52 protein-coding genes (1 of these 52 running past the window's edge) are annotated in these 57,671 nt (G+C 43.2%); 32 read left to right on the top strand and 20 right to left on the bottom strand.

Going from position 1 to position 57,671, the window contains the following annotated elements; all coding sequences use genetic code 11:
- The 5 genes from OW495_RS15065 to OW495_RS15045 all read left to right on the top strand — a co-directional run.
- On the top strand, positions 1-926 hold the 3' portion of the coding sequence (locus OW495_RS15065) for a bifunctional UDP-sugar hydrolase/5'-nucleotidase (RefSeq protein WP_102513937.1). The gene continues 814 nt to the left of window position 1, outside the view; the window shows 926 of its 1,740 coding nt (coding positions 815-1,740); its start codon lies off the left edge, out of view; its stop codon occupies positions 924-926.
- Between the two features lie 577 nt (positions 927-1,503).
- Positions 1,504-2,505, top strand: coding sequence for a TerC/Alx family metal homeostasis membrane protein (locus OW495_RS15060; protein ID WP_065112982.1), 1,002 nt, complete (start codon positions 1,504-1,506; stop codon positions 2,503-2,505).
- Positions 2,506-2,817: 312 nt separating this feature from the next.
- The gene (locus OW495_RS15055) at positions 2,818-3,006 is read left to right on the top strand and encodes a hypothetical protein (protein WP_010429554.1); all 189 of its coding nucleotides are present in this window, start codon (positions 2,818-2,820) and stop codon (positions 3,004-3,006) included.
- Positions 3,007-3,200: 194 nt separating this feature from the next.
- A complete protein-coding gene (locus tag OW495_RS15050) occupies positions 3,201-3,941 on the top strand; it encodes a DUF1223 domain-containing protein (RefSeq protein WP_102513936.1) in 741 nt (246 codons plus the stop codon).
- Between the two features lie 247 nt (positions 3,942-4,188).
- Complete coding sequence (locus OW495_RS15045) at positions 4,189-5,475, top strand: DEAD/DEAH box helicase (protein ID WP_102513935.1); 1,287 nt, start codon at positions 4,189-4,191, stop codon at positions 5,473-5,475.
- A 96-nt stretch (positions 5,476-5,571) separates the two neighbouring features.
- On the opposite strand, the gene OW495_RS15040 is transcribed toward OW495_RS15045, so the two are convergent.
- The 3 genes from OW495_RS15040 to OW495_RS15030 are packed head-to-tail and all read right to left on the bottom strand — an operon-like array spanning position 5,572 to position 8,023.
- Positions 5,572-6,927 (bottom strand): FUSC family protein, encoded by a 1,356-nt coding sequence (locus OW495_RS15040; protein WP_102513934.1) that lies wholly within the window; start codon positions 6,925-6,927, stop codon positions 5,572-5,574.
- 13 nt (positions 6,928-6,940) lie between these two features.
- The gene (locus OW495_RS15035) at positions 6,941-7,801 is read right to left on the bottom strand and encodes an HlyD family secretion protein (RefSeq protein ID WP_065112986.1); all 861 of its coding nucleotides are present in this window, start codon (positions 7,799-7,801) and stop codon (positions 6,941-6,943) included.
- A gap of 9 nt (positions 7,802-7,810) precedes the next feature.
- Positions 7,811-8,023, bottom strand: coding sequence for a DUF1656 domain-containing protein (locus OW495_RS15030; RefSeq protein WP_065105717.1), 213 nt, complete (start codon positions 8,021-8,023; stop codon positions 7,811-7,813).
- A 247-nt stretch (positions 8,024-8,270) separates the two neighbouring features.
- Between OW495_RS15030 and OW495_RS15025 the strand changes: the two genes are divergently transcribed.
- Entirely contained in the window at positions 8,271-9,185 is a 915-nt protein-coding gene (locus tag OW495_RS15025) for a LysR family transcriptional regulator (RefSeq protein WP_102513933.1), read from the top strand.
- A 67-nt stretch (positions 9,186-9,252) separates the two neighbouring features.
- On the opposite strand, the gene OW495_RS15020 is transcribed toward OW495_RS15025, so the two are convergent.
- The 3 genes from OW495_RS15020 to OW495_RS15010 form a co-directional block, all read right to left on the bottom strand.
- On the bottom strand, positions 9,253-9,810 hold the full coding sequence (locus OW495_RS15020) for a PhnA domain-containing protein (RefSeq protein WP_017111983.1): 558 nt from the start codon (positions 9,808-9,810) through the stop codon (positions 9,253-9,255).
- A 230-nt stretch (positions 9,811-10,040) separates the two neighbouring features.
- Entirely contained in the window at positions 10,041-12,533 is a 2,493-nt protein-coding gene (locus tag OW495_RS15015; RefSeq protein ID WP_289887250.1) for a VolA/Pla-1 family phospholipase, read from the bottom strand.
- An 18-nt stretch (positions 12,534-12,551) separates the two neighbouring features.
- A complete protein-coding gene (locus OW495_RS15010) occupies positions 12,552-13,805 on the bottom strand; it encodes an outer membrane protein transport protein (protein ID WP_289887249.1) in 1,254 nt (417 codons plus the stop codon).
- A 356-nt stretch (positions 13,806-14,161) separates the two neighbouring features.
- Between OW495_RS15010 and OW495_RS15005 the strand changes: the two genes are divergently transcribed.
- Positions 14,162-15,244 carry a site-2 protease family protein gene (locus tag OW495_RS15005; protein WP_102486278.1) on the top strand — a complete coding sequence of 361 codons (1,083 nt, stop codon included), beginning with the start codon at positions 14,162-14,164 and terminating at the stop codon, positions 15,242-15,244.
- Between the two features lie 113 nt (positions 15,245-15,357).
- Here OW495_RS15005 and OW495_RS15000 read toward each other — a convergent pair whose 3' ends face one another.
- Positions 15,358-16,146 (bottom strand): M48 family metallopeptidase, encoded by a 789-nt coding sequence (locus OW495_RS15000; RefSeq protein ID WP_102513931.1) that lies wholly within the window; start codon positions 16,144-16,146, stop codon positions 15,358-15,360.
- A gap of 169 nt (positions 16,147-16,315) precedes the next feature.
- Here OW495_RS15000 and OW495_RS14995 point away from each other — a divergent pair, with 169 nt between their 5' ends.
- The 5 genes from OW495_RS14995 (at position 16,316) to OW495_RS14975 (ending at position 20,130) form a co-directional block, all read left to right on the top strand.
- The gene (locus OW495_RS14995; RefSeq protein WP_102513930.1) at positions 16,316-16,741 is read left to right on the top strand and encodes a hotdog fold thioesterase; all 426 of its coding nucleotides are present in this window, start codon (positions 16,316-16,318) and stop codon (positions 16,739-16,741) included.
- 88 nt (positions 16,742-16,829) lie between these two features.
- Complete coding sequence (locus OW495_RS14990) at positions 16,830-17,063, top strand: DUF3389 domain-containing protein (protein ID WP_076678655.1); 234 nt, start codon at positions 16,830-16,832, stop codon at positions 17,061-17,063.
- 163 nt (positions 17,064-17,226) lie between these two features.
- Positions 17,227-18,918 carry an SgrR family transcriptional regulator gene (locus tag OW495_RS14985; protein WP_099165114.1) on the top strand — a complete coding sequence of 564 codons (1,692 nt, stop codon included), beginning with the start codon at positions 17,227-17,229 and terminating at the stop codon, positions 18,916-18,918.
- Between the two features lie 30 nt (positions 18,919-18,948).
- Positions 18,949-19,857, top strand: a complete 909-nt coding sequence (locus OW495_RS14980; RefSeq protein ID WP_102513929.1) for a DMT family transporter — start codon at positions 18,949-18,951, stop codon at positions 19,855-19,857.
- 21 nt (positions 19,858-19,878) lie between these two features.
- Entirely contained in the window at positions 19,879-20,130 is a 252-nt protein-coding gene (locus tag OW495_RS14975) for a hypothetical protein (protein WP_017067298.1), read from the top strand.
- 80 nt (positions 20,131-20,210) lie between these two features.
- On the opposite strand, the gene OW495_RS14970 is transcribed toward OW495_RS14975, so the two are convergent.
- Positions 20,211-20,819, bottom strand: a complete 609-nt coding sequence (locus OW495_RS14970; RefSeq protein WP_102513928.1) for a DUF2238 domain-containing protein — start codon at positions 20,817-20,819, stop codon at positions 20,211-20,213.
- Positions 20,820-21,019: 200 nt separating this feature from the next.
- Here OW495_RS14970 and OW495_RS14965 point away from each other — a divergent pair, with 200 nt between their 5' ends.
- Complete coding sequence (locus tag OW495_RS14965; RefSeq protein WP_029223686.1) at positions 21,020-21,859, top strand: 2OG-Fe(II) oxygenase family protein; 840 nt, start codon at positions 21,020-21,022, stop codon at positions 21,857-21,859.
- A gap of 176 nt (positions 21,860-22,035) precedes the next feature.
- Positions 22,036-22,674, top strand: a complete 639-nt coding sequence (locus tag OW495_RS14960) for a DNA-J related domain-containing protein (RefSeq protein WP_102513944.1) — start codon at positions 22,036-22,038, stop codon at positions 22,672-22,674.
- A gap of 83 nt (positions 22,675-22,757) precedes the next feature.
- Here the strand turns inward: OW495_RS14960 and mrdA are convergent, their stop codons facing one another.
- The 5 genes from mrdA to OW495_RS14935 form a co-directional block, all read right to left on the bottom strand.
- On the bottom strand, positions 22,758-24,656 hold the full coding sequence (gene mrdA, locus OW495_RS14955; protein ID WP_102513943.1) for a penicillin-binding protein 2: 1,899 nt from the start codon (positions 24,654-24,656) through the stop codon (positions 22,758-22,760).
- Between the two features lie 237 nt (positions 24,657-24,893).
- Positions 24,894-26,555, bottom strand: coding sequence for an ABC-ATPase domain-containing protein (locus tag OW495_RS14950; protein ID WP_076670408.1), 1,662 nt, complete (start codon positions 26,553-26,555; stop codon positions 24,894-24,896).
- 119 nt (positions 26,556-26,674) lie between these two features.
- Positions 26,675-28,582 carry an EAL domain-containing protein gene (locus tag OW495_RS14945; RefSeq protein WP_102513927.1) on the bottom strand — a complete coding sequence of 636 codons (1,908 nt, stop codon included), beginning with the start codon at positions 28,580-28,582 and terminating at the stop codon, positions 26,675-26,677.
- 179 nt (positions 28,583-28,761) lie between these two features.
- Positions 28,762-29,961, bottom strand: a complete 1,200-nt coding sequence (gene fabV / locus OW495_RS14940) for an enoyl-ACP reductase FabV (protein WP_102282339.1) — start codon at positions 29,959-29,961, stop codon at positions 28,762-28,764.
- Positions 29,962-30,042: 81 nt separating this feature from the next.
- Positions 30,043-30,666, bottom strand: coding sequence for an arylesterase (locus tag OW495_RS14935; RefSeq protein ID WP_102513926.1), 624 nt, complete (start codon positions 30,664-30,666; stop codon positions 30,043-30,045).
- On the opposite strand from OW495_RS14935, the gene OW495_RS14930 reads away from it, so the two are divergent.
- The 3 genes from OW495_RS14930 (at position 30,665) to OW495_RS14920 (ending at position 35,788) form a co-directional block, all read left to right on the top strand.
- Positions 30,665-31,339, top strand: a complete 675-nt coding sequence (locus OW495_RS14930; protein ID WP_009845334.1) for an ABC transporter ATP-binding protein — start codon at positions 30,665-30,667, stop codon at positions 31,337-31,339. The two genes, OW495_RS14935 and OW495_RS14930, sit on opposite strands and share 2 nt — an antisense overlap.
- 1 nt (position 31,340) lies before the next feature.
- On the top strand, positions 31,341-33,779 hold the full coding sequence (locus OW495_RS14925) for an ABC transporter permease (protein ID WP_289887234.1): 2,439 nt from the start codon (positions 31,341-31,343) through the stop codon (positions 33,777-33,779).
- 554 nt (positions 33,780-34,333) lie between these two features.
- Complete coding sequence (locus OW495_RS14920) at positions 34,334-35,788, top strand: FAD-binding oxidoreductase (RefSeq protein WP_289887231.1); 1,455 nt, start codon at positions 34,334-34,336, stop codon at positions 35,786-35,788.
- A gap of 151 nt (positions 35,789-35,939) precedes the next feature.
- On the opposite strand, the gene OW495_RS14915 is transcribed toward OW495_RS14920, so the two are convergent.
- The 3 genes from OW495_RS14915 to OW495_RS14905 form a co-directional block, all read right to left on the bottom strand.
- Positions 35,940-36,878 (bottom strand): biotin-dependent carboxyltransferase family protein, encoded by a 939-nt coding sequence (locus OW495_RS14915; protein WP_102513923.1) that lies wholly within the window; start codon positions 36,876-36,878, stop codon positions 35,940-35,942.
- On the bottom strand, positions 36,871-37,641 hold the full coding sequence (locus tag OW495_RS14910; protein ID WP_102513922.1) for a carboxyltransferase domain-containing protein: 771 nt from the start codon (positions 37,639-37,641) through the stop codon (positions 36,871-36,873). The genes OW495_RS14915 and OW495_RS14910 overlap by 8 nt, the downstream gene beginning before the upstream one ends.
- 163 nt (positions 37,642-37,804) lie before the next feature.
- Positions 37,805-38,548 carry a 5-oxoprolinase subunit PxpA gene (locus OW495_RS14905; RefSeq protein WP_102513921.1) on the bottom strand — a complete coding sequence of 248 codons (744 nt, stop codon included), beginning with the start codon at positions 38,546-38,548 and terminating at the stop codon, positions 37,805-37,807.
- Positions 38,549-38,718: 170 nt separating this feature from the next.
- On the opposite strand from OW495_RS14905, the gene OW495_RS14900 reads away from it, so the two are divergent.
- The 4 genes from OW495_RS14900 to galE all read left to right on the top strand — a co-directional run bounded on the left by OW495_RS14900 (position 38,719) and on the right by galE (position 44,380).
- Positions 38,719-40,782, top strand: a complete 2,064-nt coding sequence (locus OW495_RS14900) for a TonB-dependent receptor (RefSeq protein WP_289887229.1) — start codon at positions 38,719-38,721, stop codon at positions 40,780-40,782.
- Positions 40,772-41,308: a YfiR family protein gene (locus OW495_RS14895; RefSeq protein WP_102352251.1), complete on the top strand. Its 537-nt coding sequence runs from the start codon at positions 40,772-40,774 to the stop codon at positions 41,306-41,308. The genes OW495_RS14900 and OW495_RS14895 overlap by 11 nt, the downstream gene beginning before the upstream one ends.
- Positions 41,308-43,284, top strand: coding sequence for a diguanylate cyclase (locus OW495_RS14890; protein ID WP_102513919.1), 1,977 nt, complete (start codon positions 41,308-41,310; stop codon positions 43,282-43,284). Before OW495_RS14895 ends, OW495_RS14890 begins: the two co-directional genes overlap by 1 nt.
- An 82-nt stretch (positions 43,285-43,366) precedes the next feature.
- Positions 43,367-44,380 (top strand): UDP-glucose 4-epimerase GalE, encoded by a 1,014-nt coding sequence (gene galE / locus OW495_RS14885; RefSeq protein ID WP_099165127.1) that lies wholly within the window; start codon positions 43,367-43,369, stop codon positions 44,378-44,380.
- Positions 44,381-44,741: 361 nt separating this feature from the next.
- Here the strand turns inward: galE and OW495_RS14880 are convergent, their stop codons facing one another.
- Positions 44,742-46,880 (bottom strand): TonB-dependent hemoglobin/transferrin/lactoferrin family receptor, encoded by a 2,139-nt coding sequence (locus tag OW495_RS14880; RefSeq protein WP_102513918.1) that lies wholly within the window; start codon positions 46,878-46,880, stop codon positions 44,742-44,744.
- A 225-nt stretch (positions 46,881-47,105) separates the two neighbouring features.
- Between OW495_RS14880 and OW495_RS14875 the strand changes: the two genes are divergently transcribed.
- Positions 47,106-47,993, top strand: a complete 888-nt coding sequence (locus tag OW495_RS14875) for a LysR family transcriptional regulator (protein ID WP_102352254.1) — start codon at positions 47,106-47,108, stop codon at positions 47,991-47,993.
- Here the strand turns inward: OW495_RS14875 and OW495_RS14870 are convergent.
- Positions 47,982-50,666: a bifunctional acetate--CoA ligase family protein/GNAT family N-acetyltransferase gene (locus OW495_RS14870; RefSeq protein WP_076670443.1), complete on the bottom strand. Its 2,685-nt coding sequence runs from the start codon at positions 50,664-50,666 to the stop codon at positions 47,982-47,984. The two genes, OW495_RS14875 and OW495_RS14870, sit on opposite strands and share 12 nt — an antisense overlap.
- Before the next feature lie 216 nt (positions 50,667-50,882).
- Here OW495_RS14870 and OW495_RS14865 point away from each other — a divergent pair, with 216 nt between their 5' ends.
- Both OW495_RS14865 and OW495_RS14860 read left to right on the top strand, forming a co-directional pair.
- Entirely contained in the window at positions 50,883-51,446 is a 564-nt protein-coding gene (locus OW495_RS14865) for an SPOR domain-containing protein (protein WP_017108031.1), read from the top strand.
- Positions 51,447-51,625: 179 nt separating this feature from the next.
- On the top strand, positions 51,626-52,621 hold the full coding sequence (locus OW495_RS14860; RefSeq protein WP_017112010.1) for a D-alanine--D-alanine ligase: 996 nt from the start codon (positions 51,626-51,628) through the stop codon (positions 52,619-52,621).
- Positions 52,622-52,768: 147 nt separating this feature from the next.
- On the opposite strand, the gene OW495_RS14855 is transcribed toward OW495_RS14860, so the two are convergent.
- On the bottom strand, positions 52,769-53,737 hold the full coding sequence (locus tag OW495_RS14855; RefSeq protein WP_102513917.1) for a tyrosine-type recombinase/integrase: 969 nt from the start codon (positions 53,735-53,737) through the stop codon (positions 52,769-52,771).
- A gap of 100 nt (positions 53,738-53,837) precedes the next feature.
- Here OW495_RS14855 and OW495_RS14850 point away from each other — a divergent pair, with 100 nt between their 5' ends.
- Both OW495_RS14850 and yciH read left to right on the top strand, forming a co-directional pair.
- Positions 53,838-54,206, top strand: coding sequence for a DUF3319 domain-containing protein (locus OW495_RS14850; RefSeq protein ID WP_017108028.1), 369 nt, complete (start codon positions 53,838-53,840; stop codon positions 54,204-54,206).
- Positions 54,207-54,209: 3 nt separating this feature from the next.
- Complete coding sequence (gene yciH / locus OW495_RS14845; RefSeq protein ID WP_102513916.1) at positions 54,210-54,521, top strand: stress response translation initiation inhibitor YciH; 312 nt, start codon at positions 54,210-54,212, stop codon at positions 54,519-54,521.
- 170 nt (positions 54,522-54,691) lie between these two features.
- On the opposite strand, the gene OW495_RS14840 is transcribed toward yciH, so the two are convergent.
- Entirely contained in the window at positions 54,692-55,060 is a 369-nt protein-coding gene (locus tag OW495_RS14840; RefSeq protein WP_102550637.1) for a DUF3693 domain-containing protein, read from the bottom strand.
- Positions 55,061-55,269: 209 nt separating this feature from the next.
- On the opposite strand from OW495_RS14840, the gene OW495_RS14835 reads away from it, so the two are divergent.
- From OW495_RS14835 to OW495_RS14810, 6 genes are read left to right on the top strand one after another with little or no spacing between them, the layout of a single operon-like run.
- Positions 55,270-55,473 carry a hypothetical protein gene (locus OW495_RS14835; protein ID WP_076670476.1) on the top strand — a complete coding sequence of 68 codons (204 nt, stop codon included), beginning with the start codon at positions 55,270-55,272 and terminating at the stop codon, positions 55,471-55,473.
- 2 nt (positions 55,474-55,475) lie between these two features.
- Entirely contained in the window at positions 55,476-55,676 is a 201-nt protein-coding gene (locus OW495_RS14830; RefSeq protein ID WP_016793342.1) for a hypothetical protein, read from the top strand.
- Positions 55,666-56,778, top strand: a complete 1,113-nt coding sequence (locus OW495_RS14825; protein ID WP_076670479.1) for a replication initiation factor domain-containing protein — start codon at positions 55,666-55,668, stop codon at positions 56,776-56,778. Before OW495_RS14830 ends, OW495_RS14825 begins: the two co-directional genes overlap by 11 nt.
- Positions 56,766-57,107, top strand: a complete 342-nt coding sequence (locus OW495_RS14820; protein WP_065099633.1) for a DUF1293 family protein — start codon at positions 56,766-56,768, stop codon at positions 57,105-57,107. Before OW495_RS14825 ends, OW495_RS14820 begins: the two co-directional genes overlap by 13 nt.
- 16 nt (positions 57,108-57,123) lie before the next feature.
- The gene (locus OW495_RS14815; RefSeq protein WP_076647151.1) at positions 57,124-57,351 is read left to right on the top strand and encodes a transcriptional regulator; all 228 of its coding nucleotides are present in this window, start codon (positions 57,124-57,126) and stop codon (positions 57,349-57,351) included.
- Between the two features lie 19 nt (positions 57,352-57,370).
- Complete coding sequence (locus OW495_RS14810; protein ID WP_076670481.1) at positions 57,371-57,589, top strand: hypothetical protein; 219 nt, start codon at positions 57,371-57,373, stop codon at positions 57,587-57,589.
- The last annotated feature ends 82 nt before the right edge of the window (positions 57,590-57,671 follow it).

The raw sequence follows: 57,671 nt of genomic DNA, 5'->3' as shown, positions 1-57,671 counted from the left end.
CCTATGTTGTACAAGCCGGTTTCCACGCAATGAGCCTCGGACACTGTGAAATTGAGTTCGATTCTGCAGGCAAAGTGACACACTTTAATGGCAAGAATGAACTGCTGTTGGGACGACGATTGTTTATAGACGCCAAATTAAGTGAAGTAGGGCAAGGCGATGCTCACGATATGGCGTGTGAGTTTTTAAACAACCATTCGAATATCGTGGTATGTAAGAAAGATCCTGAACTGCAAAGCATTTTGACGGATAAATATCAGCCAAGAGTTCGCAAGCTTCAACAACAAGTTATCGCTCATGCTGGCACAAAACTCCGCCATGTTCGTATCCCTGACGAACAAGGGCCTAGCCAACTTGCGCCTTTGGTTGCTCAGTCGTTTCAATACCTGATGAACAAAAAAGGACACGGCGTAGAATTTGCCATCCACAATTCTGGTGGGGTGAGAAACTCACTCAATAGCGGAGACGTCTCCGTTGCCGATATTGCCGGAAAACTACTACCGTTTGCCGTACCTATTGGTGTGTATGACGTAAAAGGTGAAACGATCGCAGGCATGTTAGAAGGGGCAATTAATAACGCATTGGATAACGGTGTGGTCGGTACGGGTTCTGGCAGCTTTCCTTATACTCATAACTTGAGATTTTGCTATCACAAAGAAGCACCCTTAGGACATCGTATTCATCATCTAGAAATACACTCTGAAGCATCCGGTTGGCAGCCAGTGTCTCGCGACCGAATTTACCGAGGCGCGTCATCGGCCTACACCATGAAAGGCAAAGAAGGCTATAACGCCGTCTTAGATATGATAGGCGATGGCTTTGTTACTACTGATTCAATGGCCGACTGCTTTATTGAGTTCTTACAAGACCACCCTGAGTCACTTCAATACAACGAGCCGCTTAATTGCATGGAGTGCTTTCGATAATAATTAATAATACTTGCACTTAGTATTATTAATTAGAGTAATTTATAAATTTGGCATTGTTTATGCTTTATTCCTGCAGGTTGCCTTCTTGTGGAGATAAGCATGAATAAGAAAGATTGGTTAGACGCGGTAGCCGTCGTTGGGTGGGTGTCTGTTTGGTCTGCGTTAGTGTACTGGGTACCCATGGCTGGTTTATAGGTGACTATCATTCGTTTCAAGTATCACTAAGCATTCATCTAGGGTGAACGCGTGAGTGGTATTCTTAGAATCAATGTGTGTGTCATTTTGATAAAACAGCGCTAATAGAAAAAGGAGCTTTTGCTCCTTTTTTCTTTTTTAGAACAAATTTATCTAGACGAAACATAAATAGGGGAATATTATCCACGCGTTTGGGGAGTAGTTAGCGCAAGTTTACATATCGTCATCTCGTTAGGCCAAGAGTCTATCCGGTATGTAAAGGTGAAATCCCATATTTCACTTCAACGAGACCAACGCAATCACAGTCAAGATCCATAATGGAGCTTGATATGCTTTGTTTGCGGAAGGTCTTTGTACAGTTCTTCCGCCCGGAGGAATAATGAACTCAACTCAATCTCTATTATCTACCAATAGTGAATCCTTTTTTTCATCGCCAATCATGACGACTTATGTGGGCTTTTTCCTGCTGACAGTAATTCTCGTCTCTATTGATATCTATCAAACTCGTGGTGGCAGCGTAACCATTAAGAAAGCGGCAATTTGGAGCGTTTTCTGGTTCGTACTCGCGTTTTTGTTTGCCGGTTCTATCTATCTATTTTGGGACATCTATGCTCCAAATAGTGACTACACCGCACAAAAAGCAACGGTGTCATTCATTACCGGTTACTTGCTAGAAAAATCATTGAGCGTAGACAACTTGTTTGTATTCGCGATGATCTTTGCTCAATACCAAGTTCCAGAGCATCTAAGACCGCGTGCGCTTCTTTGGGGGGTAATCGGTGCATTGGTGCTTCGTGCAATTATGATCGCATTAGGCGCGCAGCTGTTGGCTGAATACCACTGGGTGCTTTACGTGTTTGCGGCGTTCTTGATTGGTACTGGTATTAAGCTGGCGTTAGACAAGGGCGAAGAAGAGAGTGTTAACACACTACCTGAGAAGTTACTTCGTAAAATTATGCCTGTCACTGAAGACTTCCATGGTCCTGCGTTAATGGTTAAACAGGGCGCTAAATGGGCGTTCACTCCAATGATGTTGGTGATTGGTGCGATTGCCGTCATGGACGTGATGTTTGCACTGGATTCTATCCCAGCTATCTTTGCTGTGACACAAGAACCGTTCTTGGTACTTGCTGCAAACGTATTTGCGCTACTTGGCCTTCGCTCTCTGTACTTTGTGCTGCAAGGAATGATGGATAAGTTCATCTACTTGAAGCCAGCATTGGCGTTCATCATGGTCTTCATTGGTGTGAAAATGCTACTGGTCGACAGCGAATGGGCTATCCCAACGTATTGGTCGTTAGCGGTGCTGATTTCTACTATGACGATTGCGGTTATAGCGTCGATTTATGCAAAGAAGCCAGACATTGAACAAGTAAATTAAAACAAATATAACTTATCGAAAACTCGATAAGGGATACGTGGTCGATGAAGTAGAAAATTTATTTATGTAAAATTTCTGTGACATTGGCCACTTTTGTTTGGGGGTTATTTGTACTAAATGCATGATTTCTGCATCATATTGAATTTATACTCACCCATTGTGCATATGTATTTCATGAGGTTGTTAATGGTTTGTTTTATTAGAAAAACTAATTCGAATGTCTAATTTTAGTCATTTTTTAACCTGCAAAAGATCACCTATTATTCTTGTCATCAGAACGAACCACATAAACAAATTTATAGAGAGGCAATCATGGCTCAAGCAATGCAAATGAATACTATCGCTGTTCCTAACTCTATGGATAAGAAGACCTACTCGGTTAACTTCAAAGGATTGATTGCACACATTTTCGATATTCTTTTCGTAGATAACTCTCCACGTAGTTACTACGCAAGCGACCTATCTGGTCACATGCAACGCGATATCGGTATTAACCGTTAATCTTAGCGTTAACATGTAAAATATAGAATTTTAAGAAAACGCCAGCTTCAGAAGCTGGCGTTTTTGTATCTGCAATAAACTCTATCTCTTCGCAAAATAAGCACCTGAAAGAAACTTATCACCTGAAAGAAAGACTTAGGCATAACGGTCTGTATTTGAGCGCCAGTAAATTCGCTTCGTACAAGGATCTCTGTATGTCACACGCCAACTGCAACTCACCATTGATTAAACTCTGTTTACTTGCCTTACCGATCGGCTTTTACTCTTCTGTGTCGAATGCACAAACCTGGAGTAATGAAGGTCAACCTGCGCAGGTTATCGAACTGTTCACCTCTGAAGGTTGTTCAAGTTGTCCGCCTGCTGATGCCTACCTCAGTACTTTTGAAGACCATCCAAAACTTTGGACACAAGTCATTCCGCTTGCCTATCACGTCGACTACTGGGATTACCTAGGGTGGGGAGATAAGTTTGCGAGCAAGGCATTCAGTCAGAAGCAACGCTTGTACAAAGCTTATGGAGTAACAAGTGGCGTTTATACTCCGGGCTTTATCGTTGATGGAAAAGAGTGGCGCGGTTACTTTAATTGGCTCGATAGAAATCTCCCTTCGCTCCAACAACAAAGTAACCCTAAGCTAACCGTCAATCATAAAGGCGATACGTTCAGTGTAAGCTACGAAGGCAAAGGAGATTATGTGGCTCATCTTGCCTTATTAGCGATGAACGAAGTCACTAGTGTTAAAGCAGGTGAGAACAGAGGTAAGAAACTCGAGCATGATTTTGTGGTGGTTTACGATGGTTACCAACGCGGCGAATCCAAATGGCAATTCAATGTCGATTTTGATCCATTAGTCGCCACGCCAGATGCTGTAGCCGTGTGGTTAACCGAGCCTAATTCGTATGCGCCCGAACAAACGGTAGCAGGGTGGTTGAACTAAATTGTAAGGATGACCGTTTTACAAGAGCAACCGTGTTACACGAGTGATAATCCAATAAGATAAACGACATTGAGATGAAGCTGAGACGATGATTAGAGCACTTCTAATACCGTTTACTTCATCTCTTACTTGGTTTGGTGGGTCTTAACCACTGAAACAAGGGATAAAGGGGCGATTTAGTTACGTAATACTGCTGAAATACGTTAATATAGCGCGCTATTATTTTAGCTTTGAGTTCCTGCAATTAATGACTAACACCACAGCACCAACCAACTTCTCCGATCTTGGCTTAATTTCTCCTTTGATGGCTCGTCTAACCGAGCTTGAATACCAACAGCCAACGCCTATCCAAGCGCAAGTTATTCCAAGTGTGTTAGCAGGACGCGACCTAATTGCAGGCGCAAATACAGGTTCAGGTAAAACCGCAGCATTTGCTCTTCCACTGTTACAGCAGATCCATGAAGGTGCACCTTTAGACCGTCGTTCGGGCAAAGGTAACTATGTTTCTGGCCTTATCTTGGTTCCTACACGTGAGCTTGCTAAGCAAGTTGCCGATAGCGTTAAGTCTTATGCAGTGCATTTCAACGGTGCAATCAAAACCGTTTGTGTATTCGGTGGTGTATCGGTGAACACTCAGATGCAAGCGTTACGTGGCGGCACAGACATCTTGGTGGCAACGCCGGGTCGTTTGCTTGACCTAATCTCAAGCAACGCTATCAAACTCGATAAAGTAAAAACGTTAGTGCTTGATGAAGCAGACCGTATGTTGAGCCTTGGCTTTACAGAAGAGCTCGACGCGATCTTGAAGCTGCTGCCGAGCAAGAAGCAAACCTTGTTGTTCTCTGCGACTTTCCCTGAGCAAGTTAAAACGCTGACTCACGAATTACTGAACGACCCAATTGAAGTCCAACTTCAAAGTGCTAATGCAAGCACACTGGTTCAACGTGTATTTGAAGTCGAAAAAGGCCGTAAGACAGCGTTGTTAGCGCACCTGATTCAACAACACGAATGGCGACAAGCTCTGATATTCGTTAATGCGAAGAACAGCTGTGAACATTTGGCAGACAAGCTATACAAGCGCGGTATCATTGCGGAGGTATTCCACGGTGATAAAGGGCAAGGTTCACGTACTCGTATCCTAGAAGATTTCAAATCTGGCGAGATTGACGTTCTGATCGCGACAGACATCGCAGCACGTGGTCTGGATATTGAAAAGCTTCCTGTAGTAATCAACTTTGACTTACCACGTAGTCCATCAGACTACATGCACCGTATTGGCCGAAGTGGTCGTGCGGGTGAAGTTGGTTTAGCATTATCTTTGATCGATCACGAAGACTACCATCACTTCACAATCATCGAGAAGAAGAACAAAATTCGTCTTGAGCGTGAGCAAATCGAAGGCTTTGAAGTGGATGAAGAAGAAACCGCTGCACTTGTGGCTGCATTAAAACCCGTTGCGCCACCTGCTGGAACAGGTAAGAAGAAAAAGAAGAAAGCACCTAAAAACCAAGATGTTTGGTTGAGAAATAACTGATAAAGAATCAGTTGTTTATGGATACTCTAAAGGCGCTTAATTGCGCCTTTAGAGTGTCTGTCAGTCTGTTCTCAAAAGATCTTGTTAACGCTTAAGTTAAGCAGTGCTCTTTACTCTAAAGAGGTCAGTAAATAGCTTGGCGATCATCAAGACAATCAGGATCGTGGTCAACATAAGCAATGGCGTTTCAATCTGGTATATCGGCGTTAGGTTTAGAGCGCCAGAAGTAAGCACGACGAGCAGGTTAATACCAAGTATCCTATGAATCATAAGCTTAGGTGTTGCGAATACCTTCCATATCACTACGCTATTAACGAAATAAAAAAGTGCGAGTTGCCAAAGTTCACTCATCATTGGCATGATAAATATGTATTGAAGCAAAATAATGGTACCAGTGCCGATTACCCCGAAAAATGCATCTTTGATAACACTAGGTGGCATGGTCGGTAGCATGGAAGAAAACACACCTGCAATCATTGGGAAGATAAAACCACCTGGTACAGGTAGATATATCCAAACCAATAGCGATGTTACGAACATCGAGACACCTTGTAAGACTTTTCTCCCATCCTCATTTAAATGTTGAACAAAGGTGCGATGTTCGTGGTGCCAAGAAACTCCTTGGTTCTTACCGACCACATACGACACATCACCAATCAATGACTGGTGTGGCGCGATTAACTCCAGTTTTTCCATTTTTTGGGTGAGAGCGACCCAATCAATAGCTTGAGTAAGCTCATCTGAAGCGAGTTCAAGCAGTCGAGCCTGAATATGAGCCATTTCATGGATTCTCAAACGCCAGTCTTGAATATTCTCTTTAAGGTGATAACTGCCGTTTAATGGTAAATCTAGCAGTTGGTAGAGCTTATCAATATTCGCGGTGTTGGATTCTAAGGCTTCAATATCTAAGCTGTCGGTGTTACGCATTGCGGTTAACAATGTCTCTCTGCTTGCTTCAAAGCGCTGTACAAAATTTTGTTCCGTGTTTACCGGCCAAATTAAGCGATACACAATAGAGAACGTTATCACGCCGAGCAGAGTTTCTTGTATCCGTAATACCGCAAAGTAGAACGTCACCTGACTATCGAAACCACCCATACACGCGATGATGGAACATACAGCGAACCCAATCGAAAAGACGTACCCATACTTTTCATCACTCGACATGAAGATACATATTCCTAGGAACAAGGTAAAAAACGTCAGGAACAAAAAACGATCTTGTGAAAACATCGCGATCAAGAAAAAGGCATAACCGGTCCCTAATAGGGTGCCCATTAAACGGTTGTGGCCTTTATTGATTGAATGAGCAAAACTCTCGTTCAATGCCATTACGGCAACCGCTATTGCAGCCCAATAAGGTTTCTCCCATTGGAACCACAGCGCAAGGCAGATCGCGATAACGATTGAAAGCGCTGCTTTAATCGCTTCTTTGGTTGATGCATTGAACATAAAAGCCATCCAACTATTTGATTATTTTGATTGAAGCTGTCATCCCAACACGAAGTTGTAGGTCTTCAGGTACATTATCTAACTTCACTTTAATCGGTATACGCTGAGCAAGACGAATCCATTGGAAGTTTGGGTTCACGTTAGGTAGAAGATCATTGCCAGTGCTGCCATCTTGTTTAGCAATACCAAATCCAATACTTTTGATGTGACCCTTCAACAGGACGTTGTTGTGCATCATGAGAGTGACAAACGCTTTGTCTTGTGGATTGACCCCAACAAGGTCGGTTTCTTTAAAATAACCTTCAATCCAAAAGCTATCTTCATCGATCAACGCAACCACAGGTGAGTTGGCAACCACTTGCGATCCAACACGTAAGTTAAAATTAGTAATGTATCCGTTGGTAGGCGCATAGACCTTGGTAAATTCGAGATTCAAATGTGCTTCTTCAACATTGGCTTTGGCTACTTGAACATTCGCTGATGAAGTTTCAACAGCATTGCTTAAGTTGTTCAACGTTAAAACGGGCACGGCACCAGGGGTTCTCTTTTCTAGGTTCGCTGCACGTTGCTCTTCATTCTTTGCTTTCGCAAGTAGAGCAAGCGCTTGTTTTTGTGTCGCTAGTGCTTTGTTGTAAGCCGCTCTATAAATACTAGGGTCGATCTCAAAAAGTAGATCGCCTTTAGACACTTGAGAGTTGTCATCTACGTGGATTTTGATGATTTGTCCGGTGACTCGAGGAGTAATAGACACTATGTAGGCACTGACTTGCCCGTCTCTCGTCCAAGGGTTGCTTGTATAAGATTGGTAATAGCTATAAACCACAGAGCCTGCAGCAACAAATAATAGTAATGTGATGAGGTAACGTTTTATCAAGGTAAGGCCTTATAAGATGGGAATGAATTGGCCAATCACGCCAGTAAAAATCACAATTAGGCTTATTTCTGCTAATGCAGGAAAGGCGACATATTTGTGCAGTCCGAACTTGGTTGCTATTGAACCCGTCAAAATCGTCAGCATATAAGCGAGCGCGATAACCAGTAACAGCGGTGGGAAGTAGATTTCACCCCACACGAGTTCATGTGGCATTGTGTTCATGGTGTTGTTCTCTATTCGTTCTGATAGTCAGAACGATAAAGCAGTTGGCACAATTTGGATAATCGCTTATAGAGGATCGGATCCATCAAAATTAGGAAACTATGGTCTCTATAGATGGGTAATGATTACAAATTAGACAAATTACACTCGTATAGTCGATCTGATTTGTCTTTGTTGTCCTCAAAAAGTGCAAACAGACCATTTCGTGATAACTTAAAGAGATAATCAAGAAAGCCAGTGCGATCGAATGAATTTTAGTATTGAACAACTTCTCGCGTTTGTGACCGTTTACGAGCAACTGTCATTTAGTAAAGCTGCAGTAAAGCTTAATAAGCACAGAACGACTATTGGACAAGTTATTACTAACTTGGAAGATCATCTCGCAGTCGATCTTTTTGAAAGAGTCGGCCGTTCTGTCGAGCCAACCGACGACGGGCACCTTCTTTATCACTACGCGAAACAGACGATCGAACAAGCTAGGACTTTTGACAAAGTGGCGTTGAGTCTGTCCTATGGTGGATTAGAAAACATTACGATTGCTTACTCTAGTGTGATTCCTCAACGTGTGCTGGTGGATATTCGTAAGCAGTTAAAACACGACTTTCCGATGATGCGAGTAAATTTCCTCGTCAGGAATAAGAAAGAAATTAAAGTAGGGTTACAGACTGGCGATTACCATTTTGGCTTGGTTAATGTTCATGATAGCCGTGCTATGCACAGTTTAGATGCCACTTTTCTAGGGCATTTCGAATTCTTTCCATTTGCGCAAAAAGGTGGAGAGTTATCTACCTTGAGCAAAGATGAAGTCCTTGTGGCACTCCGCAATTCGAAGCAGTTTGTATTGAGATCTTTGATTGAAGAAGGGATGTCAGAAAAGATTATTGTGAGCTCGGATTATGAAGAAATCGACCAACTGGTTTTGATTATCAAAATGCTCGAAGAAGGGTTGGGGTGGTCATTGTTACCTAAAGCCTTTTTTACTGATTTGGAGTTTTCGAAGTATTCGATAGAACCTATTCGTTCCCAACAAATGGTAGAAGGTTTCAAGTTTGGCTTTGCATTATGGTGTCCGCACTCAAAACAAATCAGCGGAATAAAAGGTTCTTTGGTATCGGTCATCAAGAACTATCGAGAGCACCTTATTGATAGCTTCAAGTTGTAAGAATTTCAGGTGTAAAAAAGGCGCTAATCAGCGCCTTTTCGTTTTCTATCACTTTCTTACCGTAAGATTACTTCTTACGACAGAACTCAGCGATTACGTACATTGATTGACCGCCGTTCGTTTTACCAGAAACAAGCTTAGGATCGTCACCAACGCTGATGCCGCGAATAACAGTACCTTGCTTAATCACTTGGTTAGTACCTTTGATTGGCAAGTCTTTGATTACTGTTACGTCGTCACCTTTCTTAAGTTCAACGCCGTTCACATCAAGAGGCTTATCATCAGCAGACATGCCGATTTGTGCCCAAACTGACGTTTCTTCTTCAAGGTACATCATGTCTAGCGCGTCTTGAGCCCAGCTTTCAGAGTTCAGACGAGTAAGTTGACGCCATGCAGTTACTTGAACTGGCGCTTCTTGACTCCACATGCTGTCGCTTAGGCAACGCCAGTGGTTGATATCTTTAGGATCGTCGATTTCACCAAGACATTTGTCACATACCATGATGCCGTGATCCACTGTTACGTGGCTGTGTGGCGGCACTGCGTATGCAGTAAGAGAAGAATCAGAACCACATAGTTCACATTTAGATTGGCAGCGTTCTAGCATCGTAGCTTCAGAAGACATAATGGACTCACATTTATTAGGTATTAAATTACGGGGCTATTATCCACTTTATTTACAATAAAGAAAGAGGTCGTACGGTATTCTGTCTTGATTAATTTTAGCTGAGATCAACCATTTGTGTTTTAAAGGTTTATGCAAACGGTTAACTAGGGAATTGTTCGAACGACAGATACAAAAATGCCAGCGGTTAGGCTGGCATTTGGTTTGATTAACTTTTGATCATACGATTATTACTTGCTCGCATCTAACAAGCCAGCGGTTACGCTTGCAATGCCAGTCCCCTGCGATAAGGTAAATTGTACAATTTGCGAGGTCATTTCTGCGTTGGCTGCTGCATCACCAGCATTTTGCTGAGAAATTACAGTAGAGTGTTCAGCCTCTGATGATGATTTATCAAAATACGAAGCCAGCTTGTCTCCCGAAGAGTCCAGTGCAGTATTAACCAATGATAACTTTTTAAACAGTGGTTCGGTTCCAGCTGTTGGGATCTCAGCAACAGAGTTTGGTATTGTTTCGTCACCGTCGGCTTGAATACCAAATACCGGTCCCAAAGTGGTAGAGGCAATGTTGTAAGGGTCAACATTATCTAGAACTGTTTGAGCAGCATACATGAATGAAGTCTGGGTAGAGTCGATTGTCGCTTTGATAGCTTTGTCTGAAGCAGAAGCACTATCACTACTTAAAGCAGTGTAATATTCGGCAAAGCAAACACCACCAGACTTACTTACTGGCGCACAGTTACTCGTATAGTGTGCTTGGTACTCGGTTACACTTGATAGGCTGACCGTATGCTTGATCTCTGGCGAGAAAGAACCTGAATTTAGCAAGAACGGTGCAATGCCTCCACCTGGGTTAGCAAGGGTAGCACTTGTATAGCTAAACATAGAGTCGATTGCAGAATTCAACTCAGTGTTACCAACCGTGTAGGAGCTAATTCCTGTAATGGCACCAATAGAATGGCCAAATAGAGAAACATTTGTCTTATCTAGGTTACTGAATGCTGCATCAGTAGCAGAATTTAAAGCAAAGCGAACTCCAAGCCCATCAATTGCACTTTGGCGAATATTGTCTCGAGCAACAGGCAAGTACTCAAGATTCATGTATACGGTAGGGGTCGTTGGTGTCGTCACGACATCCGCACTTAGTCCGCGTTGACCGTGAAGTGGTTGGTCGATTGCGATGATAGCGTAGGGCTTGCTACTTAAACCTCCAGCAATATGTTGAATTGCAAATGCATAAGCACTCTCCTTCAAGTTAGTGATACCGTGTTGATATTGAAGAATTGGTAAATCGTTACCGATCAATGTTCCTTCAGGAACAAACATAATGAACGGCACTGACTTTACTGAGCGAATTTGCGGAACTGCGCTGTATTTAGTCATAACCCTAGAGCTATCCAATTGCTCTCCACTCGCAAGAGTTAACTTTTCTCCAATGAGTAATTGTTGGTATTCTGCTTGATATAGTTGAGTTGCAGGTTCAGTAATCCCGATACCTGCCAGTTGTGTAGCGATGGCTGTTTTGTCCGCATCACTTCCTGAGCTTAGTACATTTAGGATAGTTAACACACTAGGCATAGCACTGCGCCAAGGCGTTTTTTTCCACTCATCGTCTGTTAATGAATCAGACAAGAAGTACGGTAGCTCAACGGTTCCTCTATACACTTGAATAGAAGCTGCAGCTGGTGCTGAGAAGTTAGCATTGTAACCAGCTGCTAATTGTGTAGCAGCATCTTCGCCAAAAGCACTTTTAAACATCGCGTCAGCTTGTACAGCTGTAGCAAAATCCTGTTTCGCTCCATCAACTGTGAATGTATACAGCTTGTCGAGATCAGCTACCGAAATATTATTTGGATTCGCTAGGTTCTTCCATATATCAGAAGGGTTAACTGCGGGACTAATCGTTTGTGCAATTGCAGCTTTGGTCCCGTTCATAACGTTACCTGCTGAAGCAGTCGTAAACCAAGATGAATAGATGATCTCATCTGAACTTGACACTTCACCATAGCCAGCGAATAAAGCTTCAACTTGATGGATGATTTTTTGTGGTAAATCGAGCGAGCCTGCTTGGTCTATATCTGTCGTTTTTAAAGACGCGTAGGAGCTTGATGTTCCTAGTGGTTCATCTGCGCTATCAATAATTGAGTCAGTTAGTGCATAGATGTAGTCAGAGCTAGGATCTAAACCTTTAAGAGGTAAAACTTGTATCGTCTTGAAATCGCTAGATGCCACTAAGTAGTCAACTCCAGCAGTTAGCGCAGTAAAGTTAGACATGACACCGGTGCTCAGATCAACATCCACTTTAGCAACTTTTACCCCGGAATTTAGGTGCGCGCTAAACGGCGTCGTTCCGTTCATCACGACATCATTCTTCAGCGTCCTATCACTTGGAAGATTCACATTAATAGTGAATGGCATGATAGTACTCCAACCATCAGCTTCACCCATGGCTACTTTTGGGTCATTCAACAGTCCTGTTGAATTTGCATCTAACGGGATGTTTAAAGTGTGATCGTTGGTATCAAATAAGAAAAACGAAGGAAGAGGTACATCTGCTTCATTGCCTAGCAGAGTGAAGCTAATTTTTGAACTTCTAGCCAATGATTGGTTAATTGCATCAGAATAAGGTGCAGCTGTTGAATCGCCAGAGCTTTCACTGTTGTCCCCACAGCCAGAAAGTAGTAATGCCGAGCATACGAGAGATAAAGAAAATTTGTTGTTCATGTAATTATTCCCGTACGGTTAGTTGAAGGTGTAGTTAAGCTGAATCGCTGAAAGGTAAGCAACGCCCTCAGCATCAAATGTAAGCTTTTGTCCTGCCGCATCCGTTTCGGTAAACGAACCACTTTCACTTTGTACTAACGCAAATGCTGCATCGACAGTCATGTTTTCAGAAACTGCATAAGTTAAACCGGCTGAATACCACATACGGTCGCTATCGGGGATGCTTAACGTTGCTTCACCAGCTTGTTCGTCATATGCCAAACCTGCACGTAGAGTCCAGCTTTGGTTAACCATGTAAGTAGCACCTACAGACCATCTTTGGTTGTCTTCGTAATGCTCGGTTTTTAAGAAACACTCATTATTTTTACAATCTGAGCTCGTTGCTTTTAATTCTTTGAACTTACTCCATTTGGTTAATTGCCAACCATAGTGTATTGCCCAAGCATCGCTAAGTTGATGAAAAGCCGATAGTTCAAAGATATCGGGTAGTTCAATTTCAAGACGACCTGTTGTTTTTCCAGGGGCGTCGTTTGCCATTCTTAGACCTGTGTAATCAGTAAATTCACCGTCATCAAAATCAAGTTCGACAGATGAGCGATAGCCAAAACCAAAACGGTTATTTTTATTCAGCTCATACAACGCACCCACATTCCAGCCAAAAGCGAACGTTTCACCAGTCATTGATATCAGTTTGTCACTTGGCGATCCGCCAACAGGCAGACTGCCTTTGTGTCTATTTAATTCAGCTTCCGCATATACTAGATTGATACCAGCACCGAGGCTTAAGCTTTCATTTACTCTGTAAGCAATGTTTGGATTTAGGTTTACGGACACCAAAGATGTGTCACCAGCTAAATCACCTGCATAAATATCGTCGGGATAATCAGTAGCAACGCCATATGTAGTGAACATGCCAATCCCCCATGCCCACTTTTCATTGATTGGACTGATGTAGTAAGCGGCTGGGACTATTTGCAAAGGGGCTACGTCAGAAGACTTCTGATTGAAATCGCTATCATTAATTTTGGTTTGAGTGACGTTAACCTCTGGATCAACGATAGAAACCGCGCCTGAAAATTGGGCTGTATCAAATAGGGTCATTGCGGCGGGGTTTCTCGCTAGCACACTCGCGTTATCGGCTACGGCACCTTCACCTGAAAATGCGCGACCAAGACCTGAAGCAGAATGCTCAGCAACTTGGAAACCAGCCGCAAGTGAATTACATGCAAATAGCACAGAAAGCGAAACGAGAGAGCGTTGTATTGTTTTCATCCGTGACCCTCCTAGGGCATCAAATCTCATTCTTATTGTTGAAAACACACTGAGCATTGTTGGTGTTTAAGTTCTAATGTAAACGGCATGTTAAATTCATATTTCATATAAAGTCAAAGAATGAGTTGTTATTTTGTGAAGTTATATTTTTAAGGGGCGGGACTTTAACACTAATAATATAACTACAATCAATGGTTTATTGGTGGTTGGAGGTGTGACCAGAATGATTGTGAATCTCATTGGTACAAATAGTGTTCAACTGCTCAATATGTAACAACTTTGTTTATGTTTACCGCTAATCGCTAAATCGGCATAATGTTGGTTCATTTAGAAAGTCATTAAATTGGAATTTTAGTTTGGAATTACTCGCGATAGAGTTTCTTGGTAAACCGCTTCGTTTAGAGGGGTCAATGGCAGGGTGGCAACAGTTATTTTGGGATAACACGTTGGTCTCTCAGTTGGATGCAACGACAGATCAAGATGATGCGAGAACGCATACTTTTACGCTCCGATCTGGAGAAGAAACGTTGCAGTGTCACGTTGAAGCGTTGGTTCAATGGCAACCGTTCGAGATGACATACAAAGCATCTGTTAATGGACAAACCATCACCGAAGGCAATCGCAATACTAAAGATATCGAGCAACAAACTCCCGTAGTAGCACCTAAGCCTGAGAAGCGTTTTAGCTTAATCGGGTTAGTGTCGTTGGGTATGAAAGCCCTCAAGAGTGCTAAGTTAATTAAGGTGGTACTTGCCTCTGCGAGTTTAGCGGCTTACTCATGGCTATTTTCAATTCAGTTCGCGCTTGCCTTGATCGCTTGTCTTATGTTCCATGAATACGGTCATATCAGAGCAATGAAGTACTTTGGCATGAAGACCAAAGGCATCTATTTAATTCCATTCTTAGGTGGCTTGGCGTTATCCGACGAAAAGATCAATACACGATGGCAAGATGTGGTTATTTCTATCATGGGGCCATTGTTTGGCTTGATATTGTCGTTGATATTTATGGTGTTGTATTGGGCGACTGGCGAGATGTTCTTTGCCGGGCTTGCGGTATTTAATGCCTTGTTAAACCTGTTCAATCTACTGCCGATTTTGCCTCTTGATGGCGGTCATGTGTTGAAAAGTATTAGTTTTTCAATGAACAGCGTTCTTGGTATTGTGCTTTGCGTGGCAGCAGCGGTTGCTGGCGTCGTGCTGAGTTATCAGTTGAACTTAACCTTATTTGGTTTCTTATTGATCATGGGTAGTGTTGAAATCCTATTCGAATGGAAAGGGCGTCACCACAGTCATTTATTGCCATTAGATAAATATGGCCAACTCGTATCATTCCTTTGGTATGTGGGCTTAGTGAGCAGTTTAATCGGCGTTATCTGGTACTTCGCATCAACTGGCGATCAGTTACTCAGCCTACCATTACAAATTTTAGGTACATAATTCAAGAGTTAACGCTATCTGAATAACTCATTAGCTTGATGTACTAAAACGCCCTAACCAATATGGATAGGGCGTTTTTGTATTTGAGGCTCTAAATCTAATCTAGCATCAGGTTACGCTTTGCAATTTGGTCTTGATGTTCCAGATTGAGGCAACGTTTTTATTTTCGCTTGCAGATCTTTAATACGCGTATTGTGGGAAGGGTGCGTAGAAAGTAACTCGGGTGGTTGGTTCCCACCTGATGCTTTCGCCATGTTTTGCCACAAATCGACACTTTGTTTTGGATCGAACCCAGCTTGAGCCATGTACTCTAAGCCTACAATATCGGCCTCAGACTCTTGAGTTCGACCATAAGGTAGAACAACACCGTATTGAACACCTAAGCCTAACGCAGCCATTGTCATGCCCTGATACTGTTTGTATTCTGATGCGCCTAACGCGACGCTAGTTATAGATAAGCCAGTATTAGCGATTTGAGATTGAGATAGACGTTCATTACTGTGGTCAGCGAGAACGTGAGCCACTTCGTGTCCGATAACTGTTGCGAGTTGGTCTTGATTAACTGCAACATTGAGTAAACCCGTGTATACGCCAATTTTTCCACCAGGTAGGGCAAACGCATTCACTTGGTCGCTATCAAAAACAACGACTTCCCATTCACTAAAGCCTTGCTTAGGGATGTGTTGAGTAATACTGTTCGCTACGCACTGAACATAAGCGTTGGTTTTTGCATCTTTACTGATTGGCTGTTCTTTCTTCATTTGCTCAAAAGATTGTGCTCCAAGCTGAGACATATCTTGATCTGAAAAAAGCAGCAGTTGGTTTCTTCCTGTCGGGGAAGCGCTACATGCGGTTAGGCCTGCAAGAGTGAGAAGCGAGGCAAACTTCGTCCATGACGTCATACAATATCCTCTGTGTATTCGGTTTTTATGCATGTTAACATCAACTTGCGTAATAACTAATAGTTGTAAGATAACTATTGTACTTAAGAACGATTGTTATCGTTAAGATCTCCATTCGTGTTAATAAAGCCGCTTACGCACAAACAAAGTCAATAATTAAGGAACCCACATGAGTATTTGGAAAAAGCCCGTTGACCTAGATACCTTCAACGCGACCTCAAAAAATACCTTAATTGAGCACCTCAACATTATTTACACTGAGGTCAACGATAATTCCTTGGTGGCGACCATGCCGGTTTGTCATTTTACGCACCAACCGCTGGGCATGCTTCATGGCGGCGCATCGGTAGTTTTAGCTGAAACGCTTGGCTCATTAGCGGCTAATTTCTGTGTACCAGAAGGCTACTATTGCGTTGGTTTGGATATTAACGCAAACCACGTTCGCTCGATGCGTGAAGGGCATGTTATTGGCACTGCCGAGCCCATTCACCTTGGTGTGTCCACCCAAGTATGGCAGATAAACATCACTGATGAGCGTCAACGCTTGGTATGTACAAGCCGTTTAACCATTGCTGTGAAGAAGCACAAACGCTAATTCGATAACAAAGGCTGGGGATAGGAATCATTACACCCCCAGCTTATTAACCTCATATACAAATTGTTTATTTTAGTTAGAGAAATCCATGGTCATAACGTTTAAAAGTGGAAAAGTTATTGCAACGGCACATGAGTTGGTTGTTCGTTTAGATGGTGAGCATAGAGTCACACTGCAAGCGCAAGTTGATGCGATTCAACTGATCGGAAAAGGGGCAAACGTTATTTCTGCCAACGGTTCAGAATGTAAATGGTCGATTAAATTAGACAATGAACAACAGCTCCGTGATATCGCCACTGAAATCGGCTGCGATGTAATGTAACTATACGTTATAACTAGGTTTAATTCGGTTTTTGACTTTCTAATAAGTCTACTTAATCAAGTCACATTCGTAATCTCTTCGTAAAAACTAATAAGTTCGATTGATTTTGACTCATAAAATAGGGAAACTGAATTCAATATCCTTTGAATAAGTTTTCCTCTTTATGAGTAGCCCAAGACTTCGCGTTCAATTTGAAACCCTGTTCGAATATTTCGATGGTAAAGATTCTGATGTTCAGCTCGACGACATAACAGATGTGCTCTGTTGTACCCGTCGTAATGCCAGAATGGTGCTTAACAAACTCGAAGAAGAGGGTTGGGTAGAGTGGTTACCGGCAGCGGGTCGAGGTAAGTTGTCTCAGCTTATCTTTAAGCAGAATCGCTGTGATGTAAGCGAAAACCTAGCACGCCGCTACTTAGAAGAAGGTAAGATTGGGCAAGCACTGTCGGTACTTGACCACAATGCAGCCAAGCTTACTCAAGTGATTCAAAATTACTTGGGCGTACAGTACCAAGAAGGTGAACAAGTTATTCGTTTGCCTTACTACCGTCCACTTTCCATGCTTAACCCAACTAAATCTATGCGACGATCTGAACAACACATCACGTGCCAGGTGTTCAGTGGGTTAACGCGCCTCGATGAGAACGATCAGCTACAGCCTGATCTTGCTCATTCATGGCAAAAGATTAACGACCACCAATGGCGATTCTTTCTAAGGCCGGGCGTTCGTTTTCATAATGGAGAACCGCTGTTAACAAGCCACGTTGTGGATACGCTTCTTTTGCTTGAACCACTTAATATGTTCTCACATATTAAAGATGTCTCATCACCGGCCAATTGCGTGGTTGATGTTTTTCTAACGCGTCCAGATAAGTACTTCCCACTCGCGCTTACCGAATCGGTCGCTAAAGTGACCTTGCCGATGATTTTACGTGGTGAAGACTACGACATTCGACCGATTGGTACTGGCCCTTATCGCATTGAAAAGAATGATGAGAAGCAACTCGTGCTAACGGCTTTTAACGGATACTTTGGTTTTAGGCCGCTGATTGATCGCGTTGAAGTTTGGGTGGTCGATGAGGCTTATTCATCAATGGTTTACCCAAGCCTCTCTAAACCAGTAATGGCAGATCGTGGTGACAGCGATGAAGTTGAACTTGATCCGGGCTGTACGTATTTACTACTCAATAGAAAGAAGGGTATCGCACAAGATCCAGCGTGGGCAGAGTTCTTATCAAATGCTTTGAACGCTTCAGATCTGTTTGTGCATATTCCAAAAGAGACGGTTATCGACTTGGGTGTGCTGCATGCTTACGGAATCAAACCCGGTTGGTATGACATCAAGTTAAAAACGCCAGTTTGCCCACCAGCAAGCGCTAAACCAAGCGTGAGATTGGCGTATCAATGCCAACATCCGATGTTTCCAACGCTCGCTAAAGCAATCGTCACTGTGTTGAAGCAATACAACGTTGATGTCGAGCTTTTCGGTTACGAAACTGATCCTCCACACGCCGACAATGTTGATATTTGGATTAACCCAATGGGGATTGCCAACAATAGAGATGATGCGCTGGCCGGTTGGTTAATGGATTACAGCTTTCTCGATGAATCTAGCCCAGCAGAAGATTTTGACCAATGGTGTCACATGATTGATCGTTGGCGATCGGGCGAGTTTGAGCAATTCCCAGCAAGACAACTAGGGAAACAACTTGTGCAAAGCAATCAGTTGATCCCGATGTTCCACTGTTGGCTAGGTGTAAACAAAGACCAATGCGGTACGCTGCAGAACGCAAAGTGCAATGCACTCGGTTGGTTCGACTTTAGCCAAGTTTGGGTAAAGCCTGACGTTGATTGAAACCAGAGATAACTTGATTAGGACAACACGATGCAAACGGTGATTATCACATTTATTACGCTGGTGGCATTTGCAGCCAATTCTGTATTGTGTCGCTGGGCTTTGATGGATCAAACGATTGATCCTTTGAGTTTTTCGATCGTGCGTATCATATCGGGTGCGTTTACCCTGTTGATTTTATTAACCTTATCTTCAAGCGCTAAGCGCAAACAAGATAAAGAGGTTAACAACGCATCGACATACACCAAGGTTCGTTCTCAGTTTGATTTAACCGCCATAGTGGCGTTGCTCGTTTACATGTTCGGCTTTTCGTATGCTTATCTAACGCTAGGGGCAGGGCTTGGCGCTTTGGTTCTGTTTGTCGCGGTTCAATTCACTATGATTGCCGCACACTTGTTAGCTGGCAACAAAATGTCATTATTAGAGTGGTGTGGTTGTTTGTTGTCAGTTTCTGGGCTCATTTACTTACTCATGCCGACGGAATCGACAAGTTCGCCAGATATAACCTCTGTCATATTGATGGCTCTGGCTGGAATTGGGTGGGGCATTTATACATTGGCGGGTAAGAAATCCACAAACGCGTTGCAATCTACGACTGCCAACTTTGGATTTAGCTCGTTAGCGATCCTTGTGTTATTAAGCCTGTTAACGGTTATTCCAAACGTGGCATCGCAAATATCCATCACTGAGCAAGGTTTGATTTACGCAGTATTGTCGGGCTCAGTGGCTTCTGGCGTGGGTTATAGCTTGTGGTATTACGTCGTGAAAAAGCTGAATACCGTCGTCGCATCGATTGCACAGCTTTCTGTTCCAGTTATCGCGACACTTGGCGGTGTTTTGTTGCTATCTGAACCCGTCACCATGCAATTTGTTATCTCATCGACTGTCATTTTACTTGGGATAAGCTTGGTTGTTGTCGCCCCTAAACTTAAGAAATAATAAGTACAATCACTAACGTCTATGGCTAAACCTAACAAGAAACAACCGACCAAAACGGTTCAGATATTCTGCGCTAAATGTAAGACGCAACTTTTCAAGTATCGAAAAGGTGGCAAAGGTGCGCTCGTAAAGTGCTTTAAGGAACGCATAGTCGAAGATTTCACGACAGAACCATGCGTTTGCCCTGAGTGTGGTATCGAATTTGCGCGAGATACCTTGGTTCGAGGTACGCCAGCCTACAAGTTTGTGGGTGGCAAGGTAACAATGAAGTAATAGAGAAGAATAAATGCCACAGCATATAATGTGTGTGGCATTTCAAATTTGGTATTGAAGTTCAGGTTTAAAGGCTAGTATTAATAAGTTCTGACTCGACCTTGAAGCTTAAGAATCAATAGCGAGACTATCGCTCCGGTGGTGTCGCAAAGCATGTCTTTCTGCGCGTCCCAAATATCACCTTGTGAACCAAGGAATGCGATACCTTCATCACCACCTGCAATCTCCGCGTACCACCACTCAATAATCTCATAACCTGCTGCAACACTCATGATGGCAAACAGAGCAAAGAAGCACGCCAATACCGCTTGAGCCAGTTTCTTACGAATCAAATATTCAGCGAGCGGATAAGCGTAAAGACCAATCGAAAAGTGCGCCACGCGGTCGAAGTTATTACGTTCAGATCCAATCAAGTTATTAAACCAATCAAATGGTACTTCAGCGAAGGTATACTTAGCCCCAATCGTATGCAGAACCAACCAGATGAACATCAGGACGTAAGCCGTCTTTGAAAAGGTAAGCTTGGTGGATAACCACCATATCCCGACAAGAATACCGAGAGCAGGGACAATCTCAGCGATCCAAACGGCTCTTGAAGACGGAGCAAAGGCTGAAAAGAGAAAGATAACAAGATAGACTGCAGTTAGTGAGAGTAGAGGTCTATTTTGAGCAAGTGGCGTAATTGTCATCATCAGATCCTGTATAAGTTTCATGTATAGTTACACAATAATGAACAGTGTTCAATTGTGCTCTAATCACCATATTTGTTGAAAACTAGCGTTATCGCCCAGTATCTAGACAAACGGTTGCGAGAGTTTCACAAAAGTTTGATTTACAACAAAGCGATCCTTAAAATCGTTGCATCACTACATAACAAGAAAGAAAAGTCATGAAACTGGAAACTGTCGATTACCTTGCTGACGACGCAGCAGAACAATTTGTTCGCTCTCTACGTGAAACGGGTTTTGGTGTTCTTAAGAATCACCCGATCCCAAAAGAGCTTGTTGAGTCAATTTACGAGAACTGGTACCAATTCTTCATTTCTGAAGAGAAAGAGAACTTCCGCTTTAATGTTGAAACACAAGATGGATATTTTCCACCTTCAGTGTCTGAAGTTGCTAAGGGCCACACTGTAAAAGACATCAAAGAGTACTTTCACGTATACCCTTGGGGTCAGATTCCTGAACAGCTAAAAGAACAGATTCTAGATTACTACCAACGTGCTAATGCTTTTGCTCAAGAGCTATTAGGTTGGGTTGAAGCACATGCACCTCAAGAAGTACAAGAGAAGTTCTCAATCGCGCTTTCTGAAATGATTAATGGTAGCGAACAAACGCTGCTTCGCGTTCTTCACTACCCACCAATGCAAGGTGATGAAGAACCAGGTGCTATCCGCGCAGCGGCACACGAAGACATCAACTTGCTGACTGTTCTTCCTGCTGCAAACGAGCCTGGCCTTCAAGTTAAAGCTCAGAATGATGAGTGGATTGATGTGCCATGTGATTTCGGTAACATGATCATCAACATTGGTGACATGCTGCAAGAAGCGTCTGGTGGTTACTTCCCATCAACGACTCACCGTGTAATCAACCCATCAGGTGCTCGCCAAGAAAAGTCTCGAATTTCTTTGCCTCTTTTCCTTCACCCGAAACCAGAAGTGGTTTTGTCTGAGAAGTACACGGCAAATGAATACCTAATGGAACGTCTAAGAGAGCTTGGCGTTATCTAATCAGTTCAAGCTCATATAAGTTAAACTGTATATTCTTGAAGGCCAGCGTAATGCTGGCCTTTTGTATATCTGGTGCAACGGATTGATGTTTATTTGATTTGAAACTCGACAAACTGTCGTAAATCGCTTTCAATTAATAAGACACTCAAATGCATATGGCAACGGCTCACTTAATTATGTTAGACAATCCAGATTCACCAAGTCATCAGGATATTAGCCCTAATTTTCAAGCGCATATGGAAAACCCGTTGCTTTGGCCAATTATGGAAGTGCTTAAGCAAAAGCCAAGTGGGTGGAAAGTGCATACCTTGGCAGCACACCTCAAAGATCTCGGTTTGGTACCAGTGTTAGATCCCGTACCTGAAAAAGAGCTGTTTAAGAAAAACTTCTTAATTATGAACGCCCTCTATCAATTGCAAGAGACCTTGTATCCAGACAGTTGGTTGCAGGTTCAAGCTATGGACATTGAACTGATGAGCGGCCGTTATCATGGCAGCACTCATACCATCGACCTCCAAGACCCATTACGTGACTACTACATAAACTGGCTCAACTATGAGGCGGATGAGGGTGAAGTCAAAAGGTTGTTGAATGAGTTTTGGACGCGATACAAAAGGTTTGTTGGTGGTAGTGAAACGGATATGGACAGAAGCCATGCACTCAGTTTGTTTGAGTTGCCATTCGACGCGACTCAACAAGAGATTCGTAAAAGGTGGCGACGCCTCGCACTACGTTGGCATCCAGATAGGGACGAGGGCAACACGGCTAAGTTTCAGACATTGTGCGAAGCATGGCATATATTGAGAAGCTCGTAGTCTACGGAGTCTCGAGCTACGTTTAATGAAACCCTAAAATAAAAAGCCCCATACTATGAATCTAGAGTGGGGTTTTCTTGGTACTAGGAGTTATCTTTGTTCTGGCCGCTTTTATGCTCAAATGCAAAATCGAGCACTTTTCGGATATAAGGCGCTCCGACTTTTGAACCACCATTACCGTGTTCGATAACTACAGTAGCCACATAATCAGGATCCTCGTATGGTGCAAAAGCTGTGTAGAGTGCGTGGTCAAGCAAGTGCCTTTCTAACTCTTTTGAGTTGTACACCTGATCTTTTGCCAAGCCGAAAACCTGTGATGTACCTGATTTACCACCACTTGTATACTCACTGCCTTTAAACGCTTTTCTACCACTACCACGACTGCCGTGGTTAACGAGTCTCATCGCATTAATTGGAACTTCCCACAGGCTATCTGGTACCTCGTCAATAGACTTCATTTTTTCAGGTTGAATTAAGGTTTGTGTCTCTAAGTCTTCACCGTGATCGAGTGTTGCTCGAAGAAGGTGTGGTGCTATTACTTTTCCGTGATTGACCAGTACAGAGGTCGCTTTTGCCAATTGCAAAGGGGTGGATGTCCAGTAACCTTGACCAATCCCGATAGGTACCGTGTCACCTTGATACCAAGGCGTACGATAGCGCATCATTTTCCATTCGCGAGTTGGCATATTAGCGTTGCTTTCTTCATAGATATCGATGCCAGTCGGTTCACCAAACCCGAAGCGATTCATCCACTTAGATATGCGATCAATACCCAAATCAAATGCAATTTGATAGAAAAAGGAATCAACCGACTCTTCGATTGCTTGAGTAACATCGACGGGACCATGTCCCCAACGCTTCCAGTCACGCCAAGATTTGGAATTAGGTTTAGAACCAGGAATGCGCCAAGAGCCGTGATCGTTTCTTACCGTGTTCTTCGAGATAATGTGCTCTTCTAGTCCTGCAACCGCCATAAAGGGTTTGATTGTCGATCCTGGTGGATAGACACCTAGAGTCGATCTATTAACTAGAGGGTGAGCTGGGTCGTGCAGAAGCCGCTGGTAATTCTTACTCGATATACCATCAACAAAAAGGTTAGGGTCATAGCTAGGGCTTGAAGCCATCGCTAAAACGCTGTTATCGCCAGGGTCTAGCACGACCGCACTGCCTGTGCGACCTTTGAGTTGTTCAAATACATACTTTTGTAAGTCCAAGTCGATGTTTAGCACGATATCTTTGCCTGCCACTGGCGGCACGTACTTAATAGTACGGACCACACGTCCACGACTATTAACCTCGACTTCTTGGTAGCCCTTTTGGCCATGCAACAAATCTTCGTAATAACGCTCGACCCCCAACTTTCCGATAATGGTCGTTGCTTGATAATTGTCTCTCTTGCCGAGCTCTTCCAGTTTTCGTAAATCGCCATCGTTAATATGTGCAACATAACCCAACACGTGCGTAAGCACTTCACCGTTCGGGTAAAATCGGGTTAGGTTAGTATCAACAGCCACACCAGGAAACTGATACTGATGCACCGAAAATCTTGCTATTTCTTCTTCAGTTAAGTTTTCTATAATCGTAACGGTTTTGAAGCGGCGGGTGTGTTTGTAACGTTCTTTAAACTTATCGATTTTTTCTTGGCTTAATGGAATATATTGATTTAACTGTTCTAATAATGGCTCTATATCACCAGACTTCTCAGGTACCATTGTTAAGTTATAGACCAGTTTATTTTCTGCCAACGGCTTACCGTTACGGTCAAAGATAAGCCCACGGACGGGAGGGATAGGGAGAACCTTGATTCGATTGCCATTCGCGCGAGTTTGGTAGTTTTCAAAGTTTTGAACTTGGAGTCGGTATAGGTTACCAACTAAGACGAGAGTGAAAAGTAGAATACCGATGAATGCAATGATGACTCGGTTTCTAAAGAGCCTTACTTCACCTTTGTGATCACGCATTTTTACGCGTTTATGGTTAATCAAAATCCAAGCCCGTTACATTTAGTTACACTTATCGAATCGGGACTTTATCTGAATATCACTATAGATTTGTAAAAACTGTGTCATGATTTTTTGGATTTCTATGATTAAAGCGCTGACCAACAATGTAGTCATGTAAAGAGTGGGCGAATCAGATAGAAATATAGGAATTGAACGCAAAAAAACGGCCCTCATAAATGAGAGCCGCAATAATAAAGATTAACTTATCGCGAGGTATTAGTTCGAGTTTGAAGGTTTGAACTGAGATTTACGCATACGATTTAGTGCGGCCATGACATCCAATACTCTTGGCTTCGCCAAGTCACCGTAGTTTGGCATGTTCACGTGCCACTCATCGCTTAAGATAGCGCTAAACTCTTTAGCAGGGTTGTTTGACCAACCTGGAGTTTGTGCAAACTGGAACCATGCCCAACCAATCGCGTTTACTTCTGAAGTTGACTCTAATTGCTCTAATGCAGAAAGGTCCGCGAATTCCTTACCAAAACGCAGTGACTCTTTGCCTTTCGCGTTAACACGGAATTTACCGTCAGTAAGAATGTTCATCAGTGCAGCGCGGTTTAACGAGCGAGGAACAAAAGTTTCTAATGCTGTCTCACATTCGTTAGTTCGTTGAGTAGGGTGTTGAGCGATCACTTCTTGTGCTTTTTCAGTTACGTCTACCGCTTGGTAGTCGTGCATTTGAATCACAGTGTCAGCCACATCTAAGTAATCACCAGAACCACCCATTACCACGATAGTTGAGATGTCCATCTCTTCACGCAGTTGGCCAATACGGTCAACAAGTGGAGTGATAGGCTCAGCCCCTTTTGATACTAGCGCTTGCATACGCTCGTCACGAATCATGAAGTTAGTCGCTGACGTATCTTCATCGATAAGGAGTGTTTGTACGCCCGCTTCAATTGATTCTTGTAGCCACGCTGCTTGCGAAGTTGAACCAGATGCATCTTGTGTGCTGAAATCAGACGTATCTTTCTGCATTGGTAAATGGTTGATGTAGTTTGAAAGATTCAAGTTATGTACACATCGGCCATCTTCTGCACGGATCTTCATCGTATCAGTCGCCGTCACGATGCCTTCACGACCATCACCTGGAATATGGTTATAGATAGAACGTTCAACGGCGTTCAGTAGTGTAGATTTACCATGGAAACCACCACCAACGATCAGTGTGATGCCTTTAGGAATGCCTAAACCGGTCACATCACCTTGGTTTGGTGTGTTTAAGGTAACACTCAAAGACTCTGGTGCTAGGAAAGGAACCGCGCCTTTCATTGGTAAATCACAGTTACCTGCGATACGAGGTAATACGCTGCCATTTGCTACAAATGCCGCTAGATTGTTTTCTTCCAATTGAGCGCGTAACGCGTCTTGGTCCTCAATGGCTTCACAATGCTTAATCATCGCTTCGATGTTGAGTTCGCGTTCAAGCGTTGCGCGACGAATAAACTTAGGCAAATAGAACGTAATGATGTTGATTGCTTTCTTTGCAAGAATGCTACGACCATCAGCAGGTAAGTTGATACGAAAACGGATTTCGATACCGTGCTCGGTGAAAACCACTGATGTGTTATCCAAAACAGTTTGACCCGTTAATGCGATAGACACGGTCGCTTCTTGCTTAGCAAACTCAGAGAAGCTACGTGCAATAAAGTCACGCGCTGCTACTTGGTATTCGTAAGACTTTTCTTTCAGCCAACCTAACCCTGTTAACGACCAAGCGCGTGTTGCGCGAAAACGTGAAGAAGATGCGTACGGGTCACCTTGAACGTGGTCGATGTGTAATTCGAAATCAGCAAAGTCGTATTGACCTTTAATTTGTTGATATGCGCGGAAGTTTTGTTTTTCGAGCTTTTTAAGCTTTGCAGTCAACTGATCCATAACGAGGAATGCCTATATAAAGGGAAGATAAAAACAGAAAGGCGGCGATTATAAAAATCACCACCTTTAGAGTAAAGAGAAAGTAGACCTAAATCCAAAACAAACTGCTCTTTTTCGCTTTAAGCGTAACGAGTTGACCCCAAATAGTTTTGATTGACTAAGCTATGTTCGAATTCTTGCCCGGGCATCGGCTTTCCGTAGAGGTAACCTTGTCCAACATCGCAGCCTTCTTCAACGATGAATTGCTCCTGAACTTCTGACTCAATGCCTTCGATGGTGACTTTTAAGTCGAGTTTTTTGGCAATTTGAACAATAGAACGAACAATCTCTTTGTCTTCACTTGAGTTCAACATTTGGTCGACAAAGCTCTTATCGATCTTGATTGAGTCGAATGGGAACTTCTTGAGGTAACTGAATGAGGCATAGCCTGTACCGAAATCATCAAGTGACAATGTAACACCGATATCATGCAAAGATTCCAAGGTGTTCTTTGCCACCACTTCATCCGCGATCAGGCCGCTTTCAGTGACTTCGAGTTCTAAAAAGTGCGGTTCAAGGTGATAGGTTTCTAAGAGGTGAATAACTTGCTCGGCAAAATGCACGTTTTTAAGTTGAACGGCAGACACATTAACCGCCATTTTGAAATCATCGACGTATTGTGACCACTCTTTGGCTTTTTCAATCGCGTTCCGCAAAACAAAGCTGCCAACCTCGAAGATCAAACCGTTTTGCTCCGCCATGTGAATCAAGGTTTCGTTTGAGATGTCACCAAGAACAGGGTGCCTCCAACGTAACAGTGCTTCTGCACCAACCCAGCGATGAGTGAGCGGACAGACTTTCGGCTGGAAATAGAGCATCAAGTCATCATTACGAACCGCGTGTAATAAATAACCTTCGATCTTATTCAGATGACTTTGTTCTTCGGTATGTGACTGAGAGTAATAAGCAAACTTTTGCCCCGAATCTTTGCAGGCAAGCATCGCTTCCGACGACTTTTGCAGCGCACTTTCAGCATCGTCTTCGTTGTCAGTTATCGCAATACCAATAAAAGCATGCAAATGAACCTTGTCATTATCTATGGCGAATTCTGAATGGCCAACATTAACTAAACTCTTGCACAGTTCTTCGAGGCGATGCTGTAAATCCTTAACGCTGAACGCCAATACGAGGTCAACAGAAGTAGGGCGTGCCGTGAAAACTTCAACATCGGAGATGCTTTCGATTCGTTGACGGTATTCAACCAGCACTTGGTCTAATGCGTTATAACCGTAACGAGCTTGGATACGCCGACCATTGGTAAAGCCGATATGAATGACAGCGTATGAACAATCGGTCAGTCTATTCTGGGTAGACAACCTTTGGTTTAAGCGAGACTCAAATGCGTTACGGTTCAAAAATCCAGTACCAAGATCGTGGTTCTTCTGGAAATTGATTTTTTGTTCAGCCGCTTTGCGCTTATCAATCTCTTGGTTGAGTGAGTAGTTCAGGCTCGCGAGATCTTTAGTTCGAGTGTAAACGCGGTTTTTTAACTCTTCATTCATCTGAGTCAGTTTCGCATGCTGAAACAAAGTCTTGAGTTGAGATTCGATTGAAGTACGAAAGCTTTCGAGTAACTTGATATAGGTAGGTGTGTAGTGGTTTTCTTTAGAATCTAAGATGCAGATCGTACCGAACAACTCGCCATTCGGCCAAAGTAACGGAATACCACAATAAGAGACCAAACCAAGTTTGATATCAGGATTATCTTCCCATTCGGGATCAGCCAAGGCGTTAGGAACAACGAGATGTTGCTGAGATTCCATCACGCTTTCGCAATACAACCCATTGCCTAATGTTTCTGAGTCGCCTTGGGTATAGGGGTTATTTTCGCTACGGCTGGTTGAAAAAACTTCGATGGAGTTGCTGTGGACACGCATGATGAGAGCCGCTGGGACCTCAGTGATCTGAGCCAGCAAGTCGACAATATTTTGCCAACCGGATTTCATGTCGTCTGGGATGTCTAAATCTAGAGTTTTAATTTTCTTCATATGACTCCGAGTCAATTATGCTTAATGCATCAACACATCCTGTGTTAATTATGATGAAACCAAATAGCCTGTGAACATTACGTTAATTAAGTATAAGAAAAGTTGCAGAAAAAAACCTCTGCAATTTTGCAGAGGTTTTCAAATATGAATCTGGGTCTCAGTAATGAGATAAGTTTCGATTAAGGCTTTAACTTTATAAAATCTTCAGTGTTAAGTTTCTGTTTATAGTCTACCGATGGTTGAGCAAAACCGTTCAACTGTAAAAACTCTTCTTTAAAACCTTGATAGTCACCGATTGATTGGAAGTTGTTTTCATCCATGGCTTCAAGTAACTCTGTCACATGAGCTTGGGTTTCTGGATCGAGTTCCCATTCATCCATTCGCACTAGTCGTTCACCATCAAGTGGCACTTTTTCCTGACCATACAGTTTGCTGCTAAACAAGCGCTGCATCTGTTCGATACAACCTTCGTGGGTTTCTTTTTCTTTCATCACTCTATATAAAGCAAGCAGATAAGGGCTTAACCCCGGAATGAATACGCTCGCTTTGGTGACTAATGCCTTACACACGGTCGCGTAAGCATTGCCATCAAAGTTAGCTAGCTCAAGGTTGAGTGCGTGGCTTGTTTGATGAAGGTCGATCTTAGCGCGACCCAAAGTACCGTCTAAGTAGATAGGGTGCGTCACTTCTGGACCAACGTAAGAAAATGCGATGGTTTTACAGCCTGGGGCGATAGATTCAGCATTGATCAGCTCATCTATCCAGTTTTCCCAGTCTTCGCCACCCATGACTTTGAGTGTGCTTTCGGCTTCTTCTTCGGTTGCTGCTTCAAGCGTATTGGTTACCCAATGATCGTGTTCAAGAGATATCGTCGCGCCAGTGACGCTTTCACCGATTGGCTTGATCGCAGAGCGCCAGAAGTCTTCGGAATTTGGTTTCGGTCTAACGCCAGCGGCTAGGCTGTAGATAATCAGATCCACTTCACCTTCGAAGTAAGTTTCGATGGCTTCGACAACTTGGGAGCGTGTCTCTTGTGAAAAGGCATCGCCAACGATGTTGATCGCAGTACGCTGCTCTCGTTCGGCTTCTTTTCTGAAGTAGATATTGTTGTACCAACCTGCAGTGCCTAAGGATTTTTCATTAGGACCGCGCTCGAATGAGACGCCGATAGTGTCAGCTTTAGCACCGCCAAAGGTAAGGGCGATACGAGCGGCAAGGCCGAAGCCAGAGGATGCGCCGATGATCAGGACTCGTTTCGGGCCATCTTTGATTTGCGGCGCACTCTTAACAAATTTGATCTGTTGTTTGACGGCTTCTTTACAGCCAAGAGGGTGAGCGCTTTTGGCTACCACACCCTTGATAATAGGTTCGATCAGCATAAATAACCTTACAGTTAACGGTGATATGCACTCAGGCTAACGTAAAGCTGTGTAAAATTTATTGAGCTAGACCATTAAAACTTAAAGATACTGATATAATTCTTCGGCGACGAATTCAGCGATCCAAGGTTGAGCTTCAGGTTTTGGGTGCAGTCCATCGTTCATCATCCACTCAGGTTTGAGGATGATGTGCTCAAGGAAAAAGGGCAAAAGTGGCACGTCTTGTTGATCAGACAGCGATGTAAAAACGTACTCGAATTGTTCGTTGTAACGTTTGCCGTAGTTAGGTGGGATTTTAATCTGCATCATAATTGGTTTCGCGCCCGCGGCTTTTACTTGCTCGATGATTTGATCCAGATTCGCAGACATAAGCTTAGGTGGGAAGCCACGCAGTCCATCATTTGCGCCGAGTTCAATAAGAACGGTGTCTGGGGCGTGTTCTTCAAGCAGTTGCGGTAAACGCGCTAAGCCATTGCCTGTTGTGTCACCAGAAATACTGCCGTTGACCACGTTCACGGTTTTATCATGTTTTTCCAATGCGTCTGGCAACAAACTTGGCCAGCTTTGCTTGATATCCATGTTGTAACCCGCACTCAAACTATCGCCAAGTACCAATAACTTGGAAACTTGAGCTGACGTAGGGCCTTGAGCTAACGAAACGGTTGAAAATAAAATAAAAAATAAAAAGGAAATTAGTCGAGTCATGCATACATCCATCATAAAAGCAGAAGCTGTTTCCAAGACAGTGTCTACTAATCAAGAACATTTAACAATCTTAGAGCATGTTGATATCGATATTCGTGAGGGTGAAACGGTTGCGATTGTCGGTACTTCAGGTGCGGGTAAATCCACGTTAATGACACTGCTTGCAGGGCTCGATGTGCCAACTTCTGGCGAAATCAGTTTGTTAGGCCAACCTCTATCACAACTGGATGACGAAGCGAGAGCCAAAATCCGCAGTGAATCCGTTGGGTTTGTTTTCCAAAGCTTCTTATTGATCCCAAGCCTTTCTGCCCTGCAAAACGTCACGCTACCTTGTTTATTGAAAGGTGAAGACGAAGACATCGAACGCGCGACGGCTCTGCTTGAATCAGTGGGCTTGAAAGATAGGCTTGATCACTTGCCGTCTCAGCTGTCCGGTGGCGAACAACAAAGGGTCGCATTGGCTCGCGCGTTTATGATTAAGCCTAAAATTTTGTTCGCCGATGAACCAACGGGCAACCTAGACCAACAAACGGCAGCGAAAATCGTCGAGTTGTTGTTTGAACTCAATTCATCGCACGGCACCACGCTTGTTCTCGTCACGCACGACCCTAAACTCGCACAACGTTGCCAACGAACCTTGAAAATGCATGTCGGTCACATAGAGGAAGTGTAAATTGAATTCATCACACGGACTAAACAAACGACTGTTTTCATGGAGTATCGAAGAGATTCGACATGGTCAGTTATGGCCGGTATCCATCGCTTTAACACTCATTATTGCTTGTGTGTTCGCGCTTTCAGCTTTGGCTGAGCGTATGGAACAGGTGATCGTAAAGCAGGGCAAAGATGCGTTAACCGCTGACAGTGTATTCGTATCAGCAAACCCAATCCCTCAACCTTTATTAGACCTGACTCAGGTTGAACAGTTAGAAAGCTCTCAGTTAACTCGCTTCTCAACCATGGCATTCAGTGATAACTCGATGCAATTGGTTACCGTTAAAGCCGTAGAGAGCAATTACCCTTTACGCGGTGAAATGATACTGGAAGGCGCCGATAATGCGGCAAGCAATCATGTTGAACCGGGTGAATTGTGGCTTGATGAGCGTATATTTGCTCAGCTAGAAGTTGAAGTAGGTGACAACGTCACGATAGGCGATGCCGATTTAACAATTACAGGGCGTATCGCGCAAGAACCGGGCCTGAGTTTTAACCCTTTCCAACAAATGCCTGCTGTTCTGATTCACAACAGCGATGTTGAAGCGACAGGCGCGATCCAACCAGGTAGCCGCGTTAGCTTTAGACTGTTTTTAAATGGTGATGAATCGAAACTCAAAGCCGCACAAGACAGTATCGAACTGACACCAAGTGATCGCTGGCGTACACAAGATTCAGCCAGTCGTACCAACGACATGTTCGAAAGCACCACTCAATACTTATCGCTAACGGTAGCTATCGTAGTGATCATGGCTGCGACCACTTTAGTACTCACTTGCCAGCACTATGTGGCGAGTCGTCGAAAAACCATCGCAATGCTTAAAAGCTTAGGTGCGAGTAAGCCGTGGATCATTAAATGGCTATCTGTACAGGTATCTCTGTTAGTCGCTATTGGTGCAGTACTGGGTATTGCCATTGGTATCGGCCTAGAGTTTCTATTACGAATTCCGCTTGGTGACTTATTGCCAACACCGCTTCCTAGTTATGGCGCTGAGCCTGCAATATTGGCTATCGTATCAAGCATCTTGATTGGCGTACCCGCTTTAGGTATTCCACTAATAGGTTTGGTCAACACATCAGCGATCAGCGTTATTCAATCAAACCACCAGTTACGTGAAAGTTATAAAAAGTACTTGTTGTTGCTTGTGCCTATTATTCCAATGATGCTGATGTACGGCGATAACTTGTTGGTGTGGATTGTCTTAGCTGGGATCGCTTGTCTGTTCTTAGTATTAGCGGTCGTGAGTAATGTGGTATTGCGTTTGTTTGGTAAATTACCGACATCAACTTCGATGCGTTTGGCGTTAAGTCGAATTAATCGCACACCTTTTGCGACTGGCATTCAGTTCGGGTCTTTAGCGTTGTCTTTGATGCTGCTATCGATTATCTGGTTAGTGAGAAGCGATTTGTTGTCGGATTGGCAACAAACCTTACCTGAAAACGCGCCAAATGCGTTTGCACTGAACATTGCGAGCTATGAGAAAGACGATTATCTGGCGACCATTGATGCCAACGATGTAGAGCGTACTCAGGCATTTCCAATTATTCGTGGCCGCTTAACCACAATAAACGGAGTTGAAGCGAACGAGTACAGCGATACATCAGAAGGGACAGATGCACTGAGCAGAGAGATTAACTTTACGTGGGGAGACGCTCTACCAGTCTATAACGAAGTGCTTGAAGGTGCTTGGACTCAAGAGAAAGGCGTATCAGTGGAATCTGAAGTGGCTGAACAGCTAGGCTTCGAGATTGGTGATGAGCTAACCTTCACGATAAACAGCCAGAGTGTTGTGGCCAACGTGAATAGCATCAGGAAGGTAGAGTGGCGTGAAATGAAGCCAAACTTCTACTTCATCTTTACACCGGATGTATTGAGTTCGATTCCTTCGACTTGGTTGGTGAGCTTCAGATTAGAAGAGCAGCACAATCAAATGCTCAACGATCTGTCACGTAATCACCCGACTGTAAGTTTGATGGACATTCGAAAGATGGGCAGCAAGATACAAGAGCTGCTTAAACAAATCGTCTGGTCAATCACCGTGCTCGCGGCACTTGGCGTGGTAGCGGGGCTGTTGTTAATCTTCACGCTGCTAAGATTGAGTCTATCTCAGAGACAGCAAGAGATTCGTTTATATCGAACTTTAGGGGCAAGCAAGAAGCGCATTCTCAATACCATTTGGTGTGAATATGGATTGATGGCACTGGTAGCGGGATCGATTGCAGCTTTGGGTTCAGAACTCAGCGTCGCTGGCGTGATGAACTTCGGCTTCGAGTTAGAACCATCACTTCATCCTATGTTGTGGATTGTTCTTCCTGTTCTGACTTTCATCACCTTAGCGGCGGTAGTTAATAGTTTGATTAAACGTTTATTGGCGCCAGTAAACAAAGACTTTGGATAGTTACTAAAACGATATTGGTTAAATAAAGGCGGGTGACTCACTTACGTCACCCACACTTTTTAAAGCGGTCTAGCAGCGAATACCTATTTACATCTTTTAGGTCACTCGCGATAGGCCGCTTTTTATTTAACCAACTCGTGTGACTTACAAGATATATCTCACCTTAAAATAGACATTTCTCAGCATTAATTAAAACTCATTGTTCAATATCGCCGATTTTATGAACATCGGTTAGTCCCTGTAAACAAAGGGTTTGCGCAACTTAGCAAGAACGTTATCAACAGTTATCCACAAAAACGGTGGATAACTTTAGGGATAAGTTAACATCGATGTTTTACGAGTATTGAGACAGCCTTTATGTGGCGTCACTTAGGACAAATCTGACTGTTAGATAACCTTCAAATCGTAATCTAGAGTTATTAAGTCAAGAAATTATTTTTGTTTTTTTTATGGATATTAAGAAGCAGAATGCTAAGACCTTGATAAAAATGTGATTTAATTCATCGCCGAACAAAAGTAGAATAGAGGCAGTTAATCTAATTCTACAGAACACGATGAACCACAACAAAACGGATACAAATCAACCTTCTATTGCCATTGTTGGCGGCGGTATTGCCGGAACCACAAGCGCTATTCATTTTAGTGAGCTGGGTTTTAAGGTCATTATCTTGGAAAAAGGGCCAAGTTTGGTTAATGGGCCACCCATTTGCCACTTGCACGCTGGCGGCAATTTGTATCGAGATATTTCTGTAGAGCAGTGTCTCCAATTGCTCACGCAGTCGATTGATACTGTCCGACTATTCCCTCACACGATCAATATTCGACCAACAATCATCGCTGTGCCACATAGTGATGGCGGCGAACCGACGGATTTACTTCCTCGTCTTAAGCTAATCAAACAAGCCTATGCTGACCTTGTTAAACAAGATAAAAGCAATCAAGTGCTTGGCGACCCGGAAGACTATTACAAGCTGTATAACAAAGAGGATTTGTTAGCGCTTTCTACAAAGACACAGCCTCTAAAGCCTACATCTCTCGATGATTGGTGTATTCCTTTTGCTAAACACACTGATTTAGACACGCTCAAATACCCTGTTGCGATGGTTCAAGAGTATGGTTGGAGTGTATTCCGATTGTCCGCGACAGCTCAATTGTCCCTTGATAAACAATCGAATTGTACTGTGTTAACCAATAGCCGCTTACAGTCTGTTGAATCGACTCATGAAGGCTGGTCTTTAACTTACACTGACCGTGAAAATCAAAGCCGTAACCTGACGGCAGATTACTTGATTAATGCGAGTGGTTTCGAGACCGGCATCGTTGACGACTTTGTTGGATCTAAGCAGCAAAGGTTGGTCGAATTTAAAGCCGCCTACGTTACTGAGTGGCCATATTCGCAAGAATGTAAGGAAGAGTGGCCAGAGGTTATCTTTCATGGCCCAAGAGGCACTCCACAAGGTATGGCGCAATTAACGCCGTATGCTAATGGTGTGTTCCAGCTTCATGGCATGACAGAGGGGATTACGCTGTTTGAGGGCGGATTGGTTTCATCTTCAACGGATTCATCACAGCCTCAGTTACCTTCTAAGCTGCTTAAGAAAATCGTATCTGGTTGGAGTGAAGAACAGCTTGAATTAAGAACGCGAGCGGCGATTACTCATATGTCTCAGTTCATTCCAAGCTTTGCTTCTGCTGAAGTTGGCGGCAAGCCGCTTTTCGGTGCGCAGCAAATTCCGGGAACGGACCCAAGCTTGAGAGCTTCAGACGTGTCTTTCTGCGGTAACCGCTATGCTCGACTTGAAGTCGTCAAAGCGTCCTCCACGTTAGAAGCAGCACAAAAGGTTGCTGAGCAATGGTTTGATATAACTGAATCGATATCGATTGAAGATACGCACTCTGTGACAATGTCACTTAAGATGAATGATATTGAAAACAAAGCGATAGGGTTAACCAAAGAGCGCGGTTACCCAGATGCGCTTGCGAAGGTGTCAGGGCAAGATCACGGCTAAAGGCAGTCTAATTCTCTTAGAAGCTTATACCTTAACCTAGAACCACGATACCCAAAGACAAAATCCAGCTTGCTGCAAACAGTAAGCTGGATTTTTCAATTTAAACGTCTGGTTTTGTTTTGCTATTAGGGTTGTTCATCAAAAAAACACATCAATAGCCGAAAAACTGCGCCCACTGACACCACACATCTTGTAAGCCCAAGCGATCGCCTTTACTAAACGATATTTCATGACCCGGTTTTGCTTGAGCTAACCTCGGTAAGTCAATTCGAGCGATACACCCAATCTTCGGATATCCACCAATGGTTTGTCGGTCGTTCAATAGCACGATAGGTTGCCCGTCTTGTGGGATTTGAATCGCCCCAAGTGCAATTCCCTCAGATAACAAAGAAATATCAGGAGAAGCGACCGGCTCGCCACTGAGTCGATAACCCATACGGTTCGAATTCTGATCAACACGATAACTGGAACTATAGAGAGTTTCCTTCGCGGGTTCAGAAAACAGATTGCATTGATAACCTTCAATAATGCGTAAGTTCAGAGGCAGGTTATAGTTCGGCTTGTATCTGAACGTGACACTCACTGGCTTGAAAGGTTGAGTGAGGGGATGTGTTGAGAATGCAATCTTCTGACCTTGTTGGCAAGGCTCACCATTTTGGGTAAAACCACCAATCTTTTCCCGTGTAACCGTAGAACGACTATTTAGAGTCACGGGAGCATCAAACCCTCCCTTAATCGCCAAATAGGCTCGAAGGCCATTCTTCGGTAATCCAAAAGATAAAACCTGCCCAGATCGAGCTTGGAAAGTACTCCAGTTATCAAGCTTCTGGCCATCCAAAGCCGCCTGCAAGTCTCCGCCACATATCGACATTTCACAATCGTGATCGATCTTGAAAGTGCATTGTCCTAGGGTAATTTCTAACGCGGCTAAGTTTACGGGGTTTTGTAATAGGTGATTAGCCCAACTGTAAGAGTAATCATCCACAGGGCCACCTTGTGTTAAACCGAGGTGTGCGACACCAAACCGTCCGAAATCTTGAATCAAACTCATTGGACCCGGCTTAAGTACTGTCAGTGTTGGCTTAACCATGAAGCACGCCTCCTAGTTCAATGAATTCTTCTTTAGTAATGGCTTTAAATTGCACGCTATCGCCAACATTCAATAATGAGAGACCTTGCGAGGCTATGTCTGCGTTGGTTAATTGGCCATAGTCGAACAGAGATAGAGGGCAGTTACCTATAATATTCCATCCACCCGGTGAGTCAGATGGATAAACAGCCGTTTTTGAACCTGCAATAGCAATACTGCCTTTAGGCACACTTAAACGCGGACTCGCATGGCGTGGCAATACCAGTTCATCAGGCACATCAGACATAAAGGCAAAGCCAGGAATAAAGCCAATTGCACTGACGTGGTATGTCTGAGAGGTGTGATAAGCAATAACAGAATCTAACGATAGCCCTTTGTCTTGGTATCGTTCTAAATCGAGTGCGGTCTCTTTAGAATAATAGGCGGGCAATTCAATCACATTTGATTGGGAATGGTTGTTTACAAGTGTCGACAAGGATTGAGTGAGAAGGGTGTTAAGTTGTTCAACCAATTGTTGTTCAGATATTCGGTAAGGCAGATAATCCACCAATATTGTGTGATAAGCCGGTGTCACGTTCATTAATACTGACGCGAAATGTTGTCGAATGGCTTCAGAAAAATGGGCCATGTATCGAGAATCATCTGCACTTGAACTGTGCTCTACACCTTGCGTCACGCTTGAAGAGCAAGCCTGATTTAATGTAACGAGAACACTGCACTCTGCGACAGGGTCGATATTGAATTCAATCTTGTTCATCTTCATTTCGCTTCCATACTGATACGAAGAAATACGCTTTAAAATACCATTCGTGCCAATCACAGAATAATGAGCTTTGGTAATTGGCCATGGTTTCTTGTTTTGTGGTCTTATCGCTTTATTTTTAACTAACCGCTTCGAAGCTTAAAGCTTTCTAGCTTTCGCAATATTAATTAAAAGCGTTGAGGTCTTGTCTGATTTTCTTTATCAATGCGATCGATTGTGGATTATCGCCATGGACACAAATCGTGTCGGCTTCAATAGGGAGTCGTTCACCTTCGAGCGTTGTAACTGAGCCGTAATTGACGATCTGCATGACTTGGTTATAGATATCATCTTGATTGACATAAACCGAACCTTTTAAAGTTCTCGGCGCGAGCTGTCCACTGTTTAAATAAGCTCTGTCTGCGAACGCTTCAAAGAGTAGAGGCAAATCATGATCATCAGCGATGTCTAAATACTGTTGATTATCAGAAGAAGAGAGGATCATTAAAGGGATGTTGAACTCAGCAACCGCTTGAGCGACGGCGTTAAACACATCGGTGTTTGCCATCATATCGTTATAAAGGGCACCATGAGGTTTCACATACCCAACCGTAGTATGGTGATAACGACATAGGGCTTGCAGTGCGCCCACTTGATAGCAAACTAATTCGCTGATCTCGTCCATAGTGTGAGGGATTGAACGTCGCCCAAAGCCAACAAGATCTTGATAGCCAGGATGAGCACCTATCTGAGTATGGTAATGTTCAGCAAGTTTAATAGTCTTAGACATCACGTGGGGATCGGACGCATGAAACCCACAGGCAATGTTTGCCATGTCGACCCATTCCATGACCGATTCATCATCGCCCATCTTCCAATTGCCGAAACTTTCTCCCATGTCGCAATTAAGTAAAATCTTCGTTGTCACGTGGTGCTAATCCTTTACGTTGAGGAAAGTAACGACGGTCTTATAAATGCCAAAAATAAACAGTGACCTGACTCAAACTTTCGATATCGGAAATTTACCAGTATGGCATTTCATATATAGTTGAACTATCGATTAAAGGATTAATATCTATCTGTATATTAGGTGAGCACATGATATCGCGCCAGGTTTGCTTAGGACTAGCATTAACGACACCTGTTTTTGTCTCTGCTCAAGAAAACTCTCTAGATCAACTCATGTCGATGAGCCTTGAAGAGTTGTCTATGTTAGATGTCGAAATGGAAACGGCTTCGAAAGTGACACAAAAACTCACTGACATTCCCTCGTCGGTGTATGTGCTTTCTAATGAGAGAATTCAGCGCAGTGGCGCGAAAACCATTGCAGAGGTCCTAACACTTGTACCTGGACTCAAAGTCACCAAATTCAATGAAACCTCATGGTTTGTTTCGACACGCGGCTTTCATGATGGGCTATATAACAAGATGCTCGTGATGATGGATGGACGAAGCTTGTTTAGTCCAGTCTATGGGGGTACGTATTGGAGCGACGTTGATTATGTACTAGCCGACATCGAACGCATCGAAGTACTAAAAGGCCCCGGTGGAACAATTTGGGGAGGCAATGCGGTTAATGGTGTTGTCAATATCATTACTAAGTCTGCCGATGATACGCAGGGGACTTATCTCTCAGGTGTCGCTTCTAATACTGATAACTATGAATTTAGTGTTCGTCAGGGATTAAGCCTAAACGACAGTGTGAATGCTCGTGCCTTTTATAAGTACCGAGAAGAGCCCACATATCGCACAAACGAATCTGAAAAATGGAAGGCACAAACGGCAGGGATGGTGTTTCAGCCAAGTAATGCCGAAGAAAATTGGTCATTACGTATTGGTGGTGAGAAAAGCTTTTATGAGTCGGAACTCTATACGTTCCAATATGATAACTCGGGATCCTTTGTCAGATCACAAGCCAACGATTTTGATAATAAGAGCCAATCTGTTTACGTCCAGTTCAACGATTCTCGCCATTTTGATGAAAGTTCGACACTCTCATATTCGTTGTGGGGTGAATATAATGAGGATAACGCGCCAGACGCTCCAGGAAGCTACTCGAGCCTCGATTTTGACTCTACATATATCAACCAGCTGTCGGCAAACCATCAGCTAACACTCGGTGGTGGCCTGCGATATATGTACCTTGATTTCTCCTCAAGCCAAGTTTCGGACGTTGATTGGTACAACCCTGATTACTACGGTCGAGCCTACAATATCCAATCTGCCAACGATTATATTGCGAACGCTTTTATACAGTCTCAAATTCAAATGACGGAAGCGCTGTCTATTACTCTTGGTGCCAAGGTTGAACACTTTACACAGAATGATTCAACTGAGCTTTCACCTCAACTGCGTGGTTTATATAAGTTAACTCAACGTCACTCCGTATGGGCGGGGCTTAGCCGTGCAGTTGTTGCACCATCTTATATGGATTCCAATTCCACCTATTATTTCAATAGTTACAATGCTGATTCAAACAACAGCTACTTAGATGTATATAAATCAAGCTCGAATCTTGAAACAGAGAACGTCGTAACGGCGGAAATGGGTTATCGCTACTCAAACAATTCAAATTTTGAACTCGATGTAACGATTTACCTGAGTGAACATGACAACCTTCGCTTCCACAGTTATGACCCAAATGATATCCCCGCTAATCATGTCTATGTTGGGGCGTTGTCTGATGATTATAAAGCAAAAACTTATGGCTTAGAGTTAGGCGCGAGTTACCAACTCACCGCAGATCTAGCCAGTTACCTGAGTTACGCCTATACGACATTGGAAGGTGAGAATAAAGGTGATGCCCCGAAATCTAGTCCTCAAACGAGTGTTTATTACGATATTGATAATGAACATTTAGCCACGGCACAGTTGATGTGGAATATCACAGAAAGTTGGCAATTCGATGTGATTGGCCAGTACATTAATGTGAATTACCCAGACTATTGGGTAGCAGGCGATGGCACTCAATATGAATGGCAGTCTTACCCACATGAAATAACCTTTGATGCGCGTCTCGCATGGAAAAAGTCGTTCGCAGCGCCTTTAATTGAAGTGGTTGTTGAAAACATAGGTAAAAGTGAGGGCTATCAAGCGGAATTCACATCTCAGAAAAGCGTCAATCAAGAATCGGTGTATGTGAGGGTCTCTCATGAATTCTAAATGGCTTAAGCACCGCATTAAGCTCGGTTTCTTTAAATTAGGCCTTGCCGCTTTAACGATGCTTATTATGTCTTTGAATACCTCGGCAGCTAGCTTCAAACCTTATGAAGTGAAAGCGGTGTACCTTTTTAGAATTGCGAATTTTATACGTTGGAATGATGAAAGCTCAATGAGCGCTGTGAACTTTTGTGTGATTGGCGATGAAAAGGTAAGCCAAGTGCTGACGTCAATTACAGAGGGGAAATCTATTCGTTCGCTCGCTATCCGAGTTCAACAGTCGATTACTTCTAAGTGTGATATTACGTATTTGTCTGACCGTAAAAATGACCAATTTCTTAGTCAAGAGCACTCCCCACATACTGTGACAATCAGTGATATCCCTAACTTTACGGACTTAGGTGGAGTCATTGAGCTCACGCACATTGATAATAAGCTCAAACCTAGGATCAATCTAGAGAATGCAAGGCGCGGTGACTACGTCATTGGCTCAAATCTGTTACGAATCGCTATAGTGGAGGGCCAATAATGTTGTCTTTCATTAATAACATATCGATTAAAAACAAGCTGATATTACCCATCATCATCTTCATCGCGGTCACTTTTGTCACGATTCAATCAGTAAATTACACTGTCACTTTTGAAAGAGAAAAAGAGAGTCTTATCCAGCGTGTTAAAGTGCTAGCACAAGGTGTTGCTTATAACCTACAAGCCGCGATTCTATTTGAAGACAAGTCATCGGCTCAAGAAATCTTGTCAGCTTTCGTAGCAGATAAAGATATTGTTAGAGTGAAGCTCTATGACATTAACGAGCAGCTTTTTGCAAGCTATCAGGTGAGCAACACTTTGGTTCCAAGGCCAAATACAGATGAATTAGACGATATCGCAGATCATCAATTTGCCATCTCTGAGCATTTCATATTTTTACTCGTTCCAGTGACGCTGGATGGCGCAGTGATCGCAAACTTGAGAGTGACAATATCGAAAGAGACGTTTAATGCGATCTTAACGAATATTTTCAAGGTTGCGGGCGTCTACCTGTTATTCCTGGTGATCTTAGGCGGAGTACTGGTCAAATTGGTTCAACGCCTGATCATCGAACCGATGTTTGACCTCAATGAGGCGATGCAAGCCTTCGTTGAGCGTAGTTCAAAGCAGCCAAAATTGGTCGCAACGAACCGCGATGAAATCGGTGATCTGGTTCGAGCTTTCAATACCATGTTAGAAAGGCTTCACCATCGCGACAACCAAATCAATTTTACGTTAGACAAATTACAAGAAGAAAAATCGTTCGCAAATGAGGTCATTGAAACCGTTCAGCACTCGTTGTTGGTGGTGGATGAAAAAGGGCTCATCCTTCATGCGAACGCAGCTACTCGGGATATTTTTAAATGCTCGGAAGCCTTTCTTGAGAACTTGTTGATCCAAGAGTTGATCGCGACCAAGCAAACGGGCTACTTACAAGTTGTTACTGATGCCAATATTGAACTCAATGATGAATTGCTGGAAACCACCGATCTCTTTCAATCAAAACGCTGGCTTCGTGTGAGTAGCCGTTCTTTGACAAAACACGGTCGTATTCTTTATGCAATCCAAGATGTCACAGACATAGAAACGGCTATGAGCCGCCAACGTATTGCAGCGGGTGTTTTCGAAAACAGTAAAGACGGTTTGATCGTGCTGAACTCGTCCAATGTGATAACCATGGTTAACCCGGCGATCACACAACTTCTCGGTTATCACTCTGATCTGCTGGTGGGCAAAACACCATTTGAAGTATTTTCGTGGCAGCAGTTTTCATCACTAATGCCGACAATTCGCAGTTCGTTAGAGAACTATGGTCAATGGCAAGGCGAAGTGTGGGAGAAGAGTGCGTCTGGAACGTTAGTTCCAATGTTTGTCAAAGTAAATAGAGTTGCCTCAGACAATGAGAAAGACGAGTTTGATATGGTATTAACGCTGTCTGATTTGTCCAACGTTAAAGAGATGGAGAGACTCGAACACTTGGCTCATCACGATGCATTAACCGGGTTAGCGAATAGAGCGCAGCTGTATAAGGTTATGGATGATGTTGTCACGTCGAGCCACTATTCAAATCAGCATTTCGCGGTTATCTACTTGGATTTGGATGGTTTCAAAGAAGTGAATGACAGCTATGGACACGATGCAGGTGACGAAATCCTTAAAGAAGTATCAAACCGGTTGTTATCTCAGGTAAGGGCGGGGGATTTGGTTGCACGTTTGTCGGGTGATGAATTTGTTCTTATTATTAAACAGACAAACAAGGTCTTGTTAGCTAAGTTAGCCGAGCGATTGTTGGAACTGATCGGGCAAGAAGTGAACTACAAACAGCGTTCACTTCATGTGGGTGCGAGCTTAGGTATCCATTTAGTTGATGGCTCAGAGCGTGATATTGACGTGATTCTAAAAATTGCTGATGAGGCTATGTACCAAGCGAAACGCAAAGGAAAAGGCCAGTTTGTGTTCGCTCGTGAGGGTAAATAGGCTCCGGTGTTTGTGAGCCCACCCTAAGTTGTTGTATCATAAGTGATAGGTTGAATAATTTTAATTAAAAGGTCTGCTAAACATGAATGTTTTAGTTACAGGTGGCATGGGCTACATCGGCAGTCACACAAGTATCCAAATGATCAATGCAGGTATGACACCTGTACTTTTTGATAGCTTGTACAACAGCAAACCAAGCGTTTTAGAACGTATCGAAAAAGTGTCGGGCGTTCGTCCTGATTTTATTGAAGGCGACATTCGCGATAAAGCACTGCTGATTGAAACCATGAAGCAACATAACATCGAAGCTGTTATCCACTTTGCTGGTTTGAAAGCGGTTGGTGAATCCGTTGCTAAGCCTCTTGAATACTACGACAACAATGTAAATGGCTCGCTAGTTCTTGTTGATGCAATGCGTGAAGCTGGTGTGAAAACACTGGTATTTAGTTCATCAGCAACGGTATACGGCGATCCAGCCAGTGTTCCAATCACTGAAGATTTCCCGACAAGTGCAACCAACCCTTATGGCCGTAGTAAGCTAATGGTTGAAGAGTGCTTAACCGATTTCCAACAAGCGAATCCTGATTGGAGCATTACACTGCTGCGTTACTTTAACCCAGTCGGTTCTCATCCAAGTGGTGAGTTAGGTGAAGATCCACAAGGTATCCCAAATAACCTAATGCCATTCGTATCTCAAGTAGCCGTAGGTCGCCGTGAATTCTTATCCGTATTTGGTAGCGACTACCCAACAAAAGACGGCACTGGCGTACGTGATTACATCCACGTCATGGATCTATCTGACGGTCATATCGCGGCACTTGAGAAAGTAGGGCGTAAAGACGGTCTTCATATCTACAATCTTGGTACAGGCAACGGTTCAAGTGTATTAGATATGGTTAAGGCGTTTGAGAAAGCGAGCGGCAAACAAGTCCCTTATCAACTGGTCGATCGTCGCCCGGGTGACATCGCAGAATGCTGGGCAGATCCGGCTAAAGCTCAGAAAGAATTGGGCTGGAATGCGACACGCACACTGACTGACATGACCGAAGATACATGGCGCTGGCAGTCAACGAACCCTGATGGTTTCCCTGGTTGATCTAGTCGTTTCATGAATAGTTAACGTACAAAAAGATGCTTTAGGGCATCTTTTTTGATCTAAATCGAATAAAAAGTAAATTAGTGGTTAAAAAGTATCATTCTGTATTCGTTGTGTTACTATGCTCGCGAATTATATGTTTAATGTTAATTTTCTTTGGAGTTAATCATGGAACTAGGCCTAATCATCACTTTCATCATTGCTGCTGCAGTAATGGTTAAGAAAGAAATGGCAGAGAAGTAAGACGTAATTTCACTTATTCCTTTTTGATACATTTTTTAGTGAAATAGATAAAAGCCAGCATTAAGCTGGCTTTTTAGTTTCTGCTACATTAGTTTTTCTGTATCAGTTAGTTAACGAATTAGAATTCGTAGTTTGCAGATAGACCCCAGTTACGACCAGGTTGAGACTTAAAGTCTGTATTGAACTGAGAGTCGTGCGCGCTGCCAGACATATCACTGTATAACCAGTACTGTTTGTCTAGTGCGTTAAACAGACCCGCTCGTAAAGTTAAATCTGTAACAGGGCGGTAGTAAGCTGTTAAATCAACAACTGTGTATCCAGATACATCTACATTATCATCTGAGTTCCACTCATCTTTAGCGGCAACCATTTTGATATTTAGAGCTGAACCAAAGGTTTCGCGCTCAATACCAAGGCCGATTGTACCTGTTAGAGGTGCTACCGAATCGATTGATTTACCCGTCGACTTATCCTCACCATCAGCATAAGCCACAGCTAAACGAGTGTATGTGCCGAATGGTGCATCAATCAGGCTATCAAGGTTTATGGTTGAAGATAGCTCTGCACCGTAAATCGTTACTTCATCTAGGTTTTCTTTAGTAAATACGTCTTTACCGCCTTGTTGACCTGTTTTCGTTTCATTGATGAAATCAGTGTAGTCGGTGTAGAAAGTACTTAATTCGAAGCGAGCGTGTTCATTGCTACCACGGAGACCAAGTTCGTAAGAGATACTTCTTTCAGCTTTAAGATTTGGGTTCGCCTCTACAATAGCGCCTTGGTTGTAGAAGTAGTAAAGGTCATAAACAGAAGGGGCTTTAAAGCCTTGGCCAATTTGACCAAATACAGCTAGGTTATCGTTGATGTGGTAAACAGAACCTAACTTAGCAGTAAATGCATCATCTTCATTCTTATCATATTCTGTCGTGTAACCATCATCTGTTGATGGGTCAGCAACAAATGAGTCGTAACGAAGACCACCTGTTACAATCAACTTATCTTCCATGAAGAACGCTTGATCCTGAACAAACACACCCCATTGCGTGATTTTTGCGTCAGGGATACCCGTACTACCCGGAGTAACGGTGCCTCGGTCAAACTTATGATCGGTGTTGTCTAACTCAAAATCATTTTGTAGGTAAGTGAAACCATATGTAAACTCGTGGTCAGCACCACTAATGTTCACTAACTTAGAAAGCTGTGTATCAATTTGCATGTTTACATCTGATGCATCACGCTCACGAAGTCGGCGTCCATTGAAGCCAGTCGTATCGTAGTTTTTATTTAGAGTGCTTGAATCTTGGTAGCTTAGAGACCAGTCCAGAGAATCCGCGATAGACGAATTCAGCTTTAGCTGTTGTTCTAATGTTGCACGAAAACGTTTGTTGGTGTCTTCGTTATAGTTATCAGTGTATACAAAGCCGGGCATAAGCTGATAACCATTGTAATTCAACTCATCTTCATCGTATTGGCGCTGATAATGCTCTAAAGTCACCCCAATCTTGTTTGAATCCGATACGTTGTAGAATGCTTTAGCTAAAAAGTTACTTAATTCCGTATCAGCTGGGTTAGCAGCGCCACGGTCTGGGCCTTCAACTTCACTTCCTGATGAGTGAGTTTCTGTCTCATGGCCTTGAGCGTATGTAGCCATAACGATGGTTTCTAGCTTATCTTTCCGCATCGCCCATGAAAGTGTATTTTTGAACTGTTCATCAGCTGACGTATAGCTAGATTTGATACCAAAACGGTTTTCATCACCATCAGCTCTAAGCATATCTTCTGGGTTCTTCGTTCTTAGCAGTACAGCACCGCCAATTGCATCAGAGCCGTACAACGTAGAAGCAGGTCCTTTATTCACCTCAATAACACTCAGTGTGTCGACTTCAATCGCATTTGAATATTTACGCTGTTCTGAAGCACCCGGGTTGTATGGGGTTGGTTGTTGAACACCATCTATCATTAATTTAACGCGATCACCTTCAACGCCGCGAATATTGAAACCCGAAATACCAAAACGGCCACTGCCTTGCGCTTCTACGCCAGGAGTGTATTGAAGAGCTTGCTTTATGTCGTTAGACATTTGATTATCAATATCTTCTGCAGGTACTGACTCAATTGAGCTTGAAACATCTTCTTTGTTTTGTTCTGTACGCGTTGCCGATACAACAACCTCGTCAAATAGGGCATAATCTTCAGCAAAGGCTGAGGTTGATGAAAGCGCTAAAACGATTGAAGCAGAGAGTAGGGATTGCTTATACATCTGATAGTTACCTTAATTCCATAGTATTATCTTGATTTGCGAAAGATAATATTGGATCTAAATGATAATTACTATTATTTGCATTTGAATTTATTTTCAATTTCGTCAGTCTAAACCTATTTTAACCGTATAACTCGTTGTATTTTAAAAGCTTTAAACGTTCCATTTAGCTGGTGAATACTTCAATTTTTGTGATTAACCTCTCATTTATAAAGTTGGATACTGATGCATAGCCCAATAACACTTGAAGCACTACATATACTGGATGCCATCGATCGTCGTGGGAGTTTTGCCGCTGCAGCGAATGAAATGGACCGAGCACCTTCTTCATTGAGTTATCAAATCCAGAAGTTAGAACAAGACTTGGATATCATGATTTTCGACCGCTCAGGCCACCGCGCAAATTTCACGGAAGCGGGGCAGTTAATATTAGAGCAAGGTAGAATTATTCTTGGCGCCACAGAACAACTCGTTAATGACGCGAGTATTCTTGCAAATGGCTGGGAGTTGGATTTGACCATTGCCTTTGATGGCATTATTCCGATTGCTAATTTCTTCCCGCTAGTCGATGAGCTAGGGAAGATCAGTAAGACACGTGTTCGTTTGCAAGAGGAAATCTTAGCGGGTTGTTGGGAATCTCTAACAGATGGTCGTGCTGACTTATTGGTATGCCCTAAGCTCGATACAATTCCCAACGATATGAAAAGTAACGTAATTGGTAAAATGGAGATGGTGTGGGTCGCGGCATCAAGCCACTATGTTCACAAGCGTTCTGGTGAATTCGATCAGAAGGCGAGAGAAAGTTACAGGGTAATCGCAATTGCGGACACAGCGCGCGATCAACCCGCTTTAAGTCGTAATATTCTAGAGAAACAACCACGTTTAACGGTAACGAGCTTTCCTGCAAAAGTAGAAGCTCTGACGACGGGGTTAGGGATTGGCACCTTACCGAATGTTATTGCTAAACCATTGATTGAATCTGGTGTTCTACAGCAGATTTCGGGAACAGAACCGCAACCTATCGATATTGTGATGGCTTGGCGACGCAACAAAATGGGCGACGCCAAATCTTGGTGTATTCAACACCTTAAAAAGACATGGTCACTCAAATAGCGGTAACACCATATCAGCAGTACCATCTTCAAAACTGATATCTAGCTTAAAACCAAGCTTTTGAGCTAGTGTCAGCATCCCTCTATTCGTTGGCATCGTCATTCCCGACATTTGCTTGGTTTGTTTAGCACGACAGTAATCGATAACCTTAGTCATAAGAATACGACCTAAACCCACACCTTTCAGATCAGATCGTATCAGTATCGCAAACTCTGCATCCGTGTTCTCAGGGTTAATCAATGCTCTTGAAACACCAATGATCGCAGGCACACCTTGTTCCTTACGAACGACCACAAAAGCGATCTCTCTATCGAAATCAATCTGAGTAAAGTTCGCTAATGCCTCATGATTGAACTCACCGACATCACTAAAGAAACGCTTATACAGATCCTCTTTAGAAACTCGGTTAATAAAGTCGGCGTGAAGCGGTTCATCTTCTGGAAGGATAGGGCGCAGCAGCACCTCAGTCCCATCTTTTAACTGTATTGTTTCTTCCAGCTCGACTGGGTATGGGCGAATCGCGAGCCTTTCTTGCGGGTCTCCCTCATAAGCTTTCAAGATGATATCCGCGTCCAATATCGTGAATTTGTCACCATTGGCCAGTACTGGATGGATATCCAAATCGTGTATTTCAGGGCAATCGACCACCATTTGAGATATACGAACCAGTAACTCAGACAGCCCTTCAATGTCGATCGGGTTAGGTAATTTCTGTAGGCGAATCTTGCCGCTCTTTATCGCTCGAATGATCAAGTAACGAGCCAGTGTCATGTTCAGCGGTGGGAAAGCTGCTGCTGCATCAATTGATTCGTCCCACTCAGAGCCCCCTTGGCCAAGCAAAATGATAGGACCAAAGGTTTCATCGGTTGTGACTTTCACGCGTAACTCTTGACCGCCTGCAAGCTTAGCCATTCCTTGAATCAACAAACCATGAATATGCGCGGTTGGGAACGATAGTTGAGATCGATCGAGAATCGCTTGAGCCGCATTGGCCACTTCACTACTGTTTCGTAAATTAAGCATCACACCTTGCACGTCAGATTTATGTGCAATATCTGGAGAACGGAGTTTTACTGCGACGGGATAACCAATCGTTTCAGCAATATGTACCGCTTCACTTGGGTCTGAAGCAATCCAAGTTGGCAGAACATCTAAGTTGAAATGCTTGAAAAACTGACTGTTTTGGTGAGTATCAAGACTAACTGTATCTTTATCCAGTAGTTGGCGTTCTATCCAATTTTTCGCATCAGCCAAGTCTTCAATGTGAACTTTTTCAGCCGTCGTTGGTGTTTCCATTAACTGGCGTTGGTTACGTCTGTACTCGACTAGGTGCATGAATGCGACCACAGAACTTTCCGGCGTTCGATAGGTTGGAATACCCGCTTCGGTAAATAACTTTCTTGCAGGCCTTGCTGTCAGCTCACCAGACCAATTGGTTAATATATTGAATCGCTTATGACGAGGGTGCTTCTTAATCGCTTCAATAATTCGCTCGGCCGTTTGAGCTGAGTGTGCGATAGCAGAAGGACTGTGCATGATAAGAATGGCATCGGCTTCATCCCCATCAAGCAGCGTGTTAATGGTATCAATATAGCGCTGATCACCAGCATCACCGACAATGTCGATAGGGTTGCTATGCGACCAACTCGATGGCAATACATTGCTCAGCTTATCAAGAGTTTGCTCTGATAGTTCCGCAAGCTTGCCACCACGGTCGAATAGGGTATCCACGGCCATAATTGCAGGGCCACCACCATTGGTAACGATAGCAAGACGTTCACCACGCAATGGCACCGAGTGAGTCAACGTTTCTACCGCGGCAAACAGTTCATGCAGATTCTTAACTCGCAGCATGCCGCTACGTCGAATTGCGGAATCATAAATGATATCTAGTGTGTCGGCACCGCCTGTGTGTGCCATGGCTGCCGCTCTGCCTTTCGCTGTTCTACCACCTTTTAACACCAGAATTCGTCTGTTACGCGAAGCCGCACGCGCCGCAGATATAAAGCGCCTCGCATCGCTAATACTATCGACATAAAGCAAGATTGCTTCAGTGTGCGAATCGGTACTCAAATAATCCAATAGCTCTGAAAACTCGATGTCACTGCCATTACCTATCGAGATAAAAGCAGAGAAACCTATCTCTTTGTCGTTAGCCCAATCAAGAATTGTGGTACAAACCGCCGCAGACTGAGAAACAAACGCGATTTTGCCGGGTAGTGCAGTCACTGGAGAGAACGAGGCGTTCAAATTGAGCCAAGGGACAATAATCCCCAAACTATTCGGGCCTAACACTCGGATATTATGTTTCTTAGCAATGGCCAGGCATCTTGAGTCAAACGTTTCGCCGTTGTCGCTGTGCTGGTGCATGTCAGAAGAAAGCACAATCACCGACGCAATCCCTTTCTCGGCCAACTCTTCAAAGATACCGACATTACGTGTCGCATTGGTACACAAGATTGCGAGATCAGGAACGATAGGTAACGACAAAATGTTCTTATAAGAAAGCACACCCGCCACTGAATCGTATTTTGGCGTAACCGGCATCACCGCACCTTTAAAATCCCCGTGCAATAAATTGTTCATAACGATATATCCCGCACGGGTTTCTCGTTGAGAAGCACCAACAACTGCGATTGAGCGGGGTTTAAGGAGGGGATCAAGATGATTCATAGACATATCCTAGCAATGCACGTAAGTTCATCGTAACTTACTTTTGATTCACAGGTTGATGGCAAATTCACCGAATTCAGATGAATAAGCAAACACTGCATAAAGTTTGTGAAATAGGTCACCCACTAATGGTGTATAATCTCAAAGTTAACTTGATTCTAAACCGACGTATCGGCATGATTTATAGTAATTATTATTAAGGATATAGAGCTTTCCATGAAAAAATTTGCAATTGCGACTTTGCCACTGCTCTTGGCTGCATGTGTATCTGACGACTACGTGACTAATGTAACTTCAGATAGCTATCAAGAAGAGTACAAAACTGCCAAAGTTGAAGCTCCAGTTGTATCTCAATCTGAGCAAACAGGCGTTGTTGAAGAGAATGTCGTCAACGTTATCAAGACCCAACCTGTTGAACAGAAAGTGACTCAAACGACTAGGGCTAAACCCGTTGCAGTAGTAACAGGCCCAACCAAGAAACAGCAAGACATGAACCAGCGTTTTGGTTACACAGTTCAAGTTGTTGCTGTTGGCAGCCAAACTAAAGTCGATTCTTTCGTGAAAATGCTACCAACGACTTCTCAACCAGTTTGGGAAAACTACAAAATGGTTAACGGCACTAAGTGGTTCACCGTCCTTTACGGTGATTACGCGACACGCTTAGAAGCTAAAAAGGCTATCTCGACTCTGCCGACCACTTTCCAAAACTTGAAGCCGTTCGTTAAGAGCATTGATGACATCAAAAACTCTGAATACCCAACGCTTAACAAGTTGAACTAAGTTTTAATTCATGAAGAGGGAGCAAATGCTCCTTCTTTTGTTTTAAGACGAACAGTTTTGTTTAATAGTTAATCGCTCGTTCTTTCGGACACAAATTTAACGTTCAAAACACTGTACCTATTTCGACTTTTGTTTATCATTGAAGTCAGTATTCCTAGTTTCAAGGACCGAATTTACCCATGAACACCACAAACATCCTTCTACTTTGCGGCGGTGGATCTTCAGAGCATGAAGTGTCTTTAGTTTCAGCCAATTACCTTTTTGAACAGCTCAATAGCGTTGCAGATTTTAACGTTGTAAGAGTTGAGATTAAAAACGAAGGCTGGTGTCTTGATTCAGGTGAATTGGTTTATCTCGATATCAACAATCAAGCTTTACGTGGCGATGAACTCGATTCAAAAGTAGATTTCATTGTGCCTTGTATTCACGGCTTCCCAGGTGAAACGGGCGACATCCAGTCACTGTTTGAACTGGCGAAAATTCCGTATCTAGGTTGTGGTTCTGAAGCAAGTAACAACAGCTTCAACAAGATCACGTCGAAGCTTTGGTATGACGCACTGGGTATTCCAAACACGCCATACCTGTTCCTGTCAGACAACACAGAGCAAACTCACTCACAAGCAACTCAAGCCTTTGAAAATTGGGGTAAAGTATTTGTGAAGGCAGCTCGTCAAGGTTCATCTGTTGGCTGTTATCAAGTAAACCAAGTAGAAGATCTAAGCGAAGCAATCAACAAAGCGTTTACCTTCTCAGATCAAGTACTTGTCGAGAAGTCAGTCGTTCCAAGAGAACTGGAAGTTGCTGCGTATGAACTTGACGGTAAGCTTTACATTAGCAAACCGGGCGAGGTGATTGCACCGAATGGAGCATTCTATTCTTATGAAGAGAAATACAGTGCAGACAGCCACTCAATTACTGAAGTGGAAGCAAGTAACCTAACTGATGAACAACGTGAATTGATTGCAGACAGCGCGCGCAAAGTTTTCTCTCAAATGAAGCTTCGTCATTTATCTCGTATCGACTTCTTCTTAACACAAGATAATGAGATCTACCTGAACGAAGTGAATACGTTCCCGGGTATGACGCCGATTTCCATGTTCCCTAAAATGGTTGAACATGATGGGCCTAAATTTAGTCAGTTCTTAGAGAACTGCGTTAGAACGAGCCTTGCTTAGTTCATCTATTCACTCGCTGTTAGAGCTGAACCCAACAACGAGATGCTGACAAACTAATGCCTTGCGCTTTATGCCAAGGCATTATTGTTTTTAACTAGCCGTATTTAGAAGCCTATTTTTAAAAACAGGTGTTTAGAATGCTTGTCGTTACTGCCAGGGAAGAATCGCTTTAAACTTCATTTTTTCGCGCTCTGCATTATCAAAATTGCCAACGTATTGAGCTGGCATAGCAGGGCTGAGCCAACGACCAAAGTCCTGAATCTCTTTCACCTTAAGACCTTGTTTCGATAATTCTTGTGCTGCGCCAACACGGATCGAGTTCCCTGAGAAGTGATGATTTTCTGCTAGCTGTAGTAAGTCACTCGCTCTACGCAAGATTCGATAGATAGAAGAATCATCCAAAGTTTGAAGCCCGATGTTTTCATGCTTATCTATCGCGCGAAACACAGGTAAATCATCAGCTGTTCCCGTAAATGAAAGCCAACGCTCGAGTGCGACACTCGCGACTTGTGAAAGCTGATACACAGAATCTTTAATCGTTATCTGATAATCACTGTCGGTACTCTCAACATCACTAGTCGATAACAACTTAAGTTCTGAACGCTTTAAAGCACACTCGAACATCACATTATAAATAGCGATATCGCGAATCTCTCTTAAGTTAGCTTTGTCATGCGAAAGCAACGTGTTCAATTCAGTCAGGTGTGCCGACGTCATGGCGTTGGTTTGCTTAGCATCACCGGCCATTTGAGCTTGTAAGTGGAGTAGGGTAAAGCGAACTTGCCGATGCTTGATAGGGTTAGCGAAACCAAGAACAGTGTGCAACAAACTAAGCGTTGCAGTGTAACGTTTTAGCGATGCGTATTTTCTGTCATTGGATTCAGTCTCTAAGAAACGACGAATTGCCGTCACAGAGGCTGGAAGAGTGTTAATGCGTTTCTTTGCACAGAACGCGTGGTAACGATTCCAATCACTGTAGATCCCCAACAGTGAATTGCGAGAGTATTGGTATCCTGTTAACTCATCTATAATTTCAATTGACGCATGGCTGTTCAATTTTTCAACAAATGAATTAATTATCACAGAGTCAGATAAAATAGGGACTTTTTTTCTCAAATTACCGTACCTTAACAGGTGTTTTTGCCATATTATGCTTGATATCATTAAAAGTATACTTATGATTAATGCAGTGAAAACAAAAAGATGATCAATAGATATGGCTAATTCAATTTATCGAAGCGTCCATCTGCAATCGACGGATGCGACCAACACGGTTTGGCGTGCGAAGTTAAAAAATAATGTTATTCAGGGCAATTTAGCTGCCGTTAAGAAGAGTATTGATTGGTGGATTGAAACCGCATCTATTATTGATCCTAAAGAATTCACTGCCTTAAATAAGTCGAGAGGAACTGGTGGCTCGACTGAAAACTTCAACGGCTACCAAATCAAGAATGACACCGGTGAGCCTAATGCGTGGTATTGCATGTTTAACGGTCGCCTAATTAAAGGCGGAAAAATTGCAATCCAACGTCATATAGAAGCTTACTTACTCGCAAAACAAAAAGCAGAGCAACAAAAGAAGTAAATTATGAGCCTAGTATATTCAACAGAAACAGGTCGTATCACACCTGAAGAAGAGAAAGTCCAACGTCCTAAAGGCGATGGTATTGTTCGAATCCAAAAAGAAACCAAAGGCCGTAAAGGCAAAGGCGTTTCTGTCGTAACTGGCTTAGACCTAGATGACGCTCCATTAAAACTAATGGCGGCAGAACTTAAAAAAGTGTGTGGCTGTGGCGGCTCAGTAAAAGATGGCAACATCGAAATTCAAGGTGACGCGCGTGACAAGATCAAAGCGCACCTTGAAAAGAAAGGCTTCAAAGTTAAATTCGCTGGCGGTTAATCTCTAACTAATACCAGGGTTAAAATCGAAGATTATTATCACTGGATATTAGGTATTTTATGGTAAATAGCCAATATGGTTAAATACACAGTATAAATCAGAGAATATCGACACCGAATAAAGGCAGGGCATCACACAAAGATACCTGCCTTATAAACACCAAAATCAATTTAACATAACGTACATAATACGCAGTTGGCTAGTGCTTTATTTGGGGTGGCTGCCATCAGTGCTAATCCCGCGCAAGTCATTGAAATCGCTTTTAATCCTAGCCCGTTGTACTTTTTTGCAATGTGTTCCCACATCTTCTTTATCTCTGGATTTTCGTTGCGGTCAGCGTGACATCCTAACAATGCTATCTCAGGGTCAATACCTGAGTTCTCAGCAAGAAAAACTGCTTCATTATCAGATATATAGCGTCTTCCTTTACGCATTTCACTAATTCTAGACGGTTGTATATGTAAGTCGTGTGCAATTTGCTTGTCTTGTACGTAGTTTTGCGCCTTTTTGTAGGCGTCTAACAGTTTACTTTGATACATGGCAATTTCTCCTTTCCCTCGATTCTAGCTTAAAAATTCCGAAATTACGTATCTTGAACATCCGATTAAACGGAATTAAGATTATTCCGAATTAACGGAATCGCTCCTGTTAAGTTCTCATTTGACTGCTTAGGTCTGGGCTATTCGCCCTTGACGCTCATAGCTCGGCTTAGACAGTCACTCTCAATAATCAGGTCAAGGTGGTTGTTATGTTTAACGTTCTTTTAGTCTCTGGGTGTTTTCCTCGTTACTTTGCAGGTTTTGGAACTTCAGCTTCTGGTAAGCCTTTTGTGATCACTACTGGTCAACATTTTCACAGTAAGTTTCTTTCTGTATCTGATGCTCACAGCATTGTTGAACGTCTCAAAGACTCTTGGCCTTTGGCTCAAGCTTCTTATGTTGTGAGTGATTAATCATGGATTCAATCTACTTCGACAACGAACCCAACCATGGCATCAACGCTTATTTTCCTTGGGGTCATAACTTCTTTAAGTCTCAGCGTGAGTTCTTCCAGTTCATGGAAGTTCACTACGGCATGGTGTCGTTTCAGATTGTCGAAATCACTGATGAAAACTACCAAGAGCTTTTGGTTAAAGGTGTTTTCCATGCCATCTAAAAAACCACATAAGTTTCATGATGAGATTCGTCCGGTTCAGGTAGATCACTTAGCGTTTTCATTTTCGTACGGTTCGCTTAGACACTTGGACAGTTCTAACGAACAAGATTTTATCAACATGCAATTTCCTGAATTTAAAAAGAAAAGCGTCAACGGTCGCCTTAACTCACCAGAAGCTATAGAGAAATCAATTGAGTTACACCGTAACAAGTGTCGTAAAGTTTTGGCTGATAGGTTTGATGAGTTCATGTCTAAAGTCTTTAACTTTCGTATCTCTCCGATGCGTGGCCGTGGCTTACATGGCTATGAAGATTCGATGGTGATTTACGATTCTACGGGAACGGTTGAATGCGGCTTGGTCGGTGTTGGTGGCAACAATGACACTGTCTATGTGCAAATCAATGGTACGGGTTGCGCCAAGTTGTTCGACTTCACCACACACAAAAAGGTGCATTGGTGGTTGTCACTTTTGGGTATCACTCGCCTAGCCCGTTTGGATCTCTGCGTGGATGACTACACCGGAATCTTTGACTGTAAGTATGCTGAGAAATGTTTTTATGAGGGAGCATTTCGCACTGCTTCTCGTGGTCGTGGTCCGACAATGGTTCCTCATAAGCGCGTTTCGCAATCCGGTGAATTATCAGAGGAAGCCGTTCTTGTTGGCTCTCGTACCTCTGCAATCTATTGGCGTGTGTACAACAAGAAGTTTGAGCAAAACATCGCTGACCCTGAAGTGATTTGGTACCGCAATGAAGTGGAATTGAAGAAGTGCGATTTGGCACTACTCGCCTCGCCTGCTTCGGCCTTTGCTGGTCTGTGTGACTTTTCAGCCAGTATCGACCCTGCTGAACCAATGAAGATTGAGCTTAACAAAAAGAAAGCGGGACTTGAGTTCTTTGCTCGTATTGCTTGGGTTCGTCGTCAATGTGGTAAGGCACTCTCTGAAGTTATAGCAATGACAGATGGTGACTTGGGTGAAGCCTTTGGAATGCTCATTCCTACGCATCATAGACGTGCAAACTTTGAAACCTCGTTAGGCATTCCTGACGAATACACTAAACAGAAAATCGAAATTTTGGAGTCAAGAATATGCCTACAATAACTGGTATTGCAATCAAGCGTTTCCCTAAATCCAACATGGAGTTTGCGGAGCTGTCTGTCCTTCGTGCCGTTGAAGAAGTCGATAACGAGAAGTTTCAGCAAACGGGTATCGGTTACTCGACTGACATCCCTTACAACAAACAAGCGTTGAAAATTGATGTGGCTTACGCTCGTCAGCTTATCCAATCGCGCGCTTTTGTTGCCAACCGTGACTACGAACTTAGCTTTGGTGCTAACCCAAATGATCCTCTAGACATCTTGGTTAACAAGCTCGTTCCTGTCGATGAAGAAATTAAAAAGCACTTCGATAACTTTATGAAAGCTAAGTAATTAGGTCTTAGGTGCTATGTCTATTTGCGTGACTGTTATTGATGGGATTTTGCAACAATCGTCTGGTGATGTTTGTGAATATGTCTTGGTCTCTAAAGAGCAGTTAACGCACTTGGTTGATGGTCAATTTGATTGGTCATTACTTGAATTCGACAAATCGTTGTATGAATTCGTTGTCGGTCAGAGCTTGGCAACCTTTGTTGGTGGTCATGTTCTAGGCCGTGTAATAAAACACTTTCGTTAATCCATTTAGGAAAATTATTATGATTAAACTACGTCAATTGGTTAGCAATAAAATCCTTGTTGCTTCTGTCGCTCTTACTTCTGGCTCTGCGTTCGCTGACCCAAGTGCAAATGAAACAGCTATCACTGCTGCCGTTAATGCGGGTAAAGGTATGGTCGAGTTAACTACTTCTGGTGTGATTGGTATCGCTGCTCTTGCCTTCGGTCTTGGTATGGTTGTTTCTTGGCTCCGTAAGTAATGATTATCTCCGTTGTTCTTGGCTCTTTAACGTGTGCCTCATTCCTTTATGGGGTTTACACCGGAGTCATAGCAGGTTGATT

Source organism: Vibrio sp. 14N.309.X.WAT.E.F5 (assembly GCF_030397615.1).
GTDB classification, from domain to species: domain Bacteria; phylum Pseudomonadota; class Gammaproteobacteria; order Enterobacterales; family Vibrionaceae; genus Vibrio; species Vibrio lentus.
The sequence above is the reverse complement of the archived record's forward strand: the minus strand, read 5'-3'. Positions and strand labels throughout refer to the sequence as shown.

What these genes read in the sequence shown, in the direction of transcription:
- OW495_RS15060 (WP_065112982.1), top strand. Translation starts at nt 1,504, where the DNA reads ATGAACTCAACTCAATCTCTATTATCTACCAATAGTGAATCCTTTTTT.
- OW495_RS15055 (WP_010429554.1), top strand. Translation starts at nt 2,818, where the DNA reads ATGGCTCAAGCAATGCAAATGAATACTATCGCTGTTCCTAACTCTATG.
- OW495_RS15050 (WP_102513936.1), top strand. Translation starts at nt 3,201, where the DNA reads ATGTCACACGCCAACTGCAACTCACCATTGATTAAACTCTGTTTACTT.
- OW495_RS15045 (WP_102513935.1), top strand. Translation starts at nt 4,189, where the DNA reads ATGACTAACACCACAGCACCAACCAACTTCTCCGATCTTGGCTTAATT.
- OW495_RS15040 (WP_102513934.1), bottom strand. Translation starts at nt 6,927, where the DNA reads ATGTTCAATGCATCAACCAAAGAAGCGATTAAAGCAGCGCTTTCAATC.
- OW495_RS15030 (WP_065105717.1), bottom strand. Translation starts at nt 8,023, where the DNA reads ATGAACACAATGCCACATGAACTCGTGTGGGGTGAAATCTACTTCCCA.
- OW495_RS15025 (WP_102513933.1), top strand. Translation starts at nt 8,271, where the DNA reads ATGAATTTTAGTATTGAACAACTTCTCGCGTTTGTGACCGTTTACGAG.
- OW495_RS15020 (WP_017111983.1), bottom strand. Translation starts at nt 9,810, where the DNA reads ATGTCTTCTGAAGCTACGATGCTAGAACGCTGCCAATCTAAATGTGAA.
- OW495_RS15015 (WP_289887250.1), bottom strand. Translation starts at nt 12,533, where the DNA reads ATGAACAACAAATTTTCTTTATCTCTCGTATGCTCGGCATTACTACTT.
- OW495_RS15010 (WP_289887249.1), bottom strand. Translation starts at nt 13,805, where the DNA reads ATGAAAACAATACAACGCTCTCTCGTTTCGCTTTCTGTGCTATTTGCA.
- OW495_RS15000 (WP_102513931.1), bottom strand. Translation starts at nt 16,146, where the DNA reads ATGACGTCATGGACGAAGTTTGCCTCGCTTCTCACTCTTGCAGGCCTA.
- OW495_RS14995 (WP_102513930.1), top strand. Translation starts at nt 16,316, where the DNA reads ATGAGTATTTGGAAAAAGCCCGTTGACCTAGATACCTTCAACGCGACC.
- OW495_RS14990 (WP_076678655.1), top strand. Translation starts at nt 16,830, where the DNA reads ATGGTCATAACGTTTAAAAGTGGAAAAGTTATTGCAACGGCACATGAG.
- OW495_RS14985 (WP_099165114.1), top strand. Translation starts at nt 17,227, where the DNA reads ATGAGTAGCCCAAGACTTCGCGTTCAATTTGAAACCCTGTTCGAATAT.
- OW495_RS14980 (WP_102513929.1), top strand. Translation starts at nt 18,949, where the DNA reads ATGCAAACGGTGATTATCACATTTATTACGCTGGTGGCATTTGCAGCC.
- OW495_RS14975 (WP_017067298.1), top strand. Translation starts at nt 19,879, where the DNA reads ATGGCTAAACCTAACAAGAAACAACCGACCAAAACGGTTCAGATATTC.
- OW495_RS14970 (WP_102513928.1), bottom strand. Translation starts at nt 20,819, where the DNA reads ATGACAATTACGCCACTTGCTCAAAATAGACCTCTACTCTCACTAACT.
- OW495_RS14965 (WP_029223686.1), top strand. Translation starts at nt 21,020, where the DNA reads ATGAAACTGGAAACTGTCGATTACCTTGCTGACGACGCAGCAGAACAA.
- OW495_RS14960 (WP_102513944.1), top strand. Translation starts at nt 22,036, where the DNA reads ATGTTAGACAATCCAGATTCACCAAGTCATCAGGATATTAGCCCTAAT.
- OW495_RS14950 (WP_076670408.1), bottom strand. Translation starts at nt 26,555, where the DNA reads ATGGATCAGTTGACTGCAAAGCTTAAAAAGCTCGAAAAACAAAACTTC.
- OW495_RS14945 (WP_102513927.1), bottom strand. Translation starts at nt 28,582, where the DNA reads ATGAAGAAAATTAAAACTCTAGATTTAGACATCCCAGACGACATGAAA.
- fabV (WP_102282339.1), bottom strand. Translation starts at nt 29,961, where the DNA reads ATGCTGATCGAACCTATTATCAAGGGTGTGGTAGCCAAAAGCGCTCAC.
- OW495_RS14930 (WP_009845334.1), top strand. Translation starts at nt 30,665, where the DNA reads ATGCATACATCCATCATAAAAGCAGAAGCTGTTTCCAAGACAGTGTCT.
- OW495_RS14935 (WP_102513926.1), bottom strand. Translation starts at nt 30,666, where the DNA reads ATGACTCGACTAATTTCCTTTTTATTTTTTATTTTATTTTCAACCGTT.
- OW495_RS14920 (WP_289887231.1), top strand. Translation starts at nt 34,334, where the DNA reads ATGAACCACAACAAAACGGATACAAATCAACCTTCTATTGCCATTGTT.
- OW495_RS14915 (WP_102513923.1), bottom strand. Translation starts at nt 36,878, where the DNA reads ATGGTTAAGCCAACACTGACAGTACTTAAGCCGGGTCCAATGAGTTTG.
- OW495_RS14910 (WP_102513922.1), bottom strand. Translation starts at nt 37,641, where the DNA reads ATGAAGATGAACAAGATTGAATTCAATATCGACCCTGTCGCAGAGTGC.
- OW495_RS14900 (WP_289887229.1), top strand. Translation starts at nt 38,719, where the DNA reads ATGATATCGCGCCAGGTTTGCTTAGGACTAGCATTAACGACACCTGTT.
- OW495_RS14895 (WP_102352251.1), top strand. Translation starts at nt 40,772, where the DNA reads ATGAATTCTAAATGGCTTAAGCACCGCATTAAGCTCGGTTTCTTTAAA.
- OW495_RS14890 (WP_102513919.1), top strand. Translation starts at nt 41,308, where the DNA reads ATGTTGTCTTTCATTAATAACATATCGATTAAAAACAAGCTGATATTA.
- galE (WP_099165127.1), top strand. Translation starts at nt 43,367, where the DNA reads ATGAATGTTTTAGTTACAGGTGGCATGGGCTACATCGGCAGTCACACA.
- OW495_RS14880 (WP_102513918.1), bottom strand. Translation starts at nt 46,880, where the DNA reads ATGTATAAGCAATCCCTACTCTCTGCTTCAATCGTTTTAGCGCTTTCA.
- OW495_RS14875 (WP_102352254.1), top strand. Translation starts at nt 47,106, where the DNA reads ATGCATAGCCCAATAACACTTGAAGCACTACATATACTGGATGCCATC.
- OW495_RS14870 (WP_076670443.1), bottom strand. Translation starts at nt 50,666, where the DNA reads ATGAATCATCTTGATCCCCTCCTTAAACCCCGCTCAATCGCAGTTGTT.
- OW495_RS14865 (WP_017108031.1), top strand. Translation starts at nt 50,883, where the DNA reads ATGAAAAAATTTGCAATTGCGACTTTGCCACTGCTCTTGGCTGCATGT.
- OW495_RS14860 (WP_017112010.1), top strand. Translation starts at nt 51,626, where the DNA reads ATGAACACCACAAACATCCTTCTACTTTGCGGCGGTGGATCTTCAGAG.
- OW495_RS14850 (WP_017108028.1), top strand. Translation starts at nt 53,838, where the DNA reads ATGGCTAATTCAATTTATCGAAGCGTCCATCTGCAATCGACGGATGCG.
- yciH (WP_102513916.1), top strand. Translation starts at nt 54,210, where the DNA reads ATGAGCCTAGTATATTCAACAGAAACAGGTCGTATCACACCTGAAGAA.
- OW495_RS14840 (WP_102550637.1), bottom strand. Translation starts at nt 55,060, where the DNA reads ATGTATCAAAGTAAACTGTTAGACGCCTACAAAAAGGCGCAAAACTAC.
- OW495_RS14835 (WP_076670476.1), top strand. Translation starts at nt 55,270, where the DNA reads ATGTTTAACGTTCTTTTAGTCTCTGGGTGTTTTCCTCGTTACTTTGCA.
- OW495_RS14830 (WP_016793342.1), top strand. Translation starts at nt 55,476, where the DNA reads ATGGATTCAATCTACTTCGACAACGAACCCAACCATGGCATCAACGCT.
- OW495_RS14825 (WP_076670479.1), top strand. Translation starts at nt 55,666, where the DNA reads ATGCCATCTAAAAAACCACATAAGTTTCATGATGAGATTCGTCCGGTT.
- OW495_RS14820 (WP_065099633.1), top strand. Translation starts at nt 56,766, where the DNA reads ATGCCTACAATAACTGGTATTGCAATCAAGCGTTTCCCTAAATCCAAC.
- OW495_RS14815 (WP_076647151.1), top strand. Translation starts at nt 57,124, where the DNA reads ATGTCTATTTGCGTGACTGTTATTGATGGGATTTTGCAACAATCGTCT.
- OW495_RS14810 (WP_076670481.1), top strand. Translation starts at nt 57,371, where the DNA reads ATGATTAAACTACGTCAATTGGTTAGCAATAAAATCCTTGTTGCTTCT.